The sequence below is a fragment of the Magnetospirillum sp. SS-4 genome (assembly GCF_902729425.1).
In the GTDB taxonomy this organism is placed as follows: Bacteria; Pseudomonadota; Alphaproteobacteria; order Rhodospirillales; family Magnetospirillaceae; genus Phaeospirillum.
This window is the reverse complement of record NZ_CACVCH010000053.1, coordinates 1-56,596: the sequence shown is the minus strand read 5'-3', so window position 1 is coordinate 56,596 and position 56,596 is coordinate 1. Positions and strand designations below refer to the sequence as shown.

50 protein-coding genes (1 of these 50 cut by a window edge) are annotated in these 56,596 nt (G+C 66.9%); 18 read left to right on the top strand and 32 right to left on the bottom strand.

Annotated features, from left to right (window positions below; translation table 11 throughout):
• Nucleotides 1-734, bottom strand: partial view of a carboxylesterase gene (locus tag MTBSS4_RS09050; protein WP_173983078.1) — the 5' portion only. 67 nt of this gene lie to the left of the window's left edge; only the first 734 of its 801 coding nucleotides appear in the window; its start codon is at nt 732-734; its stop codon lies beyond the left edge, outside the window.
• Nucleotides 735-761: 27 nt separating this feature from the next.
• Between MTBSS4_RS09050 and MTBSS4_RS09045 the strand changes: the two genes are divergently transcribed.
• The 3 genes from MTBSS4_RS09045 to mutS all read left to right on the top strand — a co-directional run bounded on the left by MTBSS4_RS09045 (nt 762) and on the right by mutS (nt 5,654).
• Nucleotides 762-1,979: a glycosyltransferase family 4 protein gene (locus MTBSS4_RS09045; protein ID WP_173983077.1), complete on the top strand. Its 1,218-nt coding sequence runs from the start codon at nt 762-764 to the stop codon at nt 1,977-1,979.
• Nucleotides 1,972-2,901, top strand: coding sequence for a glycosyltransferase family 9 protein (locus MTBSS4_RS09040; RefSeq protein ID WP_173983076.1), 930 nt, complete (start codon nt 1,972-1,974; stop codon nt 2,899-2,901). Before MTBSS4_RS09045 ends, MTBSS4_RS09040 begins: the two co-directional genes overlap by 8 nt.
• Before the next feature lie 143 nt (nt 2,902-3,044).
• Entirely contained in the window at nt 3,045-5,654 is a 2,610-nt protein-coding gene (gene mutS, locus MTBSS4_RS09035; RefSeq protein ID WP_173983099.1) for a DNA mismatch repair protein MutS, read from the top strand.
• Here the strand turns inward: mutS and polA are convergent, their stop codons facing one another.
• Complete coding sequence (gene polA, locus MTBSS4_RS09030; RefSeq protein ID WP_173983075.1) at nt 5,655-8,429, bottom strand: DNA polymerase I; 2,775 nt, start codon at nt 8,427-8,429, stop codon at nt 5,655-5,657. It lies immediately after the preceding gene.
• A gap of 123 nt (nt 8,430-8,552) precedes the next feature.
• Nucleotides 8,553-8,753, bottom strand: coding sequence for a zinc-finger domain-containing protein (locus tag MTBSS4_RS09025; RefSeq protein ID WP_173983074.1), 201 nt, complete (start codon nt 8,751-8,753; stop codon nt 8,553-8,555).
• A gap of 54 nt (nt 8,754-8,807) precedes the next feature.
• Here MTBSS4_RS09025 and MTBSS4_RS09020 point away from each other — a divergent pair, with 54 nt between their 5' ends.
• The gene (locus MTBSS4_RS09020; RefSeq protein ID WP_173983073.1) at nt 8,808-9,779 is read left to right on the top strand and encodes an ABC transporter ATP-binding protein; all 972 of its coding nucleotides are present in this window, start codon (nt 8,808-8,810) and stop codon (nt 9,777-9,779) included.
• A 13-nt stretch (nt 9,780-9,792) separates the two neighbouring features.
• On the opposite strand, the gene MTBSS4_RS09015 is transcribed toward MTBSS4_RS09020, so the two are convergent.
• From MTBSS4_RS09015 to glgB, 12 genes are all read right to left on the bottom strand, one after another.
• Nucleotides 9,793-10,836, bottom strand: coding sequence for a peptidoglycan -binding protein (locus MTBSS4_RS09015; RefSeq protein WP_173983072.1), 1,044 nt, complete (start codon nt 10,834-10,836; stop codon nt 9,793-9,795).
• 12 nt (nt 10,837-10,848) lie between these two features.
• Nucleotides 10,849-11,991: a flagellar motor protein MotA gene (locus tag MTBSS4_RS09010; protein WP_173983071.1), complete on the bottom strand. Its 1,143-nt coding sequence runs from the start codon at nt 11,989-11,991 to the stop codon at nt 10,849-10,851.
• Nucleotides 11,992-12,007: 16 nt separating this feature from the next.
• Complete coding sequence (locus MTBSS4_RS22605) at nt 12,008-13,132, bottom strand: OmpA family protein (protein WP_173983070.1); 1,125 nt, start codon at nt 13,130-13,132, stop codon at nt 12,008-12,010.
• Between the two features lie 76 nt (nt 13,133-13,208).
• Nucleotides 13,209-14,006, bottom strand: coding sequence for an inositol monophosphatase family protein (locus MTBSS4_RS09000; protein ID WP_173983069.1), 798 nt, complete (start codon nt 14,004-14,006; stop codon nt 13,209-13,211).
• A 50-nt stretch (nt 14,007-14,056) separates the two neighbouring features.
• Nucleotides 14,057-14,623: an elongation factor P gene (efp, locus tag MTBSS4_RS08995; RefSeq protein WP_173983068.1), complete on the bottom strand. Its 567-nt coding sequence runs from the start codon at nt 14,621-14,623 to the stop codon at nt 14,057-14,059.
• Between the two features lie 88 nt (nt 14,624-14,711).
• Nucleotides 14,712-17,168, bottom strand: a complete 2,457-nt coding sequence (locus MTBSS4_RS08990) for a glycogen/starch/alpha-glucan phosphorylase (RefSeq protein WP_173983067.1) — start codon at nt 17,166-17,168, stop codon at nt 14,712-14,714.
• A 102-nt stretch (nt 17,169-17,270) separates the two neighbouring features.
• Nucleotides 17,271-17,534 (bottom strand): DUF2442 domain-containing protein, encoded by a 264-nt coding sequence (locus tag MTBSS4_RS08985; protein ID WP_173983066.1) that lies wholly within the window; start codon nt 17,532-17,534, stop codon nt 17,271-17,273.
• A 20-nt stretch (nt 17,535-17,554) separates the two neighbouring features.
• A complete protein-coding gene (locus MTBSS4_RS08980) occupies nt 17,555-17,815 on the bottom strand; it encodes a DUF4160 domain-containing protein (RefSeq protein ID WP_173983065.1) in 261 nt (86 codons plus the stop codon).
• A 4-nt stretch (nt 17,816-17,819) separates the two neighbouring features.
• A complete protein-coding gene (gene malQ / locus MTBSS4_RS08975) occupies nt 17,820-20,006 on the bottom strand; it encodes a 4-alpha-glucanotransferase (protein WP_173983064.1) in 2,187 nt (728 codons plus the stop codon).
• The gene (glgX, locus tag MTBSS4_RS08970) at nt 20,003-22,165 is read right to left on the bottom strand and encodes a glycogen debranching protein GlgX (protein WP_173983063.1); all 2,163 of its coding nucleotides are present in this window, start codon (nt 22,163-22,165) and stop codon (nt 20,003-20,005) included. Before glgX ends, malQ begins: the two co-directional genes overlap by 4 nt.
• Before the next feature lie 25 nt (nt 22,166-22,190).
• A complete protein-coding gene (locus MTBSS4_RS08965; protein WP_254432456.1) occupies nt 22,191-22,451 on the bottom strand; it encodes a type II toxin-antitoxin system Phd/YefM family antitoxin in 261 nt (86 codons plus the stop codon).
• A gap of 106 nt (nt 22,452-22,557) precedes the next feature.
• Complete coding sequence (gene glgB / locus MTBSS4_RS08960) at nt 22,558-24,750, bottom strand: 1,4-alpha-glucan branching protein GlgB (protein WP_173983061.1); 2,193 nt, start codon at nt 24,748-24,750, stop codon at nt 22,558-22,560.
• Between the two features lie 197 nt (nt 24,751-24,947).
• Between glgB and MTBSS4_RS08955 the strand changes: the two genes are divergently transcribed.
• Nucleotides 24,948-25,172 carry a hypothetical protein gene (locus MTBSS4_RS08955; protein ID WP_173983060.1) on the top strand — a complete coding sequence of 75 codons (225 nt, stop codon included), beginning with the start codon at nt 24,948-24,950 and terminating at the stop codon, nt 25,170-25,172.
• 52 nt (nt 25,173-25,224) lie between these two features.
• Here MTBSS4_RS08955 and nhaA read toward each other — a convergent pair whose 3' ends face one another.
• Nucleotides 25,225-26,397, bottom strand: a complete 1,173-nt coding sequence (nhaA, locus tag MTBSS4_RS08950) for a Na+/H+ antiporter NhaA (protein ID WP_173983059.1) — start codon at nt 26,395-26,397, stop codon at nt 25,225-25,227.
• 188 nt (nt 26,398-26,585) lie between these two features.
• Here nhaA and nhaD point away from each other — a divergent pair, with 188 nt between their 5' ends.
• From nhaD to MTBSS4_RS08920, 6 genes are all read left to right on the top strand, one after another.
• A complete protein-coding gene (gene nhaD, locus MTBSS4_RS08945; RefSeq protein ID WP_173983058.1) occupies nt 26,586-27,959 on the top strand; it encodes a sodium:proton antiporter NhaD in 1,374 nt (457 codons plus the stop codon).
• A 34-nt stretch (nt 27,960-27,993) separates the two neighbouring features.
• The gene (locus MTBSS4_RS08940) at nt 27,994-28,929 is read left to right on the top strand and encodes an AEC family transporter (protein ID WP_173983057.1); all 936 of its coding nucleotides are present in this window, start codon (nt 27,994-27,996) and stop codon (nt 28,927-28,929) included.
• A 152-nt stretch (nt 28,930-29,081) separates the two neighbouring features.
• The gene (locus tag MTBSS4_RS08935; RefSeq protein WP_173983056.1) at nt 29,082-30,131 is read left to right on the top strand and encodes a sulfate ABC transporter substrate-binding protein; all 1,050 of its coding nucleotides are present in this window, start codon (nt 29,082-29,084) and stop codon (nt 30,129-30,131) included.
• A gap of 8 nt (nt 30,132-30,139) precedes the next feature.
• Nucleotides 30,140-30,997: a sulfate ABC transporter permease subunit CysT gene (gene cysT / locus MTBSS4_RS08930; protein WP_173983055.1), complete on the top strand. Its 858-nt coding sequence runs from the start codon at nt 30,140-30,142 to the stop codon at nt 30,995-30,997.
• Nucleotide 30,998: 1 nt separating this feature from the next.
• Nucleotides 30,999-31,838 (top strand): sulfate ABC transporter permease subunit CysW, encoded by an 840-nt coding sequence (gene cysW / locus MTBSS4_RS08925; RefSeq protein WP_173983054.1) that lies wholly within the window; start codon nt 30,999-31,001, stop codon nt 31,836-31,838.
• A gap of 13 nt (nt 31,839-31,851) precedes the next feature.
• The gene (locus MTBSS4_RS08920; RefSeq protein WP_173983053.1) at nt 31,852-32,892 is read left to right on the top strand and encodes a sulfate/molybdate ABC transporter ATP-binding protein; all 1,041 of its coding nucleotides are present in this window, start codon (nt 31,852-31,854) and stop codon (nt 32,890-32,892) included.
• Between the two features lies 1 nt (nt 32,893).
• On the opposite strand, the gene MTBSS4_RS08915 is transcribed toward MTBSS4_RS08920, so the two are convergent.
• Complete coding sequence (locus MTBSS4_RS08915; protein WP_173983052.1) at nt 32,894-33,385, bottom strand: hypothetical protein; 492 nt, start codon at nt 33,383-33,385, stop codon at nt 32,894-32,896.
• Between the two features lie 187 nt (nt 33,386-33,572).
• Between MTBSS4_RS08915 and MTBSS4_RS08910 the strand changes: the two genes are divergently transcribed.
• A complete protein-coding gene (locus tag MTBSS4_RS08910; protein ID WP_173983051.1) occupies nt 33,573-34,940 on the top strand; it encodes a methyl-accepting chemotaxis protein in 1,368 nt (455 codons plus the stop codon).
• On the opposite strand, the gene MTBSS4_RS08905 is transcribed toward MTBSS4_RS08910, so the two are convergent.
• From MTBSS4_RS08905 to MTBSS4_RS08890, 4 genes are read right to left on the bottom strand one after another with little or no spacing between them, the layout of a single operon-like run.
• On the bottom strand, nt 34,931-35,368 hold the full coding sequence (locus MTBSS4_RS08905) for a PaaI family thioesterase (protein ID WP_173983050.1): 438 nt from the start codon (nt 35,366-35,368) through the stop codon (nt 34,931-34,933). The two genes, MTBSS4_RS08910 and MTBSS4_RS08905, sit on opposite strands and share 10 nt — an antisense overlap.
• Nucleotides 35,368-36,183 (bottom strand): universal stress protein, encoded by an 816-nt coding sequence (locus MTBSS4_RS08900; protein ID WP_173983049.1) that lies wholly within the window; start codon nt 36,181-36,183, stop codon nt 35,368-35,370. Before MTBSS4_RS08900 ends, MTBSS4_RS08905 begins: the two co-directional genes overlap by 1 nt.
• Nucleotides 36,184-36,194: 11 nt before the next feature.
• Complete coding sequence (locus tag MTBSS4_RS08895; protein WP_173983048.1) at nt 36,195-37,331, bottom strand: acyl-CoA dehydrogenase; 1,137 nt, start codon at nt 37,329-37,331, stop codon at nt 36,195-36,197.
• Nucleotides 37,328-38,515 (bottom strand): acetyl-CoA C-acetyltransferase, encoded by a 1,188-nt coding sequence (locus tag MTBSS4_RS08890; protein ID WP_173983047.1) that lies wholly within the window; start codon nt 38,513-38,515, stop codon nt 37,328-37,330. The genes MTBSS4_RS08895 and MTBSS4_RS08890 overlap by 4 nt, the downstream gene beginning before the upstream one ends.
• A gap of 67 nt (nt 38,516-38,582) precedes the next feature.
• Here MTBSS4_RS08890 and MTBSS4_RS08885 point away from each other — a divergent pair, with 67 nt between their 5' ends.
• Entirely contained in the window at nt 38,583-38,891 is a 309-nt protein-coding gene (locus MTBSS4_RS08885) for a nucleotidyltransferase family protein (protein WP_173983046.1), read from the top strand.
• Nucleotides 38,881-39,165 carry a DUF86 domain-containing protein gene (locus MTBSS4_RS08880; protein ID WP_173983045.1) on the top strand — a complete coding sequence of 95 codons (285 nt, stop codon included), beginning with the start codon at nt 38,881-38,883 and terminating at the stop codon, nt 39,163-39,165. The genes MTBSS4_RS08885 and MTBSS4_RS08880 overlap by 11 nt, the downstream gene beginning before the upstream one ends.
• Here MTBSS4_RS08880 and MTBSS4_RS08875 read toward each other — a convergent pair.
• From MTBSS4_RS08875 to MTBSS4_RS08830, 10 genes are all read right to left on the bottom strand, one after another.
• The gene (locus MTBSS4_RS08875) at nt 39,152-40,642 is read right to left on the bottom strand and encodes an aldehyde dehydrogenase family protein (protein ID WP_173983044.1); all 1,491 of its coding nucleotides are present in this window, start codon (nt 40,640-40,642) and stop codon (nt 39,152-39,154) included. The two genes, MTBSS4_RS08880 and MTBSS4_RS08875, sit on opposite strands and share 14 nt — an antisense overlap.
• 4 nt (nt 40,643-40,646) lie before the next feature.
• Nucleotides 40,647-41,876, bottom strand: coding sequence for a phenylacetate--CoA ligase family protein (locus MTBSS4_RS08870; RefSeq protein WP_173983043.1), 1,230 nt, complete (start codon nt 41,874-41,876; stop codon nt 40,647-40,649).
• Nucleotides 41,876-42,700, bottom strand: a complete 825-nt coding sequence (locus tag MTBSS4_RS08865; protein WP_173983042.1) for an ABC transporter ATP-binding protein — start codon at nt 42,698-42,700, stop codon at nt 41,876-41,878. The genes MTBSS4_RS08870 and MTBSS4_RS08865 overlap by 1 nt, the downstream gene beginning before the upstream one ends.
• A gap of 65 nt (nt 42,701-42,765) precedes the next feature.
• Nucleotides 42,766-44,001 (bottom strand): ABC transporter substrate-binding protein, encoded by a 1,236-nt coding sequence (locus MTBSS4_RS08860; protein ID WP_173983041.1) that lies wholly within the window; start codon nt 43,999-44,001, stop codon nt 42,766-42,768.
• 60 nt (nt 44,002-44,061) lie between these two features.
• Entirely contained in the window at nt 44,062-45,132 is a 1,071-nt protein-coding gene (locus MTBSS4_RS08855) for a branched-chain amino acid ABC transporter permease (protein ID WP_173983040.1), read from the bottom strand.
• A gap of 4 nt (nt 45,133-45,136) precedes the next feature.
• On the bottom strand, nt 45,137-46,030 hold the full coding sequence (locus tag MTBSS4_RS08850) for a branched-chain amino acid ABC transporter permease (protein ID WP_173983039.1): 894 nt from the start codon (nt 46,028-46,030) through the stop codon (nt 45,137-45,139).
• Between the two features lie 10 nt (nt 46,031-46,040).
• Entirely contained in the window at nt 46,041-47,972 is a 1,932-nt protein-coding gene (locus MTBSS4_RS08845; RefSeq protein ID WP_173983038.1) for a long-chain fatty acid--CoA ligase, read from the bottom strand.
• 139 nt (nt 47,973-48,111) lie between these two features.
• Entirely contained in the window at nt 48,112-48,924 is an 813-nt protein-coding gene (locus MTBSS4_RS08840) for an ABC transporter ATP-binding protein (protein WP_173983037.1), read from the bottom strand.
• 126 nt (nt 48,925-49,050) lie between these two features.
• On the bottom strand, nt 49,051-49,941 hold the full coding sequence (mmsB, locus tag MTBSS4_RS08835) for a 3-hydroxyisobutyrate dehydrogenase (protein ID WP_254432455.1): 891 nt from the start codon (nt 49,939-49,941) through the stop codon (nt 49,051-49,053).
• 14 nt (nt 49,942-49,955) lie between these two features.
• Complete coding sequence (locus tag MTBSS4_RS08830; RefSeq protein WP_173983035.1) at nt 49,956-51,092, bottom strand: acyl-CoA dehydrogenase family protein; 1,137 nt, start codon at nt 51,090-51,092, stop codon at nt 49,956-49,958.
• Between the two features lie 214 nt (nt 51,093-51,306).
• Between MTBSS4_RS08830 and MTBSS4_RS08825 the strand changes: the two genes are divergently transcribed.
• The 4 genes from MTBSS4_RS08825 (at nt 51,307) to MTBSS4_RS08810 (ending at nt 55,402) form a co-directional block, all read left to right on the top strand.
• Nucleotides 51,307-51,966: a GntR family transcriptional regulator gene (locus tag MTBSS4_RS08825; RefSeq protein WP_173983034.1), complete on the top strand. Its 660-nt coding sequence runs from the start codon at nt 51,307-51,309 to the stop codon at nt 51,964-51,966.
• Nucleotides 51,967-52,068: 102 nt separating this feature from the next.
• Nucleotides 52,069-53,595, top strand: a complete 1,527-nt coding sequence (locus MTBSS4_RS08820) for a malonyl-CoA synthase (protein WP_173983033.1) — start codon at nt 52,069-52,071, stop codon at nt 53,593-53,595.
• Complete coding sequence (locus tag MTBSS4_RS08815; RefSeq protein ID WP_173983032.1) at nt 53,595-54,629, top strand: enoyl-CoA hydratase/isomerase family protein; 1,035 nt, start codon at nt 53,595-53,597, stop codon at nt 54,627-54,629. Before MTBSS4_RS08820 ends, MTBSS4_RS08815 begins: the two co-directional genes overlap by 1 nt.
• Before the next feature lie 11 nt (nt 54,630-54,640).
• A complete protein-coding gene (locus MTBSS4_RS08810; RefSeq protein ID WP_173983031.1) occupies nt 54,641-55,402 on the top strand; it encodes an SDR family NAD(P)-dependent oxidoreductase in 762 nt (253 codons plus the stop codon).
• A gap of 297 nt (nt 55,403-55,699) precedes the next feature.
• Here the strand turns inward: MTBSS4_RS08810 and murI are convergent, their stop codons facing one another.
• Nucleotides 55,700-56,524 carry a glutamate racemase gene (gene murI / locus MTBSS4_RS08805; RefSeq protein ID WP_173983030.1) on the bottom strand — a complete coding sequence of 275 codons (825 nt, stop codon included), beginning with the start codon at nt 56,522-56,524 and terminating at the stop codon, nt 55,700-55,702.
• Nucleotides 56,525-56,596 lie beyond the last annotated feature (72 nt).

Sequence of the window (56,596 nt, the reverse complement as noted above, 5' to 3'; positions counted from 1 at the left end):
TGATCGCGCGACAGCCGATGATCGCCATCCTTGACCAGCACCACCTCGACATCGTCCGAGGCGAGGCAATCGGCGATCTGCAAGGCGGTGCGCCACGGCACGTCGGCATCCTGCTGGCCGTGGATCAGGCGCACCGGGCAACCGAGATTGATGGAATCGCGCAGCAGCAGATGATTGCGCCCATCCTCGATCAGGACGCGATGGACCCGCCAGGGCTGGCCGGGGTCGTAGCAATTGGGCAGGCTGATCTCGCCCCGCTCCATCAGCTCGCGCCGCTGCTCGAACGAGAAATCCTGCCACATCAGATCCTCGGTGAAGTCGGGAGCGGCGGCGATCCCCACCAGCCCCGCCATCCGATGCGGGCGTTCCAGCGCCGTCAGCAGCGCAATCCAGCCGCCCAGGCTGGAACCGACCAGCACCTGGGGTCCTTCGGTCAGTTGGTCCAGCACCGCCACCGCATCGGCGGCCCAACGCCCGACCGTGCCGTGCCGGACGTCGCCGGAAGACCGGCCATGGCCGAAATAGTCGAAGCGCAGGAAGGCCCGGCCCTGGTCGCGGCACAGCGTCTCCAACGCCAGCGCCTTGCCGCCGGTCATATCGGAATGATAGCCATGCAGGAACACGATTCCGGGCTTTTTGCCATCAAGGGCGTGGTATGCGATTGTCGCGCCATCGGGGCGTGATAATATCCCGCCCCCGAAGGGAGAAGTCCCGTCGTTTTCGACCGCCGTCATGGATTGAAATGCCTTTCCCCGATGCCCATGGATAACGCCGTTCCCATCGATGCGCCCTTGGACGACACCCGTCAACCCCTTCCGGAAGCGGCCGCCGCTCCCGTGGTGTTGCAGGTGCTGCCGGCGCTGGTGACCGGCGGCGTCGAGCGCGGCACCGTCGATCTGGCCGCCGCCCTGGCCGAGGCCGGCTGGACGTCGCTGGTCGCGTCCGAGGGCGGCCCCATGACCCGCGAACTGACCCGCGTCGGGGCTGAACACATCACCTTGCCGCTGGCCAGCAAGAACCCGCTGGTGATCCGCCGCAACGCCGACCGGCTGGCCGCGATCATCGCCGGCCGCAAGGTCGACATCCTGCACGCCCGGTCGCGGGCGCCGGCCTGGAGCGCCTGGATGGCGGCCGAACGCACCGGCTGCCACTTCCTCACCACCTTTCACGGCACCTACAACACCTCGGGCTGGTTCGGACTGAAGAACCGCTACAACGCCATCATGACTCGGGGCGAACGGGTGATCGCCATCTCGGACTTCATCGCCGAGCATGCCCGCCGGGTCTACGGCCTTGCCCCCGACCGCATCCGGGTGGTGCATCGCGGCATCGACATGAACCGCTTCGACCCGGCCCGCGTCAGTCCGGAACGGATCATCCAACTGGCGCAGAAATGGCGGCTGCCCGACGGGTATCGGGTGATCATGCTGCCGGGGCGCCTGACCCGCTGGAAGGGGCAGTCGGTACTGATCGAGGCCCTGGCCCTGCTGGGCCGCCGCGACATCCGCTGCCTGCTGGTGGGCTCGGACCAGGGCCGCACCGGCTATCGCGAGGAACTGGAGCAACTGGTGCGCCGCCGCGACCTGGGCGACGTGGTCCACCTGACCGACGAATGCGGCGACATGCCGGCCGCCTACATGCTGACCGACGCGGTGGTGTCGGCCTCCACCGATCCCGAGGCGTTCGGCCGCGTCGCCGTCGAGGCCCAGGCCATGGGCCGTCCGGTGATCGCCACCGCCCATGGCGCCACCGGCGAGACCGTCCTGCCCGGCCGCACCGGCTGGCTGACCCCGCCCGGCGACCCGCACGCCCTGGCGCAGGCGCTGGACCGGTTCCTGGCGCTGTCGGCCGACGAACGGGCCGGCATGGCGGAGATCGCCATCCAGCATGTGCGCGCCAATTTCAGCAAGGAAACCATGTGCGCCCGCACCATGGCGGTCTACGAGGAGGTGCTGAGCCGCCCCTCGTCCGATGGCTGACATGAACGTCCTGGTCATCAAGCTGGGAGCGCTGGGCGACTTCGTCCAGGCCTTCGGCCCCTTCGCCGCCATCCGCGCCCACCACCCCGGCGACCGCATTACCCTGTTGACCACCGCCCCTTTCGCCGATCTGGCCCGGGCCACCCCCTGGTTCGACGAGATCCGCCTGGACGAACGTCCCCGGCTGTGGCAGCCGGGCAAGCTGCTGGCGCTGCGGTCGTGGCTGCGCGGCGGTGATTTTCGGCAGGTCTACGACTTGCAGACCTCGGACCGTTCATCCAGCTACTTCCTCCTGATGGGCAAGCAGCCGCGCTGGTCCGGCATCGCGCCGGGATGCTCGCATCCCCACGCCAACCCCGACCGCGATTCCATGCACACCATCGAACGCCAGCGCGAACAGCTAGTCATGGCCGGCATCGCCACCTTTCCCACCCCGGACCTGTCCTGGGCGAGCGGCGACCTCGCCCGCTTCGGCCTGCCGCGTCCCCATGCCCTGCTGTGCCCGGGAGGGGCCGTCCACCGGCCGGGCAAGCGCTGGCCGGCCGAGCGCTTCGCCGCCGTCGCGACCTGGCTGTCCGGAAACGGCATCACGCCCCTATTGCTGGGCACCGGCAAGGAAGCGCCTCAACTGGCCGCCATCGCCGCCGCCTGCCCGGCCGCCCGCGACCTGTCGGGACGAACCTCGCCGCTGGACATCATCGCCCTGGCGCGCCAGGCGGTGGTCGCCATCGGCAACGATACCGGCCCCATGCATCTGATCGCCGCCGGCGGCTGTCCCTCGGTGGTGTTGTTCTCGCACGAATCGGACCCGTCGCTGTGCGCGCCGCGCGGCCGGGTCACGGTCTTGCGCCGTCCCAGCCTGGCCGAACTGGAAACCGCCGAGGTGGAGGCGGCCCTGTCCGGCATCGTGGGAGCGTCATGAACGGCGGCGGCGGAGTGCCCGGATAAAGGGGAGAGCCCCTTGCCTGCCCCGGTCCGCGTGATACTGTGCCGGGGTCTCCCACCGATGCGACATGCTGGCCCGTGACCGACGACCTGCCCCCCATTCCCGACGACGCCACCCCGATGATGGCCCAGTATCTGGCCATCAAGCGGCTTCATCCCGATTGCCTGCTGTTCTACCGCATGGGCGATTTCTACGAGCTGTTCTTCGACGACGCCGTCCGGGCCTCGGCGGCGCTCGACATCGCGCTGACCAAGCGGGGCAAGCATCTGGGCGAGGACATCGCCATGTGCGGGGTTCCCGTCCGCGCCTACGAGGCCTATCTGGCGAAACTGGTCCGCCAGGGCTTCAAGGTGGCCATCGGCGAGCAGATGGAGGACCCGGCCGAGGCCAGGAAGCGCGGCTCCAAGTCGGTGGTCGCCCGCGACGTGGTGCGCGTCATCACCGCCGGCACCCTGACCGAGGACACCTTGCTGGACGCCCGCAGCCACAATTATCTGGCGGCGGTGGCCGAGGCCCAGGGGGCGCTGGGACTGGCCTGGGTCGACGTCTCCACCGGCGAGTTCGCCATGCAGGCGCTGTCGGCCAAGACCCTGTCCGCCGCCCTGGCCCGGCTGTCGCCCGGAGAATTGCTGGTGGGCGACCGGCTGCTGGGAACCGAATCGCTGTCGGAAACCTGGGCCGAATGGAAATCCATCCTGTCGCCCCTGCCCTCGGCCCGCTTCGATTCCGAGAATGCGAGGCGGCGGCTGGAGGCCCTTTACGGTGTCGGCTCGCTGGACGGCTTTGGCGCCTTCTCCCGGCCGGAACTGGCGGCCGGCGGCGCTCTGGTCGACTATGTCGAACTGACCCAGAAGGGCAGGCTGCCCCGTCTTTCACCACCCCGCCACCTGGCCGAGGGCGCGGTGATGGAGATCGACGCCGCCACGAGGCGCAACCTGGAACTGGCCGAAACCCTGACCGGCGAGCGGCGGGGATCGCTGCTCGCCGTCATGGACCGCACCGTCACCGGAGCGGGGGCGCGGCTGCTGGCGGCGCGGCTGGCGGCGCCGCTGACCGACCCGGCCGCCATCGATCACCGCCTCGACATGGTGGCGTTCATGGTCGAGCAGGACGGAACATGCGATTCCCTGCGCGAGGCGCTGAAACGCTGTCCCGACGTGGAACGCGCCCTGTCGCGCCTCAGCCTGGGGCGCGGCGGCCCCCGTGATCTGGCCAATGTCAGGGACGCCCTGGCCGAGGTGCCCAATCTGCGCAATCTGGTGGCCGCGCCGATGCTGGACACGCCGCCGGGACTGGCCGGCTGCGTCCGCGATCTTGGCGAGCATTCGGCCCTGGTGGACCGGCTGACCCGCGCCCTGGCGCCTGATCTGCCGCTCAACGCCAGGGACGGCGGCTTCATCGCCGAGGGATATCACCCGGCGCTGGACGAGACCAAGGCGCTGCGCGGCGAAAGTCACGCCGTCCTGATGCGGCTGGAGCGGCGCTATGCCGAGGAAACCGGCGTGACTGCCCTCAAGATCCGCCACAACAACATCATCGGCCACCACATCGAGGTCCCGGCCAGGCAGGCCGACAAGCTGGGCGACGGCTTCATCCACCGCCAGACCATGGCGAGTTCGGCCCGCTACACCACCTCCGAGCTGATCGAACTGGCCGGCCGCATCACCGGCGCCGCCGACCGCGCCCTGGCCCTGGAACAGGAACTGTTCGCCGAACTGGTGGGCGAGGTGACGGCGCGCGCCGCCGATATCGCCCGAACCGCCGGGGCGCTGGCGGAACTGGACGTCTCCACGGCCCTGGCCCATCTGGCGCGAAGCCAGCGCTGGACCCGGCCGCAGATCGATGGCGGCACCGGCTTCGACATCAAGGGCGGACGCCATCCGGTGGTGGAGGCCGCCCTGACCGCCGCCCACGCCGGCGCCTTCGTCGCCAATGACTGCGACCTGTCGGATTCCCAGCGGCTATGGCTGATCACCGGCCCCAACATGGCGGGCAAGAGCACCTTTCTGCGCCAGAACGCCCTGATGGCGGTGCTGGCCCAGATGGGGTCGTTCGTTCCCGCCGATTCCGCCCGGATCGGCGTGGTCGACCGGCTGTTCTCGCGCGTCGGCGCCGCCGACGATCTGGCGCGCGGCCGCTCCACCTTCATGGTCGAGATGGTGGAAACCGCCGCCATCCTCAACCAGTCCGGTCCCCGCGCCCTGGTGATCCTGGACGAGATCGGACGCGGCACCGCCACCTTCGACGGCCTGTCCATCGCCTGGGCAGTGGTCGAGCACCTGCACGAGGTCAACCGCTGCCGCGCCCTGTTCGCCACCCATTACCACGAGCTGACCAGACTTTCGGCCAAGCTGGCCTCGCTGTCGTGCCACATGATGAAGGTGAAGGAATGGCAGGGCGACGTGGTGTTCCTGCACGAGGTCGGTGCCGGCGCGGCGGATCGCTCCTACGGCATCCACGTCGCCCGGCTGGCCGGACTGCCGCCGGCGGTGGTCGCCCGCGCCGAGGAGGTCCTGACCATCCTGGAAAAGTCCGATCAGGCCTCGGACATGGCCAAGCTGGCCGACGACCTGCCGCTGTTCGCCGCCATGGCGCCGCGTCCCAAGGCCGCTCCGGCGGCGGCCCGGCCGGCGGCGGTGGAAGAGGCACTGAAGGGGGTCAATCCCGACGACCTCAGCGCCCGTCAGGCGCTTGATCTGGTCTATGAACTGAAACGCCTGCTGGGCTGATCAGTGCGCCTCGTCCCACGAGGCGGCGGCGCGGGCGTCGACCACCAGCGGCACCGACAAGGTGGCGGCGTTCTCCATGATCCGCCGGACCACGGCGATGGTGGCGTCGGCCTCGGCATCGGACGCCTCCAGCACCAGTTCGTCGTGGACCTGAAGCAGCAGGCGGGCGGACAGGCCTGCCTCGGCCAGGGCGTCGGGCAGGCGGACCATGGCCCGCTTGATGATGTCGGCGGCTCCGCCCTGGATGGGGCCGTTGATGGCGGCCCGTTCGGCGAAGGCGCGCATGGCGCCGTTCTTGTCCTTGATGCCCGGCGTATAGACCTTGCGTCCGAACGGCGTGAGGACGAAGCCGTTGGCCCGTGCCTCCTCCTTGGTCCGCTCCATGAAGGTCCGGATTTCGGGATAGCGGTCGAAATAGGCGGTGATGTAGGCCTTGGCCTCGCCCTGGGGAATGCCGAGCTGAGCGGCGAGTCCGAACGGGCTGATGCCGTAGATGATGCCGAAATTGATCGCCTTGGCGCGGCGGCGCAGCGACGGGTCGATGCCCTCGACCGGCACGCCGAACACCTGCGACGCGGTGATGGCGTGGATGTCGTGGCCCGAGGCGAAGGCGGTCCGCAATCCCTCGATGCCGGCGACATGGGCGACCAGACGCAGCTCGATCTGGGAATAATCGGCCGAAATCAGCCGGTGCCCCGGCTCGGCGACGAAGGCGTGGCGGATCTTGCGGCCTTCCTCGGTGCGGATCGGGATGTTCTGGAGGTTGGGATCGCTCGACGACAGCCGCCCGGTGGTGGTCGCCGCCAGCGAATAGCTGGTGTGCACCCGCCCGGTCGCCGGGTTGATCTGGGCCACCAGGGCGTCGGTATAGGTGCTTTTCAGCTTGGCAAGCTGGCGCCAGTCCAGCAGGCGGGCGGGCAGCGGATGCAGATGGGCCAGGTCCTCCAGCACGTCGGCGCCGGTGGCCCACTGGCCGGTCTTGGTCTTCTTGCCGCCGGGCAGGTTCAGGGTTTCGAACAGCACCTTGCCCAATTGCTGCGGCGAGCCCAGGTTGAAGGCCTCGCCGCCGTTCAGGGCGATGACCTCGGCCTCCAGCTCGACCAGACGGCGGCCGAAATCCTCGGACAGCGCCATCAGGGCGGCGCGGTCGACCTTGATGCCGGCCCGCTCCATGGCGACGACCACCGGGACCAGCGGCCGTTCCAGGGTCTCGTAGACCGTCACCATGCGCTCGGCCAGCAACCGGGGCTTCAGCAGCCGGTGCAGCCGGAGCGTCATGTCGGCATCCTCGGCGGCGTAGGCGCAGGCCTTGTCCAGCGGCACCCGGTCGAAGGTGATCTGGCTCTTGCCGCTGCCGCACACCTCGGCAAAGGCGATGTTGGCGTGGCCGAAATGCAGCAGGCACAATTCGTCCAGGCCGTGGCCGTGGGCGCCGCCGTCCAGCACGTAGGACAGCAGCATGGTGTCGTCGACCGCCGCCACCGTCAGGCCCAGCCCGGCCAGGACCTGCATGTCGTACTTGATGTTGTGGCCGACCTTCAGCACCGAGGAATCGGCCAGCAGCGGCGCCAGCCTGGACAGAATCTCCGCCGCCGGAATCAACTGGGGGGCCTCGGCGGCGGGGCCGGAGCCGCCCAGATCCAGGGTGCCCTGAGCCTGGGGCGGGCTGTGCATCACCGGGATATAGCAGGCGCGGCCGGGTTCCACCGCCAGCGACACGCCGACCAGTTGGGCGCGCAGCGGATCAAGCCCGGTGGTCTCGGTGTCGAAGGCGACCGCGCCGGCGGCGGTGGCGTCCCTGATCCAGCGGTCCAGCGCCTCGACGGTGAGGACCAGTTCGTATTCCGCCTTGAGGGCGGATGGCGGAGCAGCGGCCTGGGCGGGAGCTGCCTGGGCGGGGGCTTGCGCCGGTGGGGCCTTGACGTTGAGGCGCGACAGCAGCGAGCGGAAGCCCTGGGCGGCGCAGAACGCGGCCAGGGTCTCGGGATTGACCGGCTTCACCGCCAGACCGGCCAGCGGCACCGGCAGCGGCACATCTTCCTTCAACTGGACCAGCCGGCGCGAGACGCGGGCCAGTTCGGCGTTCTCCATCAGGGTTTCGCGGCGCTTGGGCTGCCTGATCTCGGCGGCCCTGGCCAGCAGGGTGTCGAGGTCTCCGTATTCCTCGATCAGCTGGGCGGCGGTCTTGATGCCGATGCCGGGAACCCCCGGCACGTTGTCCGAGGCGTCGCCGCACAGCGCCTGCACATCCACCACCCGGTTCGGCGGCACGCCGAACTTCTCGCGCACCTCGGCCTCGCCGATGACGCGGTTCTTCATGGGGTCCAGCATGGAAATGCCCGGCCCCACCAGTTGCATCAGATCCTTGTCGGACGAGACGATGGTGACGGCCGCGCCCGCCGCCGCCGCCGCGCGGGCGTAGGAGGCGATCAGGTCGTCAGCCTCGAATCCTTCCATCTCGACGCAGCAGACGTCGAACGCCCGGGTGGCGTCGCGGACCAGCGGAAACTGGGGCACCAGATCCTCGGGCGGCGGCGGCCGGTGGGCCTTGTACTCGGGATAGAACTCGCTGCGGAAGGTCTTGCGCGAGGTGTCGAACACCACCGCCACATGATCGGCCTCGGTCTCGGACAGCAGCTTCATCAGCATGGTGGTGAAGCCGTAGACGGCGTTGACCGGGGTGCCGTCCGGCCTCGTCATGGGCGGCAGGCCGTGAAAGGCCCGGAAGATGAAGCCGGAACCGTCGATCAGGAAGACGTGGCGGGGGGCTGACATATCATGCCTCCAGGTACGGGAGCGGCTTTGGAGCGAAGCGACTAGCCCGTTGAGGGCGCGCCGCTCGTGCGGCGAAAGCCAAGGGCGCGGATGCGCCCGCCCGGCAACTGAGGGCAATCACGGTCAGTGATGGCCGACCTTGGCGTCGGCGGCCAGCTTGTAGGTGACCGAGCAATAGGGACAGACGATCTCGCCATGGGCGGTCAGGTCGAGATAGACGCGGGGATGGCCCAGGCCGGCGGCGGCATTGCCGTCACAGGCGACCGAAGCGGTCTCGACGGTGATGGTCTCGAACGTGGACTTGGCAGGGGTGGCGGCGTTCATGGGCTGGAAGCTCCGTTGACCGGGATGTGGGCCGGATGATACCCATTGCCGGCCATGGTTCAATCACTCTCTCACGCCCCCGCCCCTTCCGCCCCCGATCTTGCCGTCGAGGCCGAGTCCCTGGTCAAGATCTATCACGGCCATCGCGGTGAAAAGCGGGCGCTGGATGGCATCTCGCTGTCGGTGCCCCGGGGCTCGTTCTTCGGCCTGCTGGGTCCCAACGGCGCCGGCAAGAGCACCTTCATCAACATCCTGGCCGGCCTGACCGTCAAGACCTCGGGCCGGGTCCGGGTCTGGGACCGCGACATCGATTCCGATCCGCGCGGCGCCAAGGCCGCCATCGGGGTGGTGCCGCAGGAATTGAACCTGGACCCCTTCTTCACCCCGCTGGAACTGCTCGACGTCCAGGCCGGCATGTACGGCGTGCCCAGATCCGAGCGCCGCACCATGGAGATTCTGGAGGCGGTCGGGCTGGCCGACAAGGCCAACGCCTATGCCCGCACCCTGTCGGGCGGCATGCGCCGCCGGCTGCTGGTGGCCAAGGCCATGGTCCACGCCCCGCCGGTGCTGGTGCTGGACGAACCCACCGCCGGCGTCGACATCGAGTTGCGCCGGCAGTTGTGGGTCACCATCCGCGAACTGAACGCCCGGGGCACCACCATCTTGCTCACCACCCACTACCTGGAAGAGGCGGAGCAACTGTGCGACCGCATCGCCATCATCAACCATGGCGCCCTGGTGGCCTGCGACACCACATCCAATCTGTTGCGCCGCATCGACGGCAAGGCGCTGACCGTCACCGTCGGAAGCGACCTGACCGGCATTCCCGAATCCCTGGCGGCGTTCTCACCCGAACTGAAGCCGGGGCGGCGGCTGGTCCTGCGCTACCGCCCCTCCACCACCCCGGTCAGCCGTATCCTGGACGCCTTCGCCGCCGCTGGTCTTTCCATCACCGATCTGTCCACCGACGAGACCGACCTGGAAGACATCTTCCTGCAACTGACCTCCAGCGCCGCCGCGCCCTGAACACGGCCGCCCCCTATCTCTGGTCGAAACGGATCTCGATACGGCGGTTGCGGGCGAGGGCGGCCTCGGTCTCGGCCGGGTCCAGCGGCTGGAACTCGCCGAAGCCGGCCGCCGCCAGCCGGTCCTTGGGCACGCCGTTGGCCGCCAGGGTGCGCAGCACGGTGGTGGCCCGCGCCGTCGACAACTCCCAGTTGGACGGATAGCGCGACGAGGCGATGGGCCGCTTATCGGTATGGCCGTCGATGCGCAGGACCCAGTTGACGCCCTTGGGAATGGTCTTGGCGATATCCTTGAGAGTGGCGGCGAGACGCTTCACCTGCTCGACGCCGTCGGGGCCAAGATCGGCCGAGCCGCTGGCGAACAGAAGCTCGGACTGGAAGACGAAGCGGTCGCCTTCGATGCGGATGCCGGGATGGTCGCCCAGCACCTTGCGCAGCCGGCCAAAGAATTCCGACCGGTATTTCTGAAGCTCCTCGACCTTGCCGGCCAGGGCGACGTTGAGACGCTTGCCGAGATCGGCGATCTGGGCCTTTTGCTCCTTGTCGCGCGTCTCCGACGCCTCCAGGGCGGCGACGACGCGGGCCAATTCCTGCTTCATGGCCTCGATCTGCCGGTTGAGCAGCGCCGCCTGGGCGCGCGCCTCCTCGGACAGCTTGCGTTCCGAGACCAGTTCCCCGTCCCTGACCCCGGCGGCGGCATCCAGTTCCTTGATGCGGGCCTCCAGTTCATCCTTCAGCGCCACCAGGGCGGCGACGTCCTGGCCCAGCCCGGCGGCCCAGGCCTCGACGCGGTCGCGCTCGGCCTTGCTGGCGACCAGTTCCGCCTCCAGCGCCGCGTTGGCCGCCTTTTGCATGTTGAGCGATTCGGCCAGTTCGGCCATCTCGCGGCCCAGCTTGTCCAGCGCCTTCTGCCGTCCCGACAGCGCCTCGCCCAGGAAATACTGGGCCAGCACGAACACCATCAGCACGAAGACGATGACCATGATCAGCGTCGCCAGGGCATCGACGAAGCCGGGCCAGATATCGATGCTGCGGCGGACGCGGCGGGCGAGCGGCATGGTCTCGCCCTCCTATCTGTCCAACGGCTCTTCGGCGATGGCGGCGATGGTGCGGGCCAGCAGGCGGATTTCGGTCCGCAGCTCGGCCACCACCTCCTCGCGGCTGGCCACGGTTTCGTCGATCAGCCGCTTCAGCGAGCCATCCATGCCCCGGATATGGCCGCGGGTGGCGTCGTCGACGCCGCCGCCGGCGCCTTCGGCCAGCCGGGCCAGCAGGGCGCGGGTCTCCAACTGCCCCTCGCCCAGCTTCAGCAGCAGCGACTGTTCGACCCGCATGTGGTCGGTCAGGGTCGACAGCTTGTCGGTCAGGTGGGTCAGGGCGGCATTGACGCTGCCGCGATTGTCCTCGCCCCGGCTGATGACGCGCTGGAGGTTGTCGAGGCTGTCGGCGGTCTGCTCCAGCAACGCCTGGATATAGGCCGGCACCGATTGCTGCTGGTCGTCGGCGCCGGCCAGCGGGCCGCTGCTGATCCCGATACGGGTCTGGCCGGCCAGCCATTCCTCCAGTTCGTTATAGAAGGCGTTCTGCGCCTGCCCCGATTGCAGATCCAGGAACCCCAGGGCCAGCGAACCGGCAAGGCCGAACAGCGAGGTGGAGAAGGCGGTGCCCATGCCGTTCAACGGCTTGGCCAGTCCGGCCTTCAGTCCCTCGAAGGCGGCGGCGGGGTCGTTGCTGCCGGCCGCCAGCGAACCGATCACCTCGCCCACCGAGCCCACCGTCTGCGACAGGCCCCAGAAGGTGCCGAGCAGGCCGAGAAAGATCATCAGCCCGACCACATAGCGCGACAGGTCGCGCTGTTCCTCCAGGCGAGCGGCGATGGAATCCAGCACCGACCGCAACGCCATGGCCGACAGGTTCATGCGGTCGCGGCGTTCGCCCAGCATGCTGGCCATGGGGGCCAGCAGCCGCAATTGGCTGGACAGGGCCGGCTGGCCGCGCCGCCAGCTTTCCAGCCACTCCACCTCGGGACGCAGCAACAGCACCTGACGAACGTTGAGGATGATCCCCGAGAGGAAAACGCCCAGCAACAGACCGTTGAGAGCCGGATTGTGGGTGAAGGCCTGTTCCAGCCCGTCGAACAGCAACCCGCCGACGGCCAGGACCGCCGCCAGGAATGCGGCCATGCGGAACAGGAACCGATTGGGACGGGTCATCGTGAAAAAGCCCCCCTCAGCGGGTAGCCACCACCGCGTCGACCCGGTCGGGGGCGCCACCTTCCAGCTTGTTGCCCAGCGCCCGCACCTCGATACGGGTCGAGCGCACGCCCAACTCCATCAGATAGGTGCGAACCTTCAGCGCCCGGGTCAGCGACAACCGCCGCGCCTTGCTGGCGCTGGCATCCTCGCCGGCGGCATAGGCCAGCAATTGCAGGTTCAGGGTCTCGTCCTTCCCCATCAGGGCGGCAAGGCGTTCCAGGTCGGCATGGGCGGCTTCGGGCAGGTGATCGCTGTCGGCGGCGAACAGGACCGTCAGCCCGCCATTGCCCTTGCGCGGCGTCACCGGCGAAGACGGCGACGACGACACGATCTGCCGGGGTGGCGCGGCGACCACCGGCGGCGGTACGGGCGAAGGAGACGGCGGCGCGGCGACCACCGGCGGAGGCGCGGGCGAAGGAGACGGCGGCGCGGCGGCCACCGGCGGAGGCGCGGGCGGAGGAGACGGAGGTGCTGCGGCCACCGGCGGAGGCGCGGGCGGAGAAGGCGGAGGTGCTGCGGCCACCGGCGGAGGCGCGGGCGGAGAAGGCGGAGGTGCTGCGGCCACCGGCGGAGGCGCGGGCGGAGGAGATGGCGGCGCCTTGACGAACTGCACCGCGCCCGGCTCGGCCTTGGTTGTCGGAGCCGCGGCCGGAGGCGCCGACGACGCATCCGGCTTGGCCTTGGCCGGCGACGGCACGTCGACGGCGATATCGGGCTTGGGCGGCTTGGGCGGCGGCGCGGCGGCGGCGGTCACCGTTTCGGCCGGCGGCTTGGCGGCGGGGGGCTTCACGGCTTCCTTGGCGGCGACGGTGCGGACCGGCGGCACCGGCTTTTTCTCGACGGCGGCCCTGGCCGGCTTGCCCACCGGACGGAGAGGGGCCGCCTGACGATCCGTCGACACGGCCCGGACATCCGGTTCCGGCTTGCGGGTGATCAGGCTGGGCAGGGTGGGTTCGGGGCCAAGCGCGTCAAGGACGCTCCAGTTGACGTCGACGCTGGAACGGGATTCACCGATGACCATCTGCGCGCAAACGGGGGCCGCGGCCAGGGAAATGAGTGTCCCCAGCCCGAGCATCATGAGCCTGCTGCCCCTCGTCATCGTGCCGATCTCCCACATCAATGTGGGCAAGAGACTATCCGATGCCGAGTCCGACGACAACAGGCGCGTTGCGGGCTCAGCCCCGGGCCGAGCGCAGCAGCTTGAGCAGCGGTTGATGCAGGTGATCGTTGGCGGCGACCAGTTCGCCGGTTTCCAGCATGGCGGCGCCGCCATCGTAATCGCTGACATAACCGCCGGCTTCCTTGACCAGTACGATGCCGGCCGCGATATCCCACGGCTTGATGCCGGCTTCCCAATAACCGTCGCAGCGGCCCGCCGCCACATAGGCGAGATCGAGCGCCGCCGAGCCGAAGCGGCGGATGCCGGCCACCTGCCCCATCACCGCCGTCAGTTCCTTGAGGAACGTCTGATGCCCCGGACGGCCGTGAAAGGGAATGCCGGTGGTGAACACGCATTCTTCCATCTTGCGGCGGGCGGAAACCCGCAGCCGCCGCTCGTTCAAGAAGGCGCCCGCGCCTTTCTCGGCATGAAACATCTCGTCGCCCAGCGGCTGATACACCACGCCGGCGACCATTTCGCCATCCCGCTCCAGCCCGATGGAGATGCAGAAATTGGGAATGCCGTGCAGGAAATTGGTGGTGCCGTCGATGGGATCGATGATCCAGCGATGGCTCTTGTCGTCGCCGGCGATCTCGCCGCCCTCCTCCAGCAGGAAGCCGAAGCCGGGCCGCGCCTTCTTCAGCTCGGCCCGCAGCGTCTTCTCGCAGCGGATATCGGCCGACGAGACGAAATCGGCCGGCCCCTTCATGGAGACCTGGAGATGCTCGACCTCGCCGTAATCGCGCACCAGCGAACGGGCCGCCTTGCGGGCGGCTCCCATCATGACGTTGAGCAGGGCGGAACGGACCATCACGGCGGGGGGTGTCCTATCAGTGTCGGCGGGAAAGGCGGGCGGCGCCCCCTCTATCCCTTGAAGCGTTCGAGATAGGTGCAGTCGGCGGTGGAAACCCAGATGACCTCGCCCTCCTCCAGGAAGGGGGGGACCAGGATCTTGAGGCCGTTTTCAAGCTTGGCCGGCTTGAACGACGATGATGCTGTCTGGCCCTTCACCACCGGGTCAGCCTCGACCACCTTCATCACCACCTTTTCCGGCAGCGCGATGGAAACCGGCGATCCCTCGACGAAATCGACCTCGACCACCATGCCGTCCTGGAGGAAGGCGATGGTATCACCCAGCACGTCGTTGGGCATGGAGAACTGCTCGAAGCTCTCGCTGTCCATGAAGGTCATGTTGGAATCGTCGCGGAACAGGAAGGTGCATTCCTTGGCCTCGACGTTGCACTTCTCGACCGTGTCGGCGGTGCGCCAGCGCTCGTTGGTCTTGTTGCCGGTGCGGATGTCGCGCATCTCGACGGTGATGAAGGCGCCGCCCTTGCCGGGCTGCACGATCTGGATCTTGAGCACGGCGTACTGGCGGCCGTTGTGTTCAAGAATGTTGCCGGGACGAATCAGGTTGGCGTTGATCTTCATGGCGCTATCCGGGGGCTGTCGGAAAAATCAGGCGCGGAACCTAACAGGTCGCCACCGGGAAGGCAAGCCGAGCGGGAACGCCGGTTTCCTACAGCGCGTTCCATATCTCGCGGGCGTATTCGGCGACGGTGCGGTCGGACGAGAACTTGCCCATGCGCGCCACGTTGAGGATGGCCTTCCTGGTCCAGTCGTCGGGATCGCGATAGGTCCGGTCCACCTTGTCCTGCGCCGCCATGTAGAGCGGATAATCGGCGGTAAGCAGGTAATGGTCGCCGTCCACCGTCAGCAGGTCCACCAGTTGCCGGTAGCGGTCGGGCTGGTCGGGTGAAAAAAACCCCGAGCCGATCATGTCCAGCGCCAGGGCAAGGTCCTTGTCGGTATGGGCGGCGGCGGTGGCGTCGAAACCGTCCATACGGTGCCGGGCCACCTCCTGGGCGGTCAGGCCGAACAGGAACATGTTGTCCTCGCCGACCTCCTCGCAGATTTCCACGTTGGCGCCGTCCCAGGTGCCGATGGTCAGCGCCCCGTTCATGCTCATCTTCATGTTGCCGGTGCCCGACGCCTCGGTGCCGGCGGTCGAGATCTGTTCCGACAGGTCGGCGGCCGGCATCACCAGTTCGGCGGTCGACACGTTGTAATTGGGCACGAACACCAGCTTCAGCTTGCCGCCGACGCTGGGGTCGTTGTTGACCGCCTCGGCCACGTCGTTGACCAGCTTGATGATCAGCTTGGCCACATGATAGCCGGGCGCCGCCTTGCCGCCGATGATGACGGTGCGCGGCACCACGTCCACCAGCGGGTTTGAGCGGATGCGGGCGTAGCGAGTGACCACATGCAGCAGATTGAGCAGTTGGCGCTTGTATTCGTGGATACGCTTGACCTGCACGTCGAACAGCGAGCCGACATCCACGTCAATCCCCAGGCGCAGGCCGATCATGGAGGCCAGCGCCTCCTTGTTGGCCCGCTTCGCCGCCGCGAAATCCCGGCGGAACCCGACGTCGTCGGCCAGGGGCTCCAGCTTGCGCAACATGCCAAGATCGGTGACCCAGCCGTCGCCGATGGCCGAGGTGATCAGCCGGGCCAGCCGGGGATTGGCGGCCAGCAACCAGCGCCGGGGGGTGACGCCGTTGGTCTTGTTGGTGATCTTGCCGGGCGACAGGTGTTCGAAGTCGGAAAAGATGGTGCTCTTCATCAGCCCGGTATGAATGGCGGCGACGCCGTTGACCTTGTGGCTGCCGATCACCGCCAGATGGGCCATGCGCACCCGCTTGCCCCCCTCCTCCCCCACCAGCGACACCCGGCGCAGCAATTCGCTGTCGCCGGGATGGCGGAAACGGACGCCTTGCAGGAACTCGTGATTGAGCTGGTAGACGATTTCAAGATGGCGCGGCAGCACCCGCTCGAACAGGTCGACGGTCCAGGTCTCCAGCGCCTCGGGCAGCAAGGTGTGGTTGGTGTAGGCGCAGCAGTTCCGGGTGATGGCCCAGGCGCGACCCCACTCGATCTGATGCTCGTCCACCAGCACCCGCATCAGCTCGGCCACCACCAGCGCCGGATGGGTGTCGTTCAACTGGATCGCCACCTTGTCGGGCAGCCGGTCCCAGTCGGAATGGCTCTTGCGGAAGCGGGCCAGGATGTCCTGGATCGAGGCGGCGACGAAGAAGTATTCCTGCTTGAAGCGCAGTTCCTTGCCCCGGTCGGTCATGTCGGACGGGTAAAGAACCTTGGACAGGGTCTCGGACTCGTTCTTGTCCCTGACCGCCTCGATGTAATTGCCCGCGTTGAAGTATTTCAGGTCGAATTCGCGGGTCGACTTGGCCGACCACAGCCGAAGATTGTTGACCACCTTGCCGCCATAGCCGGGAACCGGCACGTCATAGGCCATGGCCATGACTTCCTCGGCGTCCACCCATTGCGAACGGGAATGGCCGAGGACATCGCGGTAGTGGATGACCCGGCCGCCGAAACGGACCGGAAAGATGACGCCAGGACGGGGAAATTCCCAGGGATTTCCATAGCGCAGCCAGTTCTCGGGGCTTTCCACCTGCCAGCCGTTCTCCACATGCTGGGTGAACATGCCGTAATCGTAGCGGATGCCGTAGCCGAAGCCGGCGACGCCGATGGTGGCCATGGAATCCAGCAGACAGGCGGCAAGACGGCCGAGACCGCCGTTGCCCAGCGCCGCCTCCACCTCCCAGGCGGCGATCTCGTCGAAATCCAGGCCCATTTCCGCGACGGCCTGACGGACCGCATCGTAGAGCCCCAGGTTGATCAGGCTGTTGACCAGGGTGCGGCCGATCAGGAACTCCATGGACAGGTAATAGACCCGCTTGCGGTCGTCCCGGTAATAGCGGTTCAGGGTCGGCATCCAGTGCTCGGTCACCCGGTCGCGCACCGTATGGGCGGCCGCGATGAACCAGTCGCGCGCGGTGGCGTTGATCGGTTCCTTGCCCACCGTATAGAGAAGATGGCTGGCGAGCGCCTGCTTGATGCTCGCCACATCGTCGCCCAGCAGCCCGATCACCGGAGGCTTCGTCCGCTTCATGAAGACCGTCCCGCCCTGTATGAGCAAATCATCCCGCCACCATTCCTCCATGAAATGGCGATCAGGGCAAGCATGGACACATTTCGATGAAATATTCGCGGATCATTCCGGCACCCAAATGCCGGTCGCCTTGATGGCGCGGTACATGGCATCGGGGGCAAGGTCAATGTCGCCCGGCCACGTCACGGCCCCATGCTCGACGCGGGCCTCGGCGAAGCGCTCTGCATCCGCCAGCACGGCGAATACCCCCGCCATCCTGGAGTGGACCAGCGGGGCCATATCCACGATTCCCTTGGTGGCATCCTGGAATTCGACGCTCAGCCGGAACGCCGGCAGGATGGCAATTGCCGCAACCCGCCAGGGCATTCGTGAGTGGACCGGCGGGATTACTTGAGCGGCTCGATCTTCTTCGGAGATTGCTTGCGGGAACATAGCTCCCAGTCCTCCATGAGTTCATCCTGGTGCTGGCGCGCCCATTCGAGAATCAATGCGAGCGCGCGCGGCGGAACCTGTCCTTCGACAACGGCCAATGTCCGAATGTCGATAAGAACCTCATCTTCCGCATAGAGGGCGTGAAAATGAGGTGGAGCATGGTCGGCCCAGAACATCTGGATCAGAATGCCATAAAATGTGCTCAGAGTCGGCATCGCCCTATCCGATCCCTCTGTCCTTCAAGCCCCCAGCCAGTCCGATCAGGCGGGAATCGGCCAGAAGCCCCCCGACATCGTCATTGTAGCGACGGCGCCAGTTGGGATGCTGGACCGTGGTGCCGGGCAGGTTCATCTGAAGGTCCTGGCCCAGGACGTCCTCCATCTGCACCATCGCCAGCCGGGCCGCCGAGCGGCCGAGGAAGGCATGGGCGGCGGCGGCAAGGTCCTCCGCCTCGCGGTCGGTCAGGACCGGCTTCGTCGTGAAGTCGGCCGCCAGCAATCCCTCGGCCGCCAGGGCCGCCCGCATGGCGTCGCGATCCTGCTGGCGGGCGGCGCGTTCCTCTTCCGCCTGCCCGTCGCGGGGATAAAGGTCCAGCCTTTCCCGCAGGTCGATGTCGCGTCCGGCCCACCAGCCCCGGGCCGAGGGCAGGTCATGGGTGGCGAAAATGGCCAGCGCCTGGGAATCGTACTTGTCCGGAGGGCGGTAGCGGCCGCCGGCGGTCTTCTCGAACACCATCACCCGGTAGGCGAAGATGCCCGTGCGGTCCATGCGCTCGCGAAAGCCATCCGGCACCGTGCCCAGATCCTCGCCGATCACCAGACAGCGGTTGCGGCGGCTTTCCAGCGCCACCAGCCGGAACAGGTCGTCGACCGGATAGCGGACATAGGCGCCCTGATCGGCGGCAAGGCCCGGCGGCACCCAGTACAACCGTTGCAGGCTCATGGCGTGATCCAGGCGCAACGCCCCGGCATGGCGCATGTTGGCGGCAAGAACGCCGATGAACGGCGCATAGGCGTGCTCGCGCAGCGTGATGGGGTTGAACGGGATCAACCCCCAATCCTGCCCCTTCAGCGCCAGCGGATCGGGCGGCGCCCCGACCGAGACCCCCAGGGCCAGCGAATCCTGCTCGGCCCAGGCTTCGCCGCCATCGCCGGCGATGCCCACGGCGAGGTCGCGGTAAAGGCCAATGGCGGCCCCGGCGTCCTTGCCGGCCTTCTGGGCGGCGGCCAGTTGGCGGTCGGCGACGAACTGGAGCCACTGGAAGAATTCGACTCGTTCGGCATTCTGGCCGGCGAAGGCGATGACCTCCGGCGAATCGGGACGGCGAAGCCCTTCTGGCCATTGCCGCCAATAGCCGTTGCCATCCCGCTCGAAGCGCTCGTGCAGGGCCTCGAACACCGCGAAGCGACGGCCGCCCTCGCCGGATTCCTGCTGGAAATCGCGGAAGTCCCGGCCACGCTCGTCGCCCTGGTCGAGATGGGCCTTGCGGAACCAGCGGTACAGCGCCTCCAGCATGGGGCGCGCCAGTTGGGCCACGTCCGGATATTCGATCAGGCGATAGCCGCGCACCCGGGCCAGCGAGGCCTGGAACCCCGGCGACGCGAACATGCGCCGCGCCTCCAGGCATTCGGCGAATTCGGGAATGGCCTCGACGTCGATATAGGCGGTGTTGAGAAAGCGGCGCGACGACGGCGAATAGGGGCTGAAACGGTCGGGATGGCTTGGAAACAGCGCATGCAGCGGGTTGACGCCCACCGTACCCGCCCCCAGCCGGGCCGCTCCCGCCGCCAGTTCGGCCAGCCCGGCATAGGTGCCGACACCCCAATCCCCGGGGGTGCGCAGCGAGTAGATCTGGGTGGCGATGCCCCAGGCGCCGGGGGGCTGGTCCAAGATGGCGGGGACGAAGGCGCGGGCAGGCGTCACCACCAGCATCATCGAGGCGGAATGTCCGCCGGGGCCGACCAGGGTCAGGCGATGATAGCCGCAGGGCGGCAGCGCCGGCAGGTCGAGCCAGCGGCGATGCAGCAGCCGGCCGTCAAGCTGGTGCTCCTCGGCCCAGCGCAGGTCGCGAGGGTGGAAGCAGCCGCCGTGGCGGATACCCAGTTCCTCGTCCAGCGTCCATTCGAATCGCCGGTCATCGGCCTCGGCCGGCAGGGTGACGGAAATGCCGGGCGGCGTGGAATGCTCCTCCACCACCAGCACCGGCTCCAGCCAGCGTTGCCACGGCCGCGCCAGCAGGTCGCGCAGCGAGGCGCGGACCTCGTCGTCGTCGCCGGCCGGCAATCCCATGGCGGCCAGGAAGACCCGCTTGGTCTCGGCCGGCACCACCCGCCATTCTCCGAAAAAGTCCCACCAGCCATCCTCGATGCCGGCCAGCCGGGCCAGATGGTCGAGCGCCGCGTTCATGCCGGTCTCTCCTCGTCATGGCCGCGCCCGGCACCGCCCCTCGTCCTGCCGGAACGGCGCAGCACCGCCAGCGAACGGGGGCCGAGCGGAAAGCTGGCTCCGGCCGACCACTGCGTCCGGGCGTCGTCGGCGGCGAAGGTGTCGACCTCCACCTCCCAGACCCGACCCAGCGTCACCGGCGGCAGGGTATAGGCGATGGTGTCGTGGTAGGCGTTGAGCAGGACCAGGAAGGTGTCGTCCATCTCCTCCTTCCCGGTCAGATTGTCGATGGCGCAGGATTCGCCGCCCAGCACGAAGCCCAGCGAGCGGGCATAGGGCAAGGTCCAGTCCGCCTGGGTCATCTCGCGTCCCTCCGGCGTGATCCAGACGATATCCTTGAGCGCCGACCCCGGCAGATGCCTGCCCTCGAAGAAGCGCGGCCGCCGGAATACCGGATGCTTGCGGCGCAGGTCGATCAGCCGGCGCACGAAGGCCAGCATGTCCTCGTCCACCTCGGACCAGTCGACCCAGCCCACCTCGTTGTCCTGGCAATAGGCGTTGTTGTTGCCCTTCTGGCTGCGGCCCAGTTCGTCGCCGGCCAGGATCATCGGCACGCCCTGGGACAGCAGCAGCGTCGCCATCAGGTTGCGGGCCTGGCGCTTTCTCAGCTGGCGGATCTCGGGATAGGGCGACGGCCCCTCGTGACCGCAATTCCAGGCGTAATTGGCGTCGGTGCCGTCCTTGTTGTGCTCACCGTTGGCGTCGTTGTGCTTGCGCTCGTAGGTCACCAGATCGGCCAGGGTGAAGCCGTCGTGGCAGGTGACGAAGTTGAGGCTGGCCCACGGCTTGCGCCCCCCCCAGCCGAAGATGTCCGACGACCCGGTCAGGCGCGAGGCCAGATCGCCGATCAGCCCGCCCTCGCCGGTCCAGAAACGGCGCACGGTATCGCGATAGCGGCCGTTCCATTCGGACCAGCCGGGAGGAAAGCCGCCCAGGCGATAGCCGTCGCCGCCCAGGTCCCACGGCTCGGCGATCAGTTTCAGCCGCGACAGCACCGGGTCCTGGCGGACGGTGTCGAGAAAGGACGAACAGCCCAGGTCGAATCCGGTCGGCCCCCGCGCCAGCGACGCCGCCAGATCGAAGCGGAAGCCGTCCACCCGCATCTCCTCCGCCCAGTAGCGCAAGGAATCCATCACCATCTGCAAGACGCGGGGATGGGCGAGATTGAGAGTGTTGCCGCAACCGGAATAGTTCTCGTACCAGCGCGGCCCGTTCGGCCCCAGCATGTAATAGCTGGCGTTGTCGATGCCGCGGAAGCTGAGTGTCGGCCCCAGGTGGTTGCCTTCGGCGGTGTGGTTGTAGACCACGTCCAGGATCACCTCGATGCCGCTGTCGTGCAGGCGGCTCACCATGGTCTTGAAGTCGCCGTGGGCGCTTGACGCGTAATAGCGTGGCTCGGCGGCGAAGAAGGCGATGGGGTTGTAGCCCCAGAAATTGCGCAAGCCCCTGTCCACCAGATGGCGTTCGTCCACCATGGCGTTGATAGGCAGTAATTCGATGGTGGTGATGCCGAGCTTTCTCAGGTGCTCGATCACCCCGGGCTGGGCGAGGCCGAGAAAGGTGCCGCGCCACGGCCCCGGCACGCCGGGATGCCTCATGGTCAGGCCGCGCACATGGGCCTCGTAGATCACGGTTTCCGGCCACGCGACATTGGGCCGCCGGGACTCGCCCCAGGTGAAGGCGGTGTCCAGCACCCGGCATTTCGGCATGTAGCGGGCGTTGTCGCGCCGGTCCATCAGGAGGTCCATCCGGGTCGAGCCGGGCCGGAAGCCGAAATGGGTGTCCGACCACTCGAACGAACCGGACAGTTCCCTGGCATAGGGATCGATCAGCAGCTTGTGTGGATTGAAACGATGGCCCGCCATCGGATCGTAGGGACCGTGCACCCGATAGCCGTACAGCTGGCCCGGCCGGATATCGGGCAGATAGCCGTGCCAGACCTCGTCGGAATACTCGGGCAGCACCACCCGTTCCAGCTCGCGCAGGCCCAAGGCGTCGAACAGGCACAGTTCCACCCGCTCGGCATGGGCCGAGAACAGGGCGAAATTGACGCCGTTGCCGTCCCAGGTCGCCCCCAGCGGATAGGATGATCCCGGCAGGATGCGGCGGCGTCCGGTCATTCAGCCATCTCCGGACGGTGGCAAGTCAACGCAGAAGGTCATGCTTGGCACGCAGGTTACCGGAGATCTTGGCGGCCGAATGAGTCTGTCCGCTCTCCAGATCCGCCAAGCCCTGCCTGATTCCCTCTCCGGCGCTGGCGAGCGCCGCCATATCCAGCAGTCTCTGGTAGGCCTCGACATCCTGAATCACCGCCGCCGCCTTGCCGTTCACCGTCAGGATCAGCGGGCGGCCGGTCTCATGGATATGCTGAAGGAACGCGGCCGAATGGTTGCGGAAGGTGGTCATCGGCTGGATATCCTTGACTATGTCCACGGCAGACTCTCCAACAACCACGACATTACCTTTTAAGGTACGACATCGGTGCCGGGTGGTAAAGGTTCATTGCCCTGCCCTATCGCTCGCGCTTGAACACGCAGGTGGCCAGCGGCGGCAGGCGCAGCATGATCGACCAGGGCAGGCCGTGCCACGCCACCTCCTCGGCCCAGACGCCGCCGCCATTGTGGACGTTGGAGCCGCCATACCATTCCGAATCGGTGTTGAGCGCCTCGCGGTAAAAGCCCTGACCGGGCACGCCGACGCGATAGCCGTCGCGGACCATCGGGGTGTAATGGCCGACCATCACCATCACGTCCTCGGGATCGAGACCGCGTCGCAGCCACGACAGTACCGAATTGTCGCGGTCGTTGCAGTCGATCCAGGCAAAGCCGTTCGGGTCGTTGTCCAACTGGTGCAGCGCCGGCTCGGCGCGGTAAAGGCGGTTGAGGTCGCGGACCAGCCGGCGGACGCCCTCGTGCCGGGCATCGTTCAGCAGGTGCCAGTCCAGGCTGGCGTCCTCGTTCCATTCGCGCTCCTGGGCGAATTCCTGGCCCATGAACAGCAGCTTCTTGCCCGGCTGGGTCCACATGAAGCCGTAATAGGCCCGCAGATTGGCGAAGCGCTGCCAGGAATCGCCGGGCATGCGGCCGAAGATCGACCCCTTGCCGTGCACCACCTCGTCATGGGACAGCGGCAGCACGAAGTTTTCCTGATAGGCGTAAAGCTGGGCGAAGGTGAGGTCGTCGTGGTGATAGCGGCGATGGATGGGGTCCTTGCTGAAATAGTGCAAGGTGTCGTGCATCCAGCCCATGTTCCACTTGAAGCCGAAGCCGAGGCCGCCAAGATGCACCGGCCGCGACACCATCGGCCAGGCGGTGGATTCCTCGGCGATGGTCATGGCGCCGGGATGCTCGCCATAGACCACCTGATTCATCCGTCGCAGGAAGTCGATGGCCTCCAGGTTCTCGTTGCCGCCGTGGCGGTTGGGCAGCCATTCGCCGTGATTGCGCGAATAATCCAGGTACAGCATGGACGCCACCGCGTCGACCCTGAGGCCGTCGACGTGGAACTGCTCCAGCCAGTACAGCGCGTTGGCGTAGAGGTAGTTCATCACCTCGTTGCGGCCGTAATTGTAGATCAGGGTGTTCCAGTCGCGGTGAATGCCCAGGCGCGGGTCCTCGTGCTCGTAGAGATGGGTGCCGTCGAACCAGGACAACCCATGGGGATCGCTGGGAAAATGCCCGGCCACCCAGTCGACGATGACGCCGATGCCGTGCTGGTGCAGACGCTCGACCAGGGTGCGGAACTCCTCGGGCGTGCCGTAGCGCGAGGTCGGAGCGAACAGCCCCACCGGCTGATAGCCCCACGACCCGCCGAAGGGATGTTCGTGCACCGGCAGGAACTCCACATGGGTGAAGCCCATCTCGGCGACATGGGCGGCCAGCTGGTCGGCCAGTTCCAGATAGGACAGCGGCCGGTTGCCGTCCTCGGGCACGCGCCGCCACGACCCCAGGTGGACCTCGTAGATACTGATGGGGGAATGACGGTCGTTGCGCCCCTTCTGCCCCGCCATCCATTCGGCGTCGCGCCAGTCGCGGTCCGCCATCTCCCACACCACCGAGGCGGTCTTGGGCGGCACCTCGGCGAAATGGCCGTAAGGATCGGCCTTCAGCGGCAGCACGATGCCGCCACGCCCCATGATCTCGAACTTGTAGACGGCGCCGTGGCCCAGGCCGGGAATGAAGATCTCCCATACCCCGGCGTCATGGCGTCGCCGCATCGGATGGCGCCGTCCGTCCCAGCCGTTGAAGTCGCCCACCACCGACACCCGTTCGGCATTGGGCGCCCATACGGCGAAATGGACGCCGTCGATTCCGTCGACGCGGCGCAGATGCGCCCCCAGTTTCTCGAAGGTCCTGAGATGGGTCCCCTCGGCCAGCAGGTGGACGTCAAGATCGCCCAGCAGCGGCGGAAAGCGATAGGGGTCGTCGATCTCGAACACCTGGCCGTCGTGATGCTCGACCACCAGCCGGTAGGGCTCCGCCTTGGCCAGCCGGACCGCGAACAGGCCATCATCGTGGACCCGTTTCATGTCGACCTCGCCCGCCGCCACCAGCACCGACACCCGCCGGGCCTGGGGCTGGATGGCGCGGATGATGGCCCCCCCCTTGGCGCGGTGCGGTCCAAGAACGGCGAAGGGATCGCCATGACGGCCATGGGCGAGTGCCTCGGCGTCCCCGAAGCTCACCAGTCTGTCGGTTCCAGGCATGACGCCTCCGTGCTGCGCTGTCTGCCGGAGAGAGTCACACCTTCGCCCCGAAACACAAAGAAGGATTTCATCGGAGCCGAGTCGGGCGCACACTGGAATTGGAGGGATTTGACTTTCGTTAAATCCACAAATCTGGTAGTAGCTTTGCCAAGGAAACCTGCCGCCGCGCCATGGCGGTTCAATTGATGGAGCGTAACATGGGCGTCCTTCCGAAGGTTCTGGGTCTCACCGTGGCCGGCGTCACGGTCATCGCGCTGTATCTGCTGGTCCCCGTGCTGGGCGCCGTGTTCGGCGGCGGCGTCGACCCCAGCCCCGCCACCAGCCCGCTCGGTTTCGCCGTCTATCTGGGCCTGCTGCTGACCGCCGTGTTCACCAGCCTGGTCATGTACCTGGCCTCCACCGGCGGCGGCTCCCAGGGCTAGGCATCCTGGCCGGAACCGTATCGAATGCCCCGGCCGGTCCGGGGCATTTTCGTTATGGGGCCACCGGCGCGGAACGGCGGCTCAGCAGCGCGTAGCCCAGCACCGCCGAAAGCAGCGACCCGCCCAGCACGCCAAGACGGACGGCGGTGTCGTGGCCGCCCTCGGGGAAGGCCAGGGTGCCGATGAACAGGCTCATGGTGAAGCCGATGCCGGTCAGAACCGCCATGCCGTGGAATTGCCGAAGCGAGGCGCCGGCCGGGAATATCCCGATTCCGAGGCGGGCCGCCGCCAGGGTGGCGGCCATGACGCCGGCCTGCTTGCCGACGAACAGTCCCAGCATCACCCCCAGCGTCACCGGGTTGGTCAGGGTATCCAGCCCGACCCGGTCCAGCGGAATTCCGGCGTTGGCGAAGGCGAACAGCGGCAGGATGCCGAAGGTGACCCAGGGGTGAAGGTCGTGTTCCATGGTCTTCAGCGGCGACGGCGCCTTGGGGTCGCGGGCGCGCAGCGGAATGGCGAAACCCAGCGCCACCCCGGCCAGGGTGGCGTGAACGCCCGATTCCAGCACGAAGCTCCACAGCAGGATGCCGGTGACGATATAGGGGGCCAGACGGGTGACGCCCCCCATGTTGAGGGCGGCCAGAACCGCCAGGGCGCAGGCCGCCAGCACCAGGGCCGGCATCGACAGCTGGGCGGTGAAGAACAGGGCGATGATGATGATGGCGCCCAGATCGTCGATGATGGCCAGGGCCAGCAGGAAGATGCGCAAGCTGGACGGCGCCCTGTCGCCCAGCAGGGCCAGCACGCCCAGGGCAAACGCGATGTCGGTGGCCGCCGGAATGGCCCACCCCCGCATCGCCGCCGCGTCGGGCCAGGTGGCGGCGACATAGACCAGGGCCGGGACCACCATGCCGCCGATGGCGGCCACCAGCGGCAACGCCGCCTTCCTGGGGCTGGATAATTCGCCGGCCATAACTTCCCGCTTGATTTCCAGCCCGACCAGCAGGAAGAACACCGCCATCAATCCGTCATTGACCCAATGCAGCAGCGGATGGGAAATCTCGGCGCTGCCGACCCGAATCGTCATGGGCGTATCGAGAAACGCCGTATAAAGATGGCTGAAGGGGGAATTGGCGAAGATCATCGCCGCGACCGCGGCGGCGACCAGCAGAAGCCCGCCGGCGGTCTCGGGACGGAGAAAGGCGCGGATGGGAGACAGGGGCACGGCGATCTCCGTCGGTTCCAGTCCTCGAAAGATAGCGTGATTCCCGCCAGAGGCAAGGCCTTGCCCGGCGCGGACAAGGTCAATTACCACTTAGGGTGCGTGGTAAAATATTTTTTCCTGGACGCCAGCCGGCGGTTTGCCAATTCTGTGGGGAACAAAGAAAGATGGGAAGAGGACAGGGGAGACTTATGGGGACAATCGGACGTTTGGCCGCGGCCTCGCTGGTTTTCGCCAGCCTGCCCGGCAGCGCGTGGGCCGCCTCGGCCGGAATGGTCGACCTGACGGCGCACTGGGTCGGCTATGCCGGACTGGCGATCTTCGTCACCGCCTACGCCCTGGTGATCGCCGAAGAAAACCTGCACATGCGCAAGTCGAAGCCGGTGGTGGTGGCCGCCGGCCTGATGTGGGTGTTGATCGCCATCCATTACGCCGGAATCGGCCAAGCCGACGCGGCCGGGCAGGCGGTGCGCCATGTGCTGCTGGAATACGGCGAACTGATGCTGTTCCTGCTGGTGGCGATGACCTACGTGAACTGCCTGGAGGAACGCGGCGTGTTCGATACGCTGCGTTCGTGGCTGGTGCGCTCGGGCTTCAGTTATCGCCAGCTGTTCTGGATCACCGGCTGGCTCGCCTTCTTCATCTCCCCGATCGCCGACAACATGACCACCGCCCTGCTGATGTGCGCGGTGGTCCTGGCGGTGGGAGCGGGACAACCCCGCTTCATCGCGCCCTCCTGCGTCAACATCGTGGTCGCCGCCAATGCCGGCGGCGCCTTCAGCCCGTTCGGCGACATCACCACCTTGATGGTGTGGCAGAAGGGGATCGTGCCGTTCGGCGACTTCTTCCTGCTGTTCGTCCCCTCGGTGGTGAACTACCTGGTCCCGGCGGCGATCATGCATTTCGCCCTGCCCACCGGCGCCCCCCCCCCCAGGGACGAGGTGGTGCGGATGAAGGACGGCGCCAAGACCATCATGGCGCTGTTCGGGCTCACCATCTTCATGGCGGTGTCGGCCCACAGCTTCCTGCACATGCCGCCGGTCCTGGGCATGATGACCGGACTGGGCTTCCTCAAGGTGTTCGCCTATGTCCTGAAGAAGCGCCCCCGCCCCCATGGCGAGCCACCCTACGACATCTTCCGCAAGATCGCCCGCGTCGAATGGGACACCTTGCTGTTCTTCTACGGGGTCATGATGTGCGTCGGCGCCCTGGGGGTGATCGGCTATCTCGGCAACATGTCCCACCTGCTGTACGGCCAGCTGGGGGCGACGCCGGCCAACATCATCATCGGCCTGCTGTCGGCCATTCTCGACAATATCCCGCTGATGTTCGCCGTGCTGACCATGCAGCCCGACATGGGGCTGGGCCAATGGCTGCTGATCACGCTCACCGCCGGGGTCGGCGGCTCGATACTGTCGATCGGCTCGGCCGCCGGCGTGGCGCTGATGGGACAGGCGCGGGGCATCTACACCTTTGCCTCGCACCTGAAGTGGAGCTGGGCGGTGGCGCTGGGCTACGCCGCCAGTATCCTTGTCCACATGGCGCTGAACGCTCGGTACTTCTGAGCGGGCGGACAACCGGGAAAGGGAAGGGACCGGCATGCAGGTCGTACTGGACGTCGCCCTTCCCGTCTTCGCCATCGTGGTGGCCGGCTATTGGGGCGGGCGGACCGTTCTGGGGCAGGAATCCTCGGCGGCGCTGTCGTCGTTCGTCTACTGGTTCGCCCTGCCGGCGGTTCTGTTCCTGGGCATGGCCCGCCAGCCGCTGGCCGACATCTTCAACCTGCCCTTCATCGGCGCCTTTCTCGGCGGCATGCTGCTGACCTATGGCCTGGGCTGGCTGATCGGCTGGCTGATCGGCCGCGACGGGCCGGAAATCCAGTCCATGCAGGCGCTGAACGCCAGCTTTTCCAATACCGGATACATGGGAATTCCGCTGTTCCTCGCCGCCTTTGGCCCCGACAGGCTGCTGCCCGCCCTGATCGGCACGGTGATCATGGGGGCGGTGATGGTGGGCCTTGCCGTCGTCGCCATGGAAATGGCCCGCTCGCACGGCCACGGCCTCGGCCGTGCCCTTCGCGACGTCGGCCGCGCCCTGATCCGCAATCCCCTGATCCTCTCGCCCGTCGCCGGGTTGGCCTGGAACGCCGCCGGCCTGGGCGTGCCGGCCCCCATGGTCAATTTCTGCCAGTTGCTGGGCGCCGCCGCCGGCCCCTGCGCCCTGTTCGCCATCGGGGTGTTCCTGGCGGGGCGGCCGCTGGACCTGGGCTGGCGGCAGGTAGGATGGATGGTGCCGCTGAAGCTGGTGGTGCAACCCTTGCTGACCTGGGGGCTGATTCTCACCTTGTTTCCGCTGGACCGGTTCTGGACCGGCTCGGCCCTGCTGCTGGCGGCGCTGCCCACCGGGGCGCTGACCTTCGTGGTCGCCTGCCAGTATAAGATCTACATCGAGCGGACCTCGCAGGTGATCTTGCTGTCGACCATCGCCTCGGTGCCGGTGCTGTCCCTGATCCTGGTGATCTACGCCGGACAATAGGCCCGGCCCCGACAATCGCGACATCGGCCCTTCCCAATGGACCATCCGATCGGTGGTCCCGACGGCCGTCATTCGCTTGACTCCATAAATCTACTGTTATACAGATTAATAGTCTTGTTGGTTTGTAGATTAACGAGCGCCGGGAGGTCGCCATGACACGTTCGCTGTGGATCGACGACATTCGCCAAGTCCTGTTGTCCATCGTTGTGGTGGCCCTGGCCGCGCTGGCTCTGGCATGGGCGATACCGGGGGCAAGGGCCGCCGAGACCAAGGTCCTGCTCAATGTCAGCTACGACCCGACGCGGGGACTGTATCAGGCGGTCAACGAGGCTTTCGCCAGGTCCTGGAAATCCCGCACCGGCGAGGTTCTGAAGATCAACCAGTCCCATGGCGGTTCGGGCAAGCAGGCCCGTTCAGTGATCGACGGCCTGGCGGCCGACGTGGTGACCCTGGCGCTGGCCTACGACATCGACGCCATCGCCGACAAGGCCAAGTTGCTGGCGCCCGACTGGCAACAGCGCCTCGGCCACAATGCCTCGCCCTACACATCGACCATCGTGTTCCTGGTCAGGAAGGGCAATCCCAGGCGGATCAGGGACTGGGACGACCTGGTGAAGCCGGGGGTGGCGGTCATCACCCCCAATCCCAAGACCTCGGGCGGTGCGCGCTGGAACTATCTCGCCGCCTGGGGCTACGAACTGAACCGCTCCAGCGGCGATGCCGCCAAGGCCGAAGCCTTCGTCACCGCCCTGTTCCGGAACGTGCCGGTGCTGGATTCGGGCGCCAGGGGGGCGCTGACCACCTTCGCCCAGCGCGGCATCGGCGACGTCTTCGTGTCGTGGGAGAACGAGGCGGTGCTGGCGCTGAAGGAATTCGGCGACGGTTTCGAGATCGTGGCGCCGTCCGTCTCCATCCTGGCCGAACCGCCGGTCGCGGTGGTCGACAAGGTGGTCGACAGGCGCGGCACCCGCGCCGTCGCCGAGGCTTACCTCCAGTTCCTCTATACCCCCGAGGCGCAGGAGATCATCGCCCGCAACCACTACCGCCCCCGCGACCCCGACGTGGCGAGGACGCATGCCGCGAGTTTCCAGCCGGTACGGCTGTTCACCATCGACGACACGTTCGGCGGCTGGACCAAGGCCCAGGCCACCCACTTCGCCGATGGCGGCGTGTTCGACCGCGTCGTCGCGGCCAGGAAGTAGGGGGAAACGTGGCCGCCATCGCCCTGCCCCTGTCGCGGCGGACCCGCGCCTCCGCCAGCGTCATCCCCGGTTTCGGGCTAACACTGGGCTTCACCCTGTTCGGGCTCGGCCTGATCGTGCTGCTGCCGCTGGCGGCCCTGCTGCTCAAGGCCGCCGGCACCACCTGGGAGCAATGGGGCGCCATCCTGGGCGATTCCCGCGTGCGGTCCGCCCTGTGGCTGTCGTTCGGCGGCGCCCTGGCGGCTGCCTCCATCAACACGGTGTTCGGCCTGCTGGTGGCCTGGGTGCTGGTTCGTTATCCCTTTCCGGGACGCAAGCTGGTCGACGCCTTCGTCGATCTGCCCTTCGCCCTACCCACCGCCGTCGCCGGCATCGCGCTGACCGCGCTTTACGCCCCCAACGGCTGGCTGGGCCGGGTGCTGGAACCGCTGGGCATCAAGGTCGCCTTCACGCCCTTGGGGGTGGTGGTCGCCATGGTGTTCATCGGCCTGCCCTTCGTGGTGAGAACGGTGGAACCGGTGCTTCAGGACGTGGACCTGGAACTGGAGGAGGCGGCGGCCTCGCTGGGGGCCGGGCGGTTGCAGACCTTTGCCCGCGTCATCTTGCCCGCCATCGCGCCATCGCTGCTGACCGGGTTCTCCCTGGCCCTGGCCCGGGCGGTGGGAGAATACGGCTCGGTGATCTTCATCGCCGGCAATCTGCCCGGCGTGTCCGAGATCGCGCCACTGCTGATCGTGACCCGCCTGGAACAATACGATTACGTCGGCGCCACCGCCATCGCCGCCATCATGCTGACGATCTCGTTCATCCTGCTGCTGGCGGTCAACCTGTTGCAGAAGTGGCGCCGCGCCCGGATGGGAGGCTGAGATGACCAAATCCGCGACCCGCGATCCGCTGATCGTCCGCTGGGGCCTCACCCTGCTGGCGCTGGCCTTCCTGGCGCTGTTTCTGGTGCTGCCGCTGGCCGCCGTGCTGGTCGAGGCCTTCGCCAGGGGCTGGGACGGCTATGTCCGCGCGCTCGGCGGCGATGACGGTTTCGCCGCCATCCGCCTCACCCTTCTGGTGGCCGCCATCGCGGTGCCGTTCAACATCGTCTTCGGCCTGTGCGCCAGTTGGGCCATCGCCAAGTTCGATTTTCGCGGCAAGAGCCTGCTGGTATCGCTGATCGAACTGCCGTTCTCGGTCTCGCCGGTGATTTCCGGCCTGGTCTACGTGCTGCTGTTCGGCCTTCAGGGCTGGCTGGGACCTTGGCTGGCCGAGCACGACCTGAGGGTGATCTTCGCGGTGCCGGGCATCGTGCTGGCGACCGTGTTCGTCACCTTCCCCTTCGTGGCGCGGGAGTTGATCCCGCTGATGGAGGAGCAGGGCCGGGAGGAGGAGGAGGCGGCGCTGACGCTGGGCGCGTCTGGTCTGGCCACCTTCTGGCTGGTGACCCTGCCCAACGTGCGCTGGGGCCTGCTCTACGGCGTCTTGCTATGCAATGCCCGGGCCATGGGCGAGTTCGGCGCGGTGTCGGTGGTTTCGGGACATATCAGGGGGCTGACCAACACCATGCCCCTGCATGTGGAGATTCTCTACAATGAATACGACTTCGTCGGCGCTTTCGCGGTCGCCTCTCTCCTGGCCATCCTGGCCCTGGTCACCCTCGCGGCCAAGACCGCCCTCGAATGGTGGCACCGGGACGAACTCGTCGCCACCGGACATTAAAAGGGACGGCGACATGATCGAGGTCGAGGCGGTCTCCAAGCATTTCGGTGATTTCGCGGCGCTGGACCGGGTATCGCTGCGGGTCAGCCAGGGCAAGCTGGTGGCGCTGCTGGGGCCGTCGGGTTCGGGCAAGACCACGCTTCTGCGCATCCTGGCCGGGTTGGAACAGCCGGATTCAGGCCGCATCCGCCTGGGCGGCGTGGATGCCACCGGCCTGGGCACGCGGGACCGCCGGGTCGGCTTCGTGTTCCAGCATTACGCCCTGTTCCGCCACATGAGCGTCGCCGAGAACGTCGCCTTCGGCCTCAAGGTCAGAAAGGGCGCCGACCGGCCGCCCAAGACCGAGATCGCGCGCAGGGTCGAGGAATTGCTGAGCCTGGTGCAACTGGGCGGCCTCGCCGGGCGCTATCCCAGCCAGCTGTCGGGCGGCCAGCGCCAGCGCGTCGCCCTGGCCCGCGCCCTGGCGGTCGAGCCGCGCCTGCTGCTGCTGGATGAACCGTTCGGGGCGCTTGACGCCCAGGTCAGGAAGGACCTGCGCCGCTGGCTGCGCAACCTGCATGACGAAATGGGCCTGACCGGCGTGTTCGTCACCCACGACCAGGAAGAGGCCATGGAAGTGGCCGACGAGGTGGTGGTGATGAACAAGGGCCGCATCGAGCAGATCGGCACGCCCGCCGACATCTACGACAGCCCGGCCTCGCCTTTCGTCTATCGCTTCCTCGGCAATGTCAACACCGTGCCCTGCTCGGTCAGTGGCGGCACCGCCCGGGTGGGGGGATTGCATGTCGGCGCCAGTTCCATGGATGGCGGCGGCACCGCCTTCGTCCGTCCCCATGACGTGGAAATCCTGGAACTGTCGCCCGACCTGCCCCAGGCGACCATCCGTCAGGTGATGGTGCTGGGACCGCTGGTGCGGGTCGAACTGGCGCTGCCCGACGGAACCGTGCTGGAATCCGAGGTAACGCGCGAGCACAAGGAAAATCTGGCGCTGCGCCGCGGACAGGAAGTTTCCGTCTTCCTCAGGAAGGCCAAGGTGTTCGTCGGAGAGGTGTAGGCTAACGCCGGGACTGCGGCGGCGGCAGGGACTCGGCGCGAATGCCGCCGCCGACGGTGCCGGCCTCGGCCTGACGCGGTGCCACCGTCACCGACACCAGGGCGCCATAGACGGTGCGGCGCTCCACCTGAACGTTGGCGACGCGGTCGCCGCGGGTGTAGGTCATCACGCTGACCTCGGAGGTCACGCTCATCAGCGGCTGCCAGTTGAAGTTCGGCATCTGCGCCTGATAGAAGGCGGTGACCTCGTTGGCGGAGCTGCCGACCTGCATCACCACCCGGCCGATCCAGCGGTCCCGGTCCGACAGGATCAGCGAGCGTTCGTTGTCCATGGACGCCCCCGCTGGAATCGGGATGTCGGTCACCAGCTGGAAATTGGCCGGCTGGTCCGACGGCGAACCGGAACTGGCCGGCAGCGATGTGCTGCTCGCGCATCCGGCGAGCGCCAGGATGGTGGCCAGGGGCAGGAGGAGTTGGCTGACACGCGCGATCATGCCTTTGAAAATACTGTGGCGACGGTTTCCGGACAAGGGAATGTTTGCAACGGGCCTTCCACCCCCAACGGGTAGCAGGACAAGAATCCAATATGCATATAAGGCGATTCTGTATTAGCATTCGCCCCCAACGGATCACTCCGGTGCGATTGACACCAAAAAAAGAGTGACCGGCAGGGAGGCGCGCATGGAAAGCCCCGGGGGGATCGGACCCTATATCGGCGGCATCTGGGGTCAGCTGGCCGATGTGTCGGTCGACATCGACGTCATCGCCAGGCATTTCGAGGAACAATCCCGCAAGGTGAGCTTTCTCAACCAGGTGGCCGGCGGACTGGCCGAGGCCAATGTCAAGTCGAGCGAGATCGCCGATCTGGCCAAGCAGGTCTCGGGAACGGTGGGCGAGGTCACCGAGGCGTCGCGGGCGACGCTGGAAGACGCCAAGGCCCAGATTCAGGAATTGGTGGACAGCGTCCGCCGCAGCCAGGACAACATGGCGGCCCTGGCGGCGGCATTGTCCGAGGTCGGCGCCATCTCCGAGCGGATCAGCATCATCGCGCGGCAGACCCGCCTGCTGGCGCTCAACGCCACCATCGAGGCGGCCAGGGCCGGCGACATGGGCAAGGGCTTCGCCGTCGTCGCCAACGAGGTCAAGGCGCTGGCGGGACAGACCAGCGCCGCCACCCAGATGATCGGTTCGACAGTAGAGCGCCTCGCCACCCTCAGTGGCCGGGTCGGCGAGGAGAATTCCGCCAGCCTCGGCCGCGTCGACAAGGTGATGTCGGCCACCGGCGACCTGGGGGATGCGGTCGATGACCTGCAAACCCTGTTCGGGCTGCTGGAAAGCCATATCGACAACATCGTCGACACCGGGCGCTCGGCCGAGGCCGACCGCCAGAAGGTCGCGTCCTCCATCGGCATCCTGACCGCCGACATCCAGGAGGGCAGCGAACAGCTCAGCGGAGCCAACGCCAAGCTCGACCATCTGCTCTCCGATACCGAATCGCTGATCGAGGTATCGGTGGCCGAAGGCGTCGAACTGCCCGACACCCCGTTCATCCGCAAGGTCCAGGAAGCCGCCGCCACCGTCGCCGCCCTGTTCGAGGGCTGCGTCGACCGGGGCGAGATCGCGCTGGACGACCTGTTCGACGAACGCTACGTCCCGGTGGAGGGAACCGACCCGCCACAGGTGACCACCCGGTTCACCCAACTGGCCGACCGGCTGCTGCCCGGCATCCAGGACGCCGTCCTGGCCTCGGACCAGCGCGTCACCTTCTGCGCGGCGGTGGACCGCAACGGCTATCTGCCCACCCACAACCAGAAATATTCCGAACCGCAGCGCCCCAACGATCCGGCCTGGAACGCCATTCACAGCCGCAACCGGCGGATCTTCGACGACCCCGCCGGACTGGCGGCGGCACGCAACACCGCGTCGTTCCGGCTGAAGACCTATCGCCGCGACATGGGCGACGGCAACACCATGATGATGAAGGACTGTTCGGCCCCGGTCATGGTCAAGGGCCGCCATTGGGGCGCCCTTCGCATGGGCTATGTCTGAAGGCTCATCATGGTGGCCAGCATGGCCGCCACCGGCGTTTCCGTCCCTTTCCCGCGCGCCGTCACGTCGGAGCGCACCACCATCAGGGTGCGGCCCGACTTGATCACCTCGGCCCGCGCCACCAGCACTTCGCCCTCGGCCGGGTTCAGCAGGTTCATCTTGAATTCCACCGTCAGGATGTTGGCGCCGGGCGGCACCAGCGAGAACGCGGCATAGCCGGCGGCGGTGTCGGCGATGGCGGTGGTGGCGCCGGCGTGGACGAAGCCGTTCTGCTGGCACAGATCGGGGCGGCTCGGCATCTCCAGCACGCACGATCCCGGCTCCAGCCCGGTCATGCGGACCCCCAGGGTCCGCATGAAGGTCTGGCTTTCGAAACTGGCCCGCACCGTCTCGCGGAAGGCCGGGTTCCTGGCGGTGAAGCCGGCCATCAGTTGGAGAACAGCACGGGGACGGTCATGTGGGTCAGCACATGACGGGTGCCGGTGCCGCGCTTCAGCGACAGGCCGTAATGGCCGTGCGCGCCCATCACCAGCAATCCGGCCCCCAGATCGCACAGCCGCGACAGCAGCATGTCCATCTTGCCGATATGATCGCCGGCCAGATGTTCGCTTTCCGCCTTGATGCCGCAGACGGCGAGATGGTCGATCACGTCGACCCGGGGAACCTCGCCCATGGTGCCGGGACCGGCGTCGTGGGGATCGCGCATGGACAGCACCACCACCGAATGGGACGCCGCCAGCAGCGGCTTGGCGTCGTTCAGCGCCCGGACGGCCTCCTTGCCGGCGTTCCAGGCGACGGCGGCGCGGCCGCAGACATCGGTGAAGGTGCCGGCGTGGGGAATCACCAGAACCGGCCGTCCGCAATTGAGGATGGTGTGCTCCACCAGATCCTCGGGGACCAGCTTGCTCTTGGCCTCGGTCTGCCCCATCACCACCAGATCGGCGAAACGGGCGCAGAACATGGTCTCGGCCAGGACATGATCGGGATCGCCATGGGCCAGTTGCCACCAGCGCCCATCGATGCCCGCGGCCGAACAGCGGTCGGCGAACAGGACCCTGGCGCCGTCGCGAGCCGCCGCCAGCGCCTCGCTGGCCTTGTGGGCGACGGCGGAGGGCCTGTGGCTCTCGGTGCGGGCGAACAGGCCGGTCAGGCGCCCGCCGAACCGCTTGACCAGGGTGATGGCGATATCGAGACGGACGCCGCAACGCTCGCCGTCATCCATGTGAACCAGAATGTCCTTCATCTCATTTCCCCCTATTCGGCGGCCAGGGCCCGCGAGATCACCAGCCGCTGGATGTCGCTGGTGCCCTCGTAGATTTGACAGACCCGGACGTCACGGTAGATGCGCTCCACCGGGAAGTCAGCAAGATAACCGTATCCGCCGTGAATCTGAATGGCGTCCGAGCAGACCCGCTCCGCCATTTCGCTGGCGAACAGCTTGGCCATGGACGCCTCCTTCAGGCAAGGCCGGCCGCAATCGCGCAGATGGGCGGCGTGCAGGACCAGTTGCCCGGCCGCCTCGATGCGGGTCGCCATGTCGGCCAGACGGAAGGCCACCGCCTGATGCTCGATGATCGGCTTGCCGAACTGGCGGCGCTCCTTGGCGTAGGAAAGCGCGTGTTCGAAGGCGGCGCGGGCCATCCCCACCGATTGGGCGGCGATGCCGAGACGGCCGCCCTCCAGGTTGGCCAGGGCGATTCGCAGGCCCTCGCCCTCGCCGCCCAATCGGCACGATGCCGGCACCCGCATGTCCTCGAAGGCGAGCTGGCAGGTGTCGGACAGGTGCTGGCCCAGCTTGTCCTCGATTCGCACCACGGTGAAGCCGGGGGTGTCGGTGGGCACGATGAAGGCGGAAATGCCCTTCTTGCCGGCGGCGGGGTCGGTGACGGCGAAGACGATGGCGACCTGGCCGTTCCTGGCGGTGCTGATGAACTGCTTGGCGCCGGTGATGACGTAGTGGTCGCCATCCCGGACCGCCCGGGTGCGGATCGAGGCGGCATCCGAGCCGGCCTCGGGCTCGGTCAGGCAGAAACAGCCGATCCATTCGCCGCGCGCCATCGGCTTCAAAAAGCGGTGCTTCTGCTCCTCGGTGCCGAAATTCAGGATCGGAACGCAGCCGACCGAATTATGGACGCTCATGATGGTGGAGACCGGGCCGCAGCCGGCGGCGATCTCCATCACCGCCATGACGTAGGCGACGTAATCGGTGCCGGCGCCGTCCCATTCCGGCGGCACCACCATGCCCATGAAGCCCAGTTCCCCCATCTCGGCCAACGCCTCGGACGGAAACAGGTGCTCGCGGTCCCAGGCGGCGGCAAAGGGGGCCAGCCTGTCGCGGGCGAAGTTCCGCGCCATGTCGCGGATCAGGCCCTGTTCCTCGGTGGCGATCATGGCAGTTCGACCATCAGGGCGGTAGCCTCGCCGCCGCCGATGCACAAGGACGCCACGCCGCGCTTCAACCCGTATTGCTTCAGCGCCGCCAGCAGGGTGACGACGATGCGGGCGCCCGAGGCGCCGATGGGATGGCCCAGCGCGCAAGCGCCGCCATGGACGTTGACCCGTTCGTGATCCAGTTTGAGGTCGTGCATGGCCGCCATGGCGACCACGGCGAAGGCCTCGTTGATCTCCCACAGATCGACGTCGCCGGCCTTGCAGCCGACCTTGTCCAGCAGCGCCCTGATCGCGCCCACCGGGGCGGTGGTGAACAGATTGGGCGCCTGGGCGAAGTTGGAATGCCCCAGGATGGTGGCCAGCGGCGCCAGACCAAGCCTCTCGGCCTCGCTCCGGCGCATCAGCACCAGGGCAGCGGCACCATCGGAAATGGAGGATGAATTGGCCGCCGTCACGGTGCCGCCCTCGCGAAATGCCGGTTTCAGGGTTGGGATCTTGTCGGGCTGGGCCTTGCCCGGCTGCTCGTCGATGGCGATCACCGTGTCGCCCTTGCGCCCCTTGATGCTGACCGCCGCGATCTCGGCTTTGAACGAGCCGTCGGCCGACGCCTTCTGGGCGCGGGCCAGCGAGGCCAGGGCGAAGCTATCCTGGGCCTCGCGGGTGAATTTGTAGGAATCGGCGCATTCCTCGGCGAAGGTGCCCATCAGGCGGCCCCGGTCATAGGCATCCTCCAGCCCGTCGAGGAACATGTGGTCCAGCACCCGGCCGTGGCCCAGGCGATAGCCGCCCCTGGCCCTGTCCAGCAGATAGGGCGCGTTGGACATGCTTTCCATGCCGCCGGCCACCATCACCCGGGCAGTTCCCGCCACCAGCAGGTCGTGAGCCAGCATGGCCGCCTTCATGCCCGAACCGCAGACCTTGGAGATGGTGGTGCAGCCGGTGGCAAGCGGCAGCCCGGCCCCCAACGCTGCCTGACGCGCCGGCGCCTGACCCACGCCGGCCGGCAGGACGCAGCCCATGAACACCTCGTCCACCTGATCGGGCGCTATGCCGGCGCGTTCCACCGCCGCCCGGATGGCGACGGCGCCCAGTTCGGGGGCGGCGAGGCCCGACAACTCGCCCTGGAAGCCGCCCATGGGAGTGCGGGCGGCGCCGACGATGACGATGGGATCAGCGGTGGTCATGGGAACGGTCCTTTGCCGGTTTGCAGCGATTTTGATAGACTGGGCTCATCATCGACGGAGTATCGTCATGCGACAGCCCCCCAAGCTCGACGAGGTCATCGCCATCCTGAGGGAGCACGAGGATTTCTACCGCGCCAAGGGGGTGACGCGGATGGCGGTGTTCGGTTCGGTGGCCCGCGGCGATTCCGGCCCGGACAGCGACGTCGATCTGGTGATCGATTACGATCCGGAATCCCGCTTCAGTCTGCTCACTCTGTGCGGTGTCCAGAATGAAACGTCCGACTGGTTGGGACGCAAGGTCGACATGCTGACATGGGATGGTCTCAATCCAAGGCTTGGCCGCAGGGTGAGGAAGGAAGCCGCCGATGTCTTTTGACGGGAAGGAGCGTGCTCTCCAGCGCGTGGCCGATATCCTGGACTCCATAGCCGAAATCGACGGCTTCATCGGCGAGGCCGCCAAGCATCTCGCCCCCGGCATCGAAGACCGTTTTCCCGAGATACCCTGGCGCGATATCCGGTCCATGCGGGACCGGATCATGCACGAGTATGGTTCGATCAATCCCAGGCTGGTCTGGAGGATTGCCACCACCGACCTCGCTCCTCTCCGTGACGCCCTGACCGCCGAGCGGGACTTCCTCACTTCATGTTGAAGATGATGGTCTTCTTGTGGGTGAAGTGCTCCAGCATGGATTCCAGCGAGGCCTCGCGCCCCAGGCCCGAGGTCTTGACCCCGCCATAGGACAGGGCAGGCTGCACCACCAGGTTCTGGTTGACCTGGACGAAGCCGGCCTCCAGCCGCCGGGTGGCGTCCATGGCGAGCTTGAGGTCGCAGGTCCAGATGGAGGCGGCAAGACCGTATTCGGAATCGTTGGCCTGACTGATGACCTCTTCGTAATCGGTCCACTTGATGACGGCGCAGACCGGCCCGAAGATCTCTTCCTGGCAGATGCGGTCGGTATTCCTCACCCCGGTGAAGATGACCGGCTGGACGAACCGGCCCTTGGCCAACTTGGGATCGGTCGGCATGGCGGAACAGGTGATCCTGGTGGCCCCCTTGGTCTCCTCGCCCAGCTTGATGTACGAGCGGACCCGCTCCAGCTGGGCGTCGGAGACGATGGTGCCGATATCGGTCTTCTCGTCCAGCGGATCGCCCATCACCATGGCATCGACCTTGGCCTTCACCCTGGCGACGAACTCGTCATGGATGGATTCGTGGACGAACAGGCGCGAACTGGCGGTGCAGCTCTGGCCCTGGCGGGTGAAGCGCATGCCGGCCAGGGCGCCGGCCACCGCCTGATCCATGTCGGCGTCGGCGCAGACGATCATCGGGCTCTTGCCGCCCAGTTCCAGGGTGACGGGGATCAGCTTCTCGGCCGCCGCCTTGTAGACGATGCGGCCGGTCTCGACGCTGCCGGTGAAGCTCACCTTCCTGACGTCGGGATGCTCGACCAGCGGCGCGCCGCATTCCGGGCCGAAGCCCGACAGCATGTTGAACACGCCCGGCGGCAGCACGGTGTTCATGATCTCGGCGACGCGCAGCACCGTCAGCGGTGCCTCTTCCGCCGACTTCACCACCACGGCATTGCCGGCCACCAGGGCGGCGGCGGCCTTCATGGCCATCAGCAGCAGCGGCACGTTCCACGGAATGATGCAGGCGACCACGCCCACCGGCTCGCGCACCGTCATGGTCAGCATGTCCGGGTTGAAGGGGATGGTCTCGCCCTTCAGCTCGCTGCCCAGCCCGCCGAAAAAAGTGAACATGTCGGCCAGCACCCCGGCCTCGATGCGGCTTTCGGTCCTGAGCGCCTTGCCGGTCTCCAGGGCGACCAGCCGGCCCAGTTCCTCGACATGGGCGGTCAGCACCCGGCCGCATTCGGCCACCAGCTTGCCCCGCGCCCTGGCCGACAGCTTGGCCCAATCCTTTTGCGCCGCCTTGGCCGAGGCGACGGCGGCGTCGACATCGGCCCTGGTGCCGAAGGCGGCGGCGCCGATCACCGCCCCGGTGGCGGGATTGTCGACGTCGAAGGTCCCGCCGCCAGCGGCCGCGACGAAGGCCCCGCCGATGAGGTGCTTGCCCGACAACGCCCTGGCCAGCGTGAAGGGATCGAGTTCCGGAGTGATGGTCATGGCGTCAGGCCCTCTTGTCTTGAATGACGATGCCGTCGTTGGGCAGGGTGCCGGGAGGGGTGAAGGTCACCTCGGCCCTCAGCTTGCACAGGGTCTGGAAGGACTGGCGGATGGCCGAGGCCAGCGCCTCGCCGTCCTGGCCGCTTTCCACCGCAAGGGTCAGCGCGTCGCTGTCGCCGGCCCTGTCGACCACCAGCCGGGCGCGGATCAGCTCGGGATGGCGCCGGACGACCTCGGCGATCTGGCGGGGATGAATGAACATGCCCTTGACCTTGGTGGTCTGGTCGGCGCGTCCCATCCATCCCCTGAGGCGCATGTTGGTGCGCCCGCACGGGCTTTGCCCCGGCATCACCGCCGACAGGTCGCCGGTGGCGAAGCGGATCAGGGGATAGTCGGGATTGAAGGTGGTGACCACCACCTCGCCGACCTCGCCCAGGCCCACCGGATCATCGGTGCCGGGGCGAACGATCTCGACGATGACGCCCTCGTCGACGATCAATCCCTCGCGCGCGGCGCTTTCATAGGCGATCAGGCCGAGATCGGCGCTGGCGTAGCACTGGGTGACCTCGACGCCCAGATCCTTCAACCCCTGGCGCAACGCAGGCGGCAACGCCTCGCCCGAGACGCAGGCCTTGGTCAGCGACGAGTGGTCCAAGCCCATCTCCTCAGCCTTTTCCAGGATGATCTTCAGAAAGGACGGCGTACCCCCGTAGCCGTCGGGACGAAGGTCGGCCACCGCCCTGGCCTGGCTCTCGGTATTGCCGGTGCCGGCGGGAAACACCGGACACCCCAGGGCGTGGGCGGCGGTCTCGAACATCACCCCACCGGGAGTGAAGTGATAGGAAAAGCAATTGTGCATCAGCTCGCCCCGGCGAAAGCCGGCGGCGAACAGGGCGCGGGCGATCCGCCACCAATCGTTGTCCCAGCCTTCGGGATCGTAGATGGGACCGGGCGAGACGAAGACGCGGCGCAATTCGCTCCTGGGCACGCTGATCAGCGAGGCGAACGGCGGATCGGCCTGCTGCCGCTCGATCAGGTCGGACTTGCGCAGCACCGGCAGGCGGGCCAGCGCGGCCCGGTCGACGACCGTTTCCGGATCGATGCCGGCCAGCGACGCGGCGAAGGCGGGGGAATCGGCCTTGGCCAGCGCCACCTGTTCGGGCAGCGCCGCGAACAGCGAGGTTTCGCGCTCGTCGGCCGAGCGGACTTCCAGGGAATCGTAGAATTCCGCCATCACAGCCACCGCTTGCGGCGCTTGTAGGATTTCAGGTTCTTGAACGATTTCCGCTCCTTGTCGCCGCCCAGATAGAATTCCTTGACGTCTTCGTTGTTGACGAGGTCGTCCCTGGCGCCGTCCAGCACGATCTTGCCCGATTCCATGATGTAGCCGAATTCGGCGATCTTGAGCGCCATGCGGGCGTTCTGCTCGACCAGCAAGATGGTGATGCCGGTATCCCGGCACAGGGTCTCGATGATGCCGAACACCTCCTTGACCAGCAGCGGCGACAATCCCATGGAGGGCTCGTCCAGCAAGATCATCTTGGGGCGCGCCATCAGGGCGCGGCCGATGGCCAGCATCTGCTGCTCGCCGCCCGACAGATAGCCGGCCAGACCGGTGCGTTCCTTGAGACGGGGGAAATAGTCGAACACCATGTCGATATCCTTGCGGATGGCGGCATTGCCATCCTTGCGGGTAAAGCCGCCAAGCCGCAGATTCTCGATGACGGTCATGTCCTCGATGATGCGGCGCCCCTCCATCACCTGGAAGATGCCGCGCCGCACGATCTCTTCCGGCGAGCGGTTGGCGATCTCCTCGCCCATGAAGGTGATATTGCCCCGCGTGACCTCGCCGTCCTCGGTTCCCAGCAGGCCGGAAATCGCCTTCAGCGTGGTGGACTTGCCGGCGCCGTTCGGTCCCAGCAAGGTGACGATGCGGCCCTTGGGCACGTCGAGGCTGACGCCCCGCAGCACCAGGATGACGTCGTCATAGACCACTTCGATGTTGTTGACCGAGAGCAGGATCTCTTCGGGGGCAAGCTTGACGGCGGGTTCGCCCATGGGACTCTCCGGAAACAAAGAATGCGGGGAACGGCGCGCGGCCGCCCCCCGCCCGCATGCGCCGCTTACCAGCCCAGCCATTCCTTGCGGCGGGGAATCTCGGCGGTGAACAGTTGCTTCATCCCGATGGCGCCGCCCTTGGTCGAGGCCTGATAGACCTTGACGGTGGTGGTGCCGCGATGGTCGTCGCCGGTCCAGGTCGACGGCAGGCAGACGCCTTCCAGTCCGGCCGGAACCTTGTCCTTCATGCCTTCCATCGCCTTCTTGATGTTGGGGCCGGTGATGCCGCCGGCCTTGGCGGCGGCCTCCATGGCTTCCTTCATGTAGAAGACCGAGCAGACGGCGCGGACGTAGTGAACCGGCCGGGCCTCGGCGCCGCTGGGATCGGAAACCTTGGAAATCTCCTTGACCAGGGCCATGCCAGGAACCGAATCGGCCCAGGTCGCGGCACCCACCACCCAGACGAGGCCGTGGGCGGCATCGCCGGCGGTTTTCAGCGAGCCCTCGTCGGTGCCCCAGATATTGGCCAGGAACTGGACGTTGACGCCCACCGTCTCGCACGACTTCAAGAGCGAGATGGTCGAACCCGAGGTGTTGGCCAGATAGGCGTAATTGGCGCCGGATTCCTTCAACGACAGGCACTGGGCCTTGAAGTCGCCGGGCTTCAGCGAATACTGGATCTCGTTCAGCACATCGAAGCCCAGTTCCTTGGCATAGGCGCCGCAGGCCTGCTTGGGGGCGTTGGGATAGGGATGGTTGTCGCCCATGTGGACGTATTTGGGCTTGCCCGCGCCGCCCTTCTTCTTCCAGTCGGCGGCGGCCCACTGGACCAGACCGCGGCAGGCGTCGGAATAGCTGGGGCCGTAGAAGAAGTTGTAGGGCGCGCCCTTGACCGAGGTCTTGCCCTGCGGATCGGTCAGATGGCCGGAATAGGATGCCGAGAAGTAGGGGATCTCGTCCTTGGCGACGTTGCTGATCAGCGCCTCGGTGTCGCCGGTGCCCCAGCCCTGGATGGCCACGGCCTTGTCGGACCCGGTCAGCTTCTTGTAGGCGGCCATGGCGCGCGGCACTTCATAGGCGTAGTCGACGGTCTCGAAGATGATCTTCTTGCCGGCGATGCCGCCCTTGGAATTGATGTAGTTCATGGCGTCGGCGATGCCCTGGCCGTAGGGCTTGCCCACCGACGAGGTGGCGCCGGTATAGTCGGCGATGTGGCCGACCAGGATGCCGTCGGCGGCCGAGGCCGAGCCGGCGGTGACGACGGCGGCCATGGCGGCGCCGGCAAGCAGAACCTTCTTCATTGCGTTATTCCTCCCAGTGTGTCGTGTCGCGAAAGCCCCGATGACGTTGTTGTTGTTGGTTCAGTAAGAGAACGGGTACAGCTTCCAGTAGGACTTGATCAGACGCCAGCGATGGACAAGTCCATCGGGCTCGAAGATCAGGAACAGCACGATGGCGAGGCCGATGGCGGCCTCCTTCAGATAGGCGAGCGCGCTGGTCAGCGCCGGAATGTCGCCGGTGAAATGCTTGATGGTGCTGACGGTGCCCTCGGTGGCCTCGGGCAGCAGCACCATGAAGGCGGTGCCCATCAGGGTGCCCATCACCGAGCCCATGCCGCCGATGATGATCATCCCCAGGAACTGGATCGACAGCAGGATGGTGAAGCCCTCGGCCGAGACATAGCCGAGATAGTGGCCGTACAGCGCCCCGCCGATGCCAGCGTAGAACGACGAGATGCCGAACGACAGGATGCGGTACTTGGTGAGGTTGATGCCCATCACCTCGGCCGACAGATAGTGGTCGCGCACCGCCACGAAGGCGCGGCCGTCGCGGGTGCGCAGCAGGTTGGTGCCCAGCAGGTACATGATCACCAGGAAGAACAGCACCACGTAGAAGAAGCCCCGGTCGCCGCTGATCTCGTAGCCCAGCACGTTGATGGGATTGGCCTGGGCCCCCGAGGACCCGCCGGTGAACCAGTTGGCCCGCGAGAAGAAGTCCTCCAGGATGAATTGCGAGGCGAAGGTGGCGATGGCGAGGTACAGGCCCTTCAGGCGGCCGGCGGGAATGCCGAACAGCAACCCCAGCAGGGTGGTCATGACGCCAGCCAGCGGAATCGCCAGCAGCACCGGAATGCCGAACTTGTTGTTGAGCCAGGCCGAGGCGAAGGCGCCGAAGCCGAAGAAGGCGGCGTGTCCCAGCGAGATCTGGCCGGTGGAGCCCACCAGGATGTTGAGCCCCAGCGCGGCGATGCCGTAATAGCCGATCTGGATCAGGATCGAGAGCACGTAATTGGAGGCGACCAGCGGCACCATCAGGGCGACGGCCACCCCGACGACGCACCAGTTGCGCGACGCCGGCGTCAGGAAGATGGTGGTGTCGGCCCCGTAGCTGGTCTTGTACTGGCCGCAGGGAATGAGGCTGCTGGAAATCATCGCCTTAGACCCTTTCGATGGTCTTGGTGCCGAACAGGCCGTAGGGCTTGATCATCAGGATGATGACCAGCACGTAGAACGGCGCCACCGTGTAGAGATTGCCGACATGCAGGTACTGGCCGTCCACGTATTCGGCCATGTTCTCCAGCAGGCCGATGATCAGTCCGCCGACAATGGCGCCGACGATCGAATCGAGCCCGCCGACGATCACCGCCGGAAACACCTTGATGCCGAAGAACGACAGGGCCGACGACACGCCGTTGACCATGCCCACCACCACGCCGGCCAGGGCCGAGACCATGGCCGAGATGGCCCAGGCCATGGCGAAGACGGTCTTGACCGAAATTCCCAGGCTTTGCGCCACCTGCTGGTTGAAGGCGGTCGCCCGCATGGCGAGCCCCATGCGCGAGTATTTGAAGAACCAGGCGAACAGCCCCATGATCACCACCGAGACCACCAGGCTCATCAGATAGGCCGGCTGGACCTGAAGCCCCAGGATGTTGACCGACTTCACCGGGAAGATTTCCGGAAAGGGTTGCGGCCACACCCCGAAGATGGATTTCATCACCGCCTGGAAGAAGATGGACAGGCCGATGGTGACCATGATCACCGAAATCACCGGCTCGCCGATCAGGGGCCGCAGCACCACGATCTGCAACACGATGCCGAACGCCATCATGAACAGGAAGGTCAGCGGAAAGGCCGCCCAGAACGGCAGTTCCATGCTGGTGACCATCCACCAGCATGTCCAGGCGCCGATCAGCAGGAATTCGCCCTGGGCGAAGTTCACCACCTGGGTGGATTTGTAGATCAGCACGAAGCACATGGCGACGACGCCGTACAGCGTGCCGACGATGACGCCGTTGACCATGAGCTGGAACAGCAGGCTGGATTCCATGGCGGGGCTCCTACTCGGCGGCGATCTGGTGGGCGGGGGGCGCAAGCAGGGTGACCACCTTCAGCTCGGTCTTGATGCGCGACGTCGAACCGTCCTGGAAGGTGATGACGGCATCCACCGGCACCATCTCGCGGCCGCCGTAGACCGCGTCGATGATGTCGCCGTACTTGTCGTTGATGACGCCGCGTCGGACCTTGCGGGTGCGGGTCAACTCGCCGTCATCAGCGTCCAGTTCCTTGTAGAGCAGCAGGAACTTGCGGATTCGCTGCGGCTCGGGCAGCGTCTGGTTCACCTTCTCCACCTCGGCGGTCAGCAGCTGATAGACCTGGGGCTGCGCCGACAGATTGGTATAGTTGGTGAAGCTGATCCCCTTGGCCTCGGCCCATTTGGCGACGATGGAAAAGCGGATGCAGATCAGCGCCGACAGATAGGGCTTGGCGTCGCCCAGGATCACCGCCTCGGCGATGAAGGGCGAGAACTTCAGCTTGTTCTCGATGAATTGCGGCGAGAACCGCACCCCGAGCCCGGTGGTGGCCAGATCCTTGATGCGGTCGATGACCACCAGGTGCCCGTTCTCCTTCTTGATGTAGCCGGCGTCGCCGGTCCTCAGCCAATCGCCATCCACCAGATCGGCCTTGCTGGCCTCGGGGTTCTTGTAATAGCCGGTGAACATGCCGTCGGTGGTGGCGACGATCTCGCCGACACCATTGGAATCGGGATTGTCGATCCTGAGCCGGGCATCGTCGAACGGCACGCCCACCGAGTCGAAATCGATGTCGCCCTCGCGATGAACGGTGTAGGCGCCGGCCAGTTCGGTCTGGCCGTAGATCTGGCGCAGCGGCACCCCCATGGCCAGGAAGAAGCGGAAGGTGTCGGGGCCCAGCGCCGCGCCGCCGGTGGCCGCCGAACGCAGGAACGAGAATCCGATGCGGTCGCGAAGCGCCGAGAACAGGATAATGTCGGCCAGTTTCGACCGTCGCCCCTGGTCCAGCGCCTTCATGCCGAGCTTCATGCCCAGATCGAACATCCACTGCTTGAACCGGGTGGAATCCATCATGCGGGCCCGCACGTCGGCGGCGATGGCCTCCCACATCCTGGGCGCCAGCAAGATGAAATTGGGGCCGATCTCGCGCATGTCGGCCATCATCGTCTCGGGCTCCTCGACGAAATTGACGACGTTGCGGCAGACCAGCGGCTGGGCGACCGCGTAGATCTGTTCCATGATCCAGGGCAGCGGCAGCACCGAGACGTAATTGTCGCCGGCCCGCTTGGGATCGGCGCGCAAGTATGCGGTGGCGTGGCGCAGGAAGGCGCCGGCCTGCAACATGGCCAGCTTGGGATTGGCGGTGGTGCCCGAGGTGGTGCACAAAATCGCAACGTCGTCGCCCTTGCCCCGGGCCACCTCCTCCTCGAACAGGGACGGATGCGCCTCCAGCCGGCCGGCGGCCATGGCCCGCAGGTCCTCGGCCGAGATCAGGCGGGCGTCCTTGTACTTGCGCATGCCGCGCGGGTCGAAATAGACGATGTGACGCAGATGCGGAACCTCGTCCGAGATTTCCAGCAGCTTGTCCACCTGCTCCTCGTCCTCGGCCAGCACGGTGGTGGCGCCGGTATAGGTCAGCAGATAGGCGACCTCGTTGTTCATGGAATCGTGATAGATGCCCACGGACAGGGCGCCCAGCGCGTGGGCCGCCACCTCGCCCCAGATGCTTTCCGGGCGGTTCTTGCCCAGGATGGCGACCACGTCGCCGCGCTTGACTCCAAGCGCGTGCATGCCGACCGCCAGGGTCTTGACCCGGCCCAGGTAATCGGCCCAGGTGAAGCTGTTCCAGATGCCGAATTCCTTCTCGCGCATGGCGATGTCGCCGGGCCAGCGGGCGGCGTTGTGGATCAGCGCCTTCGGGAAGGTGTCGTGGACGGAGGCGTCGAGGTATTCGGTCATTGTTGTTGTCCCTCAGACGCCGGGCACGAACTCCGTTCGCTTGGCTTTCGCGCCACGAGGCGCGCCGGCCGTCGGCCGCAACTCCCTTCGGTCGGGGTGTTGTGTCCCTCGGACGCCGGGCTGGCGAAGACCATCTCCATCACGCCACCTTCTCCCCGTTTTCCGCCTCGTCGTCGTCGATGCCGAGATAGGCGACCTTGACCCGCTCGTTGGCCATGACCTCGTCGGGCAGCCCCTCGGCGATCTTGCGGCCGAATTCCAGCACCATCACCCGGTGGCTGATGTCCATGACCACGCCCATGTCGTGCTCGATCATCACCACCGTCATGCCCCATTCCTCGTTCAGGTCGACGATGTAGCGGGCCATGTCCTCCTTCTCTTCCAGGTTCATGCCGGCCATGGGTTCGTCCAGCAAGATGATGGAGGGCTCAACCGCCATGGCGCGGGCCAGTTCCACCCGCTTCCGGAGGCCATAGGGCAAGGTGCCGGCCACCGCCTTGCGGATATGGGCGATTTCCAGGAAATCGATGATGTCCTCGACCTTGCGGCGGTGGGCCAGTTCTTCCTTGCGGGCGCCGCTCAGCCAGTACAGCGCCCCGGTAAGCGCGTTGTTGCCGAGCAGGTGGTGGCGGCCGACCATGATGTTGTCCAGCACGGTCATATGGCCGAACAGCGCCAGATTCTGGAAGGTGCGACCCAGGCCCAGGGTGGCGCGGACATTGGGGGTGAGGTCGGTGACGTCGCGGCCGTTCAGCAGCACGCGGCCGGAATTGGGCCGGTAGCGGCCGGAGATGCAGTTCAGCATCGAGGTCTTGCCGGCGCCGTTGGGGCCGATGATGGAGAACAGTTCCCCCGTCCTCACCTCGAAACCCACCTCGGTCAGCGCCCGCACGCCGCCGAAACCCAGCGACACGTCGCGCACTTCGAGCACGGGGGATACTGACTCGGACATCAGCCTTGCTCCTGGACCGGGCCGGCGCAAGGGCCGGCCGCGTTTCTCACCCTGTGGCGACCCCTCTTTGGCGGGGGTTCGCCTTGAAAACGAGCATACGTTTTTTTAATTGGGGCGCAAGTGAGTTCACGCCCTGCCGCGCAGCAAATGGATGATGGCGGAGAAGTCGAGCCCCCCCTCGCCGCCGCCCACCATCATGGAATAAAGCTGGGCCGCCTCACCGCCCAGCGGCACGGCGGCACCGGCCACGCCGGCCGCCTCCACCGCCAGCTTCAGGTCCTTCAGCATCATGGCGGCGGTGAAGCCGGCCTTGTAGTCGCGATTTGCCGGCGAGGTCGGCACCGGTCCCGGCACCGGGCAATAGGTGGTCATGGACCAGCACTGCCCCGACGATTTCGAGGCGATGTCGAACAGCTTCTGGGCGTCCAGGCCCAGTTTCTCGGCCAGGGCGAAGGCCTCGCAGGTGCCGATCATCGAGATGCCCAGCAGCATGTTGTTGCAGATCTTGGCCGCCTGGCCGTTGCCGGGACCGCCGGCATGGACGATGGTCTTGCCCATGGCCTCCAGGAACGGCCGCGCCCACTCGAACGCCGCGTCGTGACCGCCGACCATGAAGGTCAGCGTTCCGGCCTCGGCACCGCCGACCCCGCCCGATACCGGGGCATCGACCATGGCATGGCCGGCCGCTTCGGCCTCGCCCGACAGCAGGCGGGCGGTGGCGACGTCGATGGTCGAGGAATCGATGAACAGGGTTCCCTTGCGGGCGGCGGCGAACGTGCCGGCCTCGCCCAGCATCACCGCCCTGACGTGGCTTCCGGCCGGCAGCATCGAGACCACCACGTCGGCCTCGCGGGCGGCGTCCGCCGCCGTGGCGCAGGCGGCGGCGCCGGCATCCGCCGCCGCCTTGCGGGCGGCGTCCGACAGGTCGAAGGCCCTGACCGCGTGTCCCGCCTTCAGCAGGTTGCGCATCATCGGCGCGCCCATGTTGCCCAGACCGATGAAACCGACGCTCGCCATCCGCATCTCCCTTGTTATCCCGTCAGCGCGCGGCCGACGATCACCCGCATGATCTCGTTGGAGCCTTCGAGAATCTGGTGCACCCGCAGGTCCCGCAGATAGCGCTCGATGGGATATTCCTTGATGTAGCCGTAGCCACCGTGCAGTTGCAGCGCCGCATCCACCACCTGGAAACCGATATCGGTGGCCATGCGCTTGGCCATGGCGCAGTGCACCGTGGCCTCGGATGACTTGCGGTCAAGCGAGTCGGCGGCGCGGTGGATCATCAGCCGCGCCGCGTCCAGTTCGGTCGCCATGTCGGCCAGACGGAACTGGGTGGCCTGGAACGAGGCGATGGCCTGCCCGAATTGCCGGCGCTGCCCGGTATAGTCGATGGCCAGTTCCAGGCAGCGCCGCGCGCCCCCCAGCGAACAGGCCCCGATATTGATGCGGCCGCCGTCGAGGCCCTTCATGGCGATCTTGAAGCCCTCGCCCTCCGGCCCGATGCGGTTGGCGACCGGCACGCGGCAATCCTCGAAGATCACCGAGGCGGTGGGCTGGCTTTTCCAGCCCAGCTTCTTTTCCTGCTTGCCGAACGACAGGCCGGGGGCGCCGGCCTCGACCACCAGGCAACTGATGCCCTTTGGGCCGGGGCCGCCGGTGCGCACCATCACCACATAGACGTCCGAGCGCCCGCCGCCGGAAATGAATGCCTTGCTGCCGTTCAGGATGTAATGGTCACCGTCGCGGTCGGCCCGCGTCCGCAGGGCGGCCGCGTCGGACCCCGCGCCGGGCTCGGTCAGGCAATAGCTGGCGAAGCGGCGCATGGCGGCGAGGTCGGGCAGAAAGCGGCGGCGCTGCTCGTCGGTGCCGAAGCTGTCGATCATCCAAGACGCCATGTTGTGGATCGAGATGTAGGCGGCGGTGGACGGACAGGCGGCGGCCAGTTCCTCGAAGATCAGGGCGGCGTCGAGCCGGCTCAGTTGCGATCCGCCGACGTCGTCCCTGACGTAAATTCCGGCGAAGCCCAGTTCGGCCGCCTTGCGCAAGGTGTCTTCGGGAAAGATGGACTCGTCGTCCCACAGCGCGGCATGGGGCGCCATCTCGCCCATGGCGAAATCCCGCGCGGCGCGACGAAAGGCCTCCTGATCGCCTGACAGGCCGAAATCCATGCTTGTCCATCCCTGGCCCCGGACTCTGACGGCCCGGTTGATAACCACCGGCCAAACCCGCCGGACGGTATCGGCTTAGCACATCGGGCCGATGGCGTCCACATTCTGTATACGACGCAGTATGATTTTGTGTGCATGAAACCGATACGGCTTAGACATAATATTGTCGGCATGTATAATGCCGACCGGATGCGCGGGAGAGGCGGACGGCACCATGAGCGAACGGAAACGACCGGCGACACGGGCGGAGGAAATCCGCCAAGCCATCGAGAAGGACATCTTCCAGGGCGCGCTCCGGCCGGGCTCGCGCCTGGACGAGGAAAGCCTCGCCGCCCGGTTCGGGCTGTCGCGCACCCCGGTGCGCGAAGCCATCTTGCAACTGGTCCATTCGGGACTGGTGGTGAAGCGGCCGCGCCAGGGCGCGGTGGTGGCCCCGCTCGACCTGCACCGCATGGTCCAGATGTTCGAGGTGATGAGCGAGATCGAGGGATTGTGCGCCCGCTTCGCCGCCCGGCGCATGTCGCCCGAGGAAAAGACCCGGCTGGCGGAGATGCACGGCAAGGCGGCGCAATTGTGCGAGGCCCGCGATCTCGATGAGTATTACGCGGTCAACCGCGCCTTCCACGACGCCATCTACGACGGCAGCCACAACGACGTTCTGAAGGACATGGCGCGCTCGCTGTTCGCCCGCCTCGCCCCCTATCGCCGCTATCAGCTCAACCACCCCCAGCGGGTCGAGGGCAGCTTCGGCGAGCATGGCGAAGTGGTGGCGGCCATCACCGCCGCCGATCCCGACCGCGCCCAAGCCGCCATGCGCAAGCACGTCACCATCCAGGCCGATATCTTCGCCGAATTCGTGTCCATCATGGCGTGATATTGTATCCATTAATCCACGTTCATGGATACAATATGATGGAATCCCGACGACATCCGTGCTATCGCGACAGGGTCGCCGACGCGGAGCGGGAGAAACACCATGCAGGGCAATCTGTTCGAGCTGTTCCGGTCGCGCTTTCCCGCCGACCGCTCGCGCCCCTTCATCGAAATCCCCGGCGGCGCCATCCTGAGCTATGGCTGGCTTGAATCCACCTCGGCCCGCTTCGCCAACGCCCTGGCGGCGGCCGGCGCACGGCCCGGCGACCGGGTGGCGGCGCAGTTGGACAAGTCGGCCGAGGCGGTGGCGCTCTATCTCGCCTGCCTTCGGGCCGACGCCATCCTGCTGCCGCTGAACACCGCCTATCAGGCGGACGAACTGGACTATTTCCTGTCCGACGCCGCCCCGACGGTGGTGGTCTGCCAGCCCCACCGCCGCGCCGAGTTGGAGGGGCTGGCGGTCAAGGCCGGCATCTCCGCCCGGGTCCTGACCCTGGGGGCCGAGGGCGACGGCACCCTGCCCGAGCTTGCCGCCGGCCAGCCCGCCGACGTCGCGCCATCCTCGCGGGGCGGCGACAACATCGCCGCCATCCTCTATTCGTCGGGCACCACCGGACGCCCCAAGGGCGCCATGATGAGCCACGCCAACCTGGCCAGCAACGCCCTGACCCTGCACGAATTGTGGGGGTTCCGGCCCGACGACGTGCTGTTGCATTGCCTGCCGATCTTCCACACCCACGGGCTGTTTGTGGCCATCAATTGCGTGCTGCTGAACGGCACCGCCATGATCTTCTGTCCCAAATTCGACGCAGAGCAAGCCATCGGCCTGCTTGGTCGCGCCACCGTGTTCATGGGGGTCCCGACCTTCTACACCCGTCTGGTCGCCAGCCCCGACCTGACGCCCGCGGCCTGCCGCTCCATGCGGCTGTTCATCTCGGGCTCGGCGCCGCTGCTGGAGGAGACCTTCAACGTCTTCAGGGACAAGACCGGCTTCACCATCCTGGAACGCTACGGCATGACCGAGGGCGGCATGTTCACCTCGAACCCGCTCGACGGCGAGCGCCGGGCCGGAACGGTGGGCTTTCCGCTGCCCGACGTGGAACTGCGCGTTACCGGCGAGGACGGCCGCGTCCTGCCCCGGGGCGAGGTCGGCATCATCGAGGTCAGGGGGCCGAATATCTTCAAGGGCTACTGGAACATGCCCGACAAGACCAAGGCCGAGTTCACCGCCGACGGCTTCTTCAAGTCGGGCGACGTCGGCGTCATCGACGACAGGGGATATGTCTCCATCGTCGGCCGCGCCAAGGATCTGATCATCTCGGGCGGCTACAACGTCTATCCCAAGGAGGTCGAGGACGCCATCGACCGCATGGCGGGCGTGGTGGAATCCGCCGTGATCGGCATGCCGCACCCGGATTTCGGCGAAGCCGGCCTCGCCGTCGTCGTCGCCGCTCCCGGCGCCGCGCTGACCCCGGACGGGGTGATCGGCTCGCTGAAGGGGAGACTGGCCAATTACAAGGTGCCCAAGCAGGTGGTGCTGGTGAAGGACCTGCCCCGCAACGCCATGGGCAAGGTGCAAAAGAACGTGCTGCGCGATTCATATGCCGGGATGTGGAAGGCCAATCTGTGATGTCGTCGGAAATCCATTTCGAACGCCAGGGGCGCCTGGGTCGCATCGTCCTCGACCGGCCCAAGGCCTTGAACGCCCTGACGCTGGATCAGATTCACCTCATGCATCCCCGGCTGGAGTCCTGGGCCGCCGACCCGGATGTCGTCTGCGTGGTGATCGAGGGGGCCGGCGACAAGGCGTTCTGCGCCGGCGGCGACATCAAGATGCTCCACGAGGCCTGCAAGGCCGGCGACTTGGCCTATGTTTCATCGTTCTATCGCGACGAATACCGCCTCAACCGCCGCATCAGGACCATGCCCAAGCCCTATGTCGCGCTGATCGACGGCATCGTCATGGGCGGCGGCGTCGGTGTTTCCGTGCACGGGCGATATCGCGTCGCGACCGAGCGCACCCTGTTCGCCATGCCCGAAACCGGCATCGGCTTCTTCCCCGACGTCGGCGGCAGCCATTTCCTGCCGCACCTGCCGGGAGAGATCGGCCTGTATCTCGGCCTGACCGGGGCGCGGCTGAAGGCCGCCGACGCCCTGCATGTGGGCGTCGCCACCCATTACGTCGCCAGCGAGCGGATCGATGCCCTGCGCGAGGCGCTGTCCGAGGCCCGCGACGCGGCCGAAATCCAAGCTACCCTGGCCGGCTTCGCCCAGGACCCCGGTCCGGCGCCGCTGGACGGCCGGCGCGCCCTGATCGACCGCTGTTTCGGCCACGACAGTCTTGCCGGGGTGATGGCGGCGCTGGCCGCCGAAACCGATCCCTTCGCGGCCGAGACCATGACCACCCTCGGGGCCAAGTCGCCCCACCTGCTGGCCGTCAGCTTCGAGATGATCCGGCGCGGCCGCGCCCTGTCGTTCGACGACTGCATGCGCATGGAATTCCGTCTCGCCCTCGGGCTGGCGCCGGCCCACGATTTCGTGGAGGGCATCCGCGCGCTGCTGATCGACCGCGACAACAGGCCATCCTGGCGCGAGGCGGGCAGCGAGGCCGAGGTGCTGGCGGCGTTCGACCGGGCGCCCGATTGCGGTGATTTGAGTTTCTGAAAGGCAGACGCATGAATATCGACGGATTGGCCGCCATCGTCACCGGCGGCGGCTCGGGCCTCGGTCAGGCCACCGCCCGCGCCCTGGCCGGGGCCGGGGCCAAGGTGACGGTGCTCGACATCGATTCCGCCAAGGCAGAAGCCACCGCCCGCGAGATCGGCGGCGTCGGCGCCGGCTGCGACGTCGCCGACGAGGCCTCGACCATCGCGGCGCTGGCCAGGGGACGCGCCGCCCATGGCCCGGCCCGTGTCTGCGTCAACTGCGCCGGGGTGGTGACGCCGGGCAAGGTGGTCGGCCGCAAGGGGCCGATGCCGCTGGAGACCTTCGCCCGGGTGGTGCAGGTCAACCTGATCGGCACCTTCAACGTCATGCGCCTCGCCGCCGCCGACATGGCCGGGCTGGAACCGTTGGAGGGACTCGAGCGCGGCGTCATCGTCAACACCGCCTCGATCGCCGCCTGGGACGGTCAGATCGGCCAATGCGCCTATGCCTCGTCCAAGGGCGGCGTGGCGGCGCTGTCGCTGCCGGCGGCGCGCGAACTGGCGCCGCTGGGCATCCGGGTGATGGCGCTGGCGCCGGGCTACATGGAGACCCCCATGCTGGCCGGCATGCCCGACGAGGTGATGGAGGGGCTGGTGGCCTCGACCCTGTTTCCCCATCGCCTGGGCCGGCCCGAGGAATTCGCGAAGATGGTGCTGGCCATCATCGACAATCCCATGCTGAACGGCAGCGCCATCCGGCTGGACGGCGCCGTCAGGATGCCGCCGCAATAAAGCGCGCGGAGCGGAACGGCGGCACTGTCCCGGCCCGTCATGGACTTGCCATAATTTCAGGGAAAATGGCGGGCGTTGAACCGTAACCGAACCTTCGTTTGAAGGTTCGACCCCATGGATTTATTCAATGCCCACCGTCACCGACCGAGTATTCCAGGCCATGAGCCCCCATCACGACGACATCTGCCATTGCCCCCATTGCGGCCGCCGCACCCGCCATTCGATCGTGCGGGAACGAGTGGTGGCGCCGGTGCTGTGGTGCCTGTCTTGCTTTCGCACCCGGATCGAGGGCGACGATCACCCCAGGTCGATGGTCTCGATCTCGGACGGCTCGATGGCCCAGGGCACGAAGGTGCGGGAGACGCGGGCGAAGCGCTCGGGAGCGTCGGTGGCGAGGTAGCGGACCGAGCCGGGAGGACCGTCCGGAGCGCAAAGCCGGCGCAAGGCCAGCAGATCCTCCAGCACCATGGCGGTGGTGGTGGCCGAATCCACCACCGCGACGCCGGGGCCGAGCAGGCGGTGGAACAGCGGCGTCAGCGCCGGAAAATGGGTGCAGCCCAGCAGCAGGCAATCGGCGGCGTCGGGACCGCTGAACAGCGGGTCGAGATAATGGCGGGCGATCTGCTCGGCGATGGGGCCGTCGACCATGCCTTCCTCCACCATGGACACGAACAGCGGACACGCCAGTTGGGTCACCCGGGCATTGGGACGCGAATGCAGGATGGAACGCAGATAGGTTCCAGCCTGCACCGTGCTTTCGGTGGCGCCGACGACGATGCGGCCATGGGCCGAGGCGGCGGCGGCGGCGGCGGCGCCCGGTTCGACCACGCCGATCACCGGCAGGCCGGGAAACTCGGCCCGCAGAACGTCGAGCGCATGGGCGGACGAGGTGTTGTCGGCCACCAGCAGCGCCTTGATGCCGAACGACACCAGCCGCCGCGATGCCTCCAGCGCATAGGCCGCCACCGTCTGGGCGCTCTTGGTGCCATAGGGCAGGCGGGCGGTATCGCCCAGATAGATCAGCGATTCCGCAACCAGACGCTCGCGAACCGCCTTCAGGACCGTCAAGCCGCCGACGCCGGAATCGAATATTCCGATCGGCAGGCGCCGAATGTCGCCCATCGAAGAACCCCCGTTGCCCCGGACAGGTTCTAACCTTGGCGAGAACGCGGAGCAACCCATAATACCGGAGCC

Excerpts from the sequence above, each read along its gene's own strand:
- MTBSS4_RS09045 (WP_173983077.1), top strand. The coding sequence starts at position 762 with ATGGATAACGCCGTTCCCATCGATGCGCCCTTGGACGACACCCGTCAA.
- MTBSS4_RS09040 (WP_173983076.1), top strand. The coding sequence starts at position 1,972 with ATGGCTGACATGAACGTCCTGGTCATCAAGCTGGGAGCGCTGGGCGAC.
- mutS (WP_173983099.1), top strand. The coding sequence starts at position 3,045 with ATGATGGCCCAGTATCTGGCCATCAAGCGGCTTCATCCCGATTGCCTG.
- polA (WP_173983075.1), bottom strand. The coding sequence starts at position 8,429 with ATGTCAGCCCCCCGCCACGTCTTCCTGATCGACGGTTCCGGCTTCATC.
- MTBSS4_RS09025 (WP_173983074.1), bottom strand. The coding sequence starts at position 8,753 with ATGAACGCCGCCACCCCTGCCAAGTCCACGTTCGAGACCATCACCGTC.
- MTBSS4_RS09020 (WP_173983073.1), top strand. The coding sequence starts at position 8,808 with ATGGTTCAATCACTCTCTCACGCCCCCGCCCCTTCCGCCCCCGATCTT.
- MTBSS4_RS09015 (WP_173983072.1), bottom strand. The coding sequence starts at position 10,836 with ATGCCGCTCGCCCGCCGCGTCCGCCGCAGCATCGATATCTGGCCCGGC.
- MTBSS4_RS09010 (WP_173983071.1), bottom strand. The coding sequence starts at position 11,991 with ATGACCCGTCCCAATCGGTTCCTGTTCCGCATGGCCGCATTCCTGGCG.
- MTBSS4_RS22605 (WP_173983070.1), bottom strand. The coding sequence starts at position 13,132 with ATGACGAGGGGCAGCAGGCTCATGATGCTCGGGCTGGGGACACTCATT.
- efp (WP_173983068.1), bottom strand. The coding sequence starts at position 14,623 with ATGAAGATCAACGCCAACCTGATTCGTCCCGGCAACATTCTTGAACAC.
- MTBSS4_RS08990 (WP_173983067.1), bottom strand. The coding sequence starts at position 17,168 with ATGAAGCGGACGAAGCCTCCGGTGATCGGGCTGCTGGGCGACGATGTG.
- MTBSS4_RS08985 (WP_173983066.1), bottom strand. The coding sequence starts at position 17,534 with ATGCCCTGGCGGGTTGCGGCAATTGCCATCCTGCCGGCGTTCCGGCTG.
- MTBSS4_RS08980 (WP_173983065.1), bottom strand. The coding sequence starts at position 17,815 with ATGCCGACTCTGAGCACATTTTATGGCATTCTGATCCAGATGTTCTGG.
- malQ (WP_173983064.1), bottom strand. The coding sequence starts at position 20,006 with ATGAACGCGGCGCTCGACCATCTGGCCCGGCTGGCCGGCATCGAGGAT.
- glgX (WP_173983063.1), bottom strand. The coding sequence starts at position 22,165 with ATGACCGGACGCCGCCGCATCCTGCCGGGATCATCCTATCCGCTGGGG.
- MTBSS4_RS08965 (WP_254432456.1), bottom strand. The coding sequence starts at position 22,451 with ATGACCACCTTCCGCAACCATTCGGCCGCGTTCCTTCAGCATATCCAT.
- glgB (WP_173983061.1), bottom strand. The coding sequence starts at position 24,750 with ATGCCTGGAACCGACAGACTGGTGAGCTTCGGGGACGCCGAGGCACTC.
- MTBSS4_RS08955 (WP_173983060.1), top strand. The coding sequence starts at position 24,948 with ATGGGCGTCCTTCCGAAGGTTCTGGGTCTCACCGTGGCCGGCGTCACG.
- nhaD (WP_173983058.1), top strand. The coding sequence starts at position 26,586 with ATGGGGACAATCGGACGTTTGGCCGCGGCCTCGCTGGTTTTCGCCAGC.
- MTBSS4_RS08940 (WP_173983057.1), top strand. The coding sequence starts at position 27,994 with ATGCAGGTCGTACTGGACGTCGCCCTTCCCGTCTTCGCCATCGTGGTG.
- MTBSS4_RS08935 (WP_173983056.1), top strand. The coding sequence starts at position 29,082 with ATGACACGTTCGCTGTGGATCGACGACATTCGCCAAGTCCTGTTGTCC.
- cysW (WP_173983054.1), top strand. The coding sequence starts at position 30,999 with ATGACCAAATCCGCGACCCGCGATCCGCTGATCGTCCGCTGGGGCCTC.
- MTBSS4_RS08920 (WP_173983053.1), top strand. The coding sequence starts at position 31,852 with ATGATCGAGGTCGAGGCGGTCTCCAAGCATTTCGGTGATTTCGCGGCG.
- MTBSS4_RS08915 (WP_173983052.1), bottom strand. The coding sequence starts at position 33,385 with ATGATCGCGCGTGTCAGCCAACTCCTCCTGCCCCTGGCCACCATCCTG.
- MTBSS4_RS08910 (WP_173983051.1), top strand. The coding sequence starts at position 33,573 with ATGGAAAGCCCCGGGGGGATCGGACCCTATATCGGCGGCATCTGGGGT.
- MTBSS4_RS08905 (WP_173983050.1), bottom strand. The coding sequence starts at position 35,368 with ATGGCCGGCTTCACCGCCAGGAACCCGGCCTTCCGCGAGACGGTGCGG.
- MTBSS4_RS08900 (WP_173983049.1), bottom strand. The coding sequence starts at position 36,183 with ATGAAGGACATTCTGGTTCACATGGATGACGGCGAGCGTTGCGGCGTC.
- MTBSS4_RS08895 (WP_173983048.1), bottom strand. The coding sequence starts at position 37,331 with ATGATCGCCACCGAGGAACAGGGCCTGATCCGCGACATGGCGCGGAAC.
- MTBSS4_RS08890 (WP_173983047.1), bottom strand. The coding sequence starts at position 38,515 with ATGACCACCGCTGATCCCATCGTCATCGTCGGCGCCGCCCGCACTCCC.
- MTBSS4_RS08885 (WP_173983046.1), top strand. The coding sequence starts at position 38,583 with ATGCGACAGCCCCCCAAGCTCGACGAGGTCATCGCCATCCTGAGGGAG.
- MTBSS4_RS08880 (WP_173983045.1), top strand. The coding sequence starts at position 38,881 with ATGTCTTTTGACGGGAAGGAGCGTGCTCTCCAGCGCGTGGCCGATATC.
- MTBSS4_RS08875 (WP_173983044.1), bottom strand. The coding sequence starts at position 40,642 with ATGACCATCACTCCGGAACTCGATCCCTTCACGCTGGCCAGGGCGTTG.
- MTBSS4_RS08870 (WP_173983043.1), bottom strand. The coding sequence starts at position 41,876 with ATGGCGGAATTCTACGATTCCCTGGAAGTCCGCTCGGCCGACGAGCGC.
- MTBSS4_RS08865 (WP_173983042.1), bottom strand. The coding sequence starts at position 42,700 with ATGGGCGAACCCGCCGTCAAGCTTGCCCCCGAAGAGATCCTGCTCTCG.
- MTBSS4_RS08860 (WP_173983041.1), bottom strand. The coding sequence starts at position 44,001 with ATGAAGAAGGTTCTGCTTGCCGGCGCCGCCATGGCCGCCGTCGTCACC.
- MTBSS4_RS08855 (WP_173983040.1), bottom strand. The coding sequence starts at position 45,132 with ATGATTTCCAGCAGCCTCATTCCCTGCGGCCAGTACAAGACCAGCTAC.
- MTBSS4_RS08850 (WP_173983039.1), bottom strand. The coding sequence starts at position 46,030 with ATGGAATCCAGCCTGCTGTTCCAGCTCATGGTCAACGGCGTCATCGTC.
- MTBSS4_RS08845 (WP_173983038.1), bottom strand. The coding sequence starts at position 47,972 with ATGACCGAATACCTCGACGCCTCCGTCCACGACACCTTCCCGAAGGCG.
- MTBSS4_RS08840 (WP_173983037.1), bottom strand. The coding sequence starts at position 48,924 with ATGTCCGAGTCAGTATCCCCCGTGCTCGAAGTGCGCGACGTGTCGCTG.
- mmsB (WP_254432455.1), bottom strand. The coding sequence starts at position 49,941 with ATGGCGAGCGTCGGTTTCATCGGTCTGGGCAACATGGGCGCGCCGATG.
- MTBSS4_RS08830 (WP_173983035.1), bottom strand. The coding sequence starts at position 51,092 with ATGGATTTCGGCCTGTCAGGCGATCAGGAGGCCTTTCGTCGCGCCGCG.
- MTBSS4_RS08825 (WP_173983034.1), top strand. The coding sequence starts at position 51,307 with ATGAGCGAACGGAAACGACCGGCGACACGGGCGGAGGAAATCCGCCAA.
- MTBSS4_RS08820 (WP_173983033.1), top strand. The coding sequence starts at position 52,069 with ATGCAGGGCAATCTGTTCGAGCTGTTCCGGTCGCGCTTTCCCGCCGAC.
- MTBSS4_RS08815 (WP_173983032.1), top strand. The coding sequence starts at position 53,595 with ATGTCGTCGGAAATCCATTTCGAACGCCAGGGGCGCCTGGGTCGCATC.
- MTBSS4_RS08810 (WP_173983031.1), top strand. The coding sequence starts at position 54,641 with ATGAATATCGACGGATTGGCCGCCATCGTCACCGGCGGCGGCTCGGGC.
- murI (WP_173983030.1), bottom strand. The coding sequence starts at position 56,524 with ATGGGCGACATTCGGCGCCTGCCGATCGGAATATTCGATTCCGGCGTC.